Genomic DNA, 55,816 nt, shown 5'->3' with positions numbered 1-55,816 from the left:
GTCGAACGGCCACGGCTTGCGCTGAACGGGCGTTGGGCAGCGGCGAACGGACGTGTACCAGTGGTCCGGGTCACGTGTCGTGTTCGGGAACAATCGAACGTGTGCCGGCGTTTTCGTCTTCGTCAGGCGATCTGGCAGACTCTCTAGTCGGGTCCGGCTCCGGTTCACCCCAATCCTGGGGACCCGGCGGCCACACGTGAAAGGGACAAGACGTTGAAGACTGGTATCCACCCGCAGTACATCTCCACCGATGTGACCTGTAGCTGTGGGAACGCGTTCACCACGCACAGCACGAAGACCTCCGGGTCCATCCACGTCGAGGTCTGCTCGAACTGCCACCCGTTCTACACCGGCAAGCAGAAGATCCTCGACACCGGTGGTCGGGTCGCGCGCTTCGAGGCCCGTTACGGCAAGCGCGCCAAGTAGCTTCGTTCACGGCGTCCTGCCCGAGCCCACGCGGCTCGGGTCGGGCGCCGTTTTCGTCTGTTCAGAAAGTGCAACGAAGCCACGGGAGTCGTCGTGAACCAGCCCCAGCCGCTCGAGGACCTGCTCGCCGAGCACGCCGATCTGGAGCGGCAGTTGGCCGACCCGGCCGTGCACGCCGACCAGGCGGGCGCGCGCAGGCTGGGGAAGCGGTACGCCGAGCTGGGGCCGATCGTGAGGGCTGTTCGGGATCTTGAGCAGGCCCGTGAGGACCTGGAAGCGGCGTCGGAGCTGGCCGAGGACGAGGCGTTCGCGGCTGAGGCCGAGGAGCTGAAGGTCAAGATCCCGCAGTTGGAGGCGAGGCTCACCGAGCTGCTGCTGCCGCGCGACCCGCACGACTCGTCGGACGTGGTCATGGAGATCAAGTCCGGCGAAGGGGGCGAGGAGTCCGCGCTGTTCGCGGGCGACCTGCTCCGGATGTACCTGCGGTACGCCGAGCGCCACGGCTGGAAGGCCGAGGTGCTCGACGGCACCGACTCGGACCTGGGTGGGTTCAAGGACGTGACGGTCGCGATCAAGAGCAAGGTCGACACCCCGGACGGGGTCTGGTCGCGGTTGAAGTTCGAGGGTGGTGTGCACCGCGTGCAGCGGGTGCCCGTGACGGAGTCGCAGGGGCGCATCCACACGTCGGCCGCCGGTGTCCTGGTGTTCCCGGAGACCGAGGACGTCGAGGTCGAGATCGACGAGAAGGACCTGCGGGTGGACGTGTTCCGCTCGTCCGGCAAGGGCGGGCAGTCGGTCAACACGACCGACTCCGCGGTCCGCATCACGCACCTGCCCACCGGCATCGTCGTGTCGTGCCAGAACGAGCGCAGCCAGCTCCAGAACAAGGCGCGCGCCATGGTCGTCCTCCAGTCCCGCCTGGTCGCGCTGGCCGAGGAGCAGGCGCAGCAGGACGCGTCCAACGCCCGCAAGAACCAGATCCGCACGGTGGACAGGTCCGAACGGGTGAGGACGTACAACTTCCCGGAAAGCCGCATCTCCGACCACCGGGTTGGGTACAAAGCACATAACCTGGACCAGGTGCTCGACGGTGACCTCGACGCGGTTCTCGACGCGCTCGCGGCGGCCGACCGGGCGGAGCGGCTCGCTGGTACGTGACTGTCGAGGAGGCGCGAGATGGCCGAGATCTTGGTCAATCCCCAGGAAGCGCCTCTGGACAGCCCGGTCGACGTGCTCGTGGTCGGCCTGCCCCCCGATTCCCGCGCGACCATCACGCTGACCACGGGTGACCGCTCGTCGTCCGCGGTGTTCGCGGCGGACGAGCGCGGTGTGGTCGACCTCACCCGGCACGCCCCGCTGGAGGGCGACTACTCCGGTGTGGACCCGATGGGCCTGTTCTGGTCGCTCCGGCGGGTCGCGGGCGAGCCCGGTCCGACGCTGCTGGAGGTCGACGGCGTCGGCAAGGTCGAACTCCAGCGCCTGACCGTGCCCGAGGGCGTTCGCCGGACGGTGGTGGACTCCGACGGGCTGTCGGGCGTGCTGTTCGAGCCGGACGACGGGGACACCTACCCCGGCGTGATCGTGCTCGGCGGCTCCGAGGGCGGCCTGCGCGAACTCGACGCGGCGCTCCTCGCGGGCCACGGGTTCACCGCGCTGGCGCTGGCCTACTTCGGTGCGCCTGGCGTGCCGGACCACCTGGTCGACGTGCCGCTGGAGTACTTCGGCAGGGCCGTGGCCTACCTGTCCGCCCGCGCGGGTGAGATCGGGGTGCTGGGCGGCTCCCGCGGCGGCGAGGCGGCGCTGCTGGTGGGCGCGACGTTCCCCGAGGTCCGGGCCGTGGTCAGCGTGGTCGGCAGCGGGGTCGTGACCCAGGGCATCGGCCCCGGTCGCAACCTGCTCCAGGTCCTCCAGCACGAGGCGGCGTCGTGGACGCTCAAGGGCGAGGCCCTTCCCTACCTGCCCTGCTCCGTTCCGGACGGTCTGCGCGCCGACGTGGTGGACGACGTGCCGACGAGCCTGGCGCGGGCGTTCGACCTGACCGACGGCGTTCCCGAGGAGACGGTCATCCCGGTCGAGCGCATCCTCGGCGGCGTGCTGCTGCTGTCGGCGGGCGACGACCGGAGCTGGCCGTCCACCGCGCTCAGCGAGATCGCCAAGCAGCGGCTGGACGAGCACGACCACCCCTTCCCGTACGAGCACGTGGTCTACCCGGACGCGGGGCACCTGATCGCCGGACCGCCCTACCGGCCGACGACGGACGTGCTCGTCCCCGGCCCGGACGTGGTGTTCGAGATGGGTGGCGCACCGCCCGCGACGGCGGCCGCCCGAGCGGATGCGTGGCGTCGGTCGCTCCAGTTCTTCTCGGAGCAGTTGGGCACCTAGTGTGGTGGCATGAGCGCACACTTTGACGTCGTGGTCCTCGGTGCGGGCCCTGGAGGGTACGTCGCCGCGATCCGGTCGGCCCAGCTCGGGTTGAAGACCGCGATCATCGAGGAGAAGTACTGGGGCGGTGTGTGCCTCAACGTCGGCTGCATCCCCTCGAAGGCCCTGCTGCGCAACGCCGAGCTGGCGCACATCGTCAACCACGAGGCGAAGGCGTTCGGCATGAAGGTCGACGGCACGATCAGCTTCGACTACGGCGTGGCGTTCCAGCGCAGCCGCAAGGTCGCCGACGGGCGCGTCAAGGGCGTGCACTTCCTGATGAAGAAGAACGGCATCACGGAGTACCAGGGGCGCGGCGAGTTCACCGACGACCACACGATCGTCGTCAACGGCGAGACGGTGACGTTCGACCACGCGATCATCGCGGCGGGCGCGACGACCCGGATGCTGCCCGGCACCGCCAAGAGCGACCGCGTGGTGACCTACGAGGAGCAGATCCTCAGCGAGGAGCTGCCCGAGAGCATCATCATCGCCGGCGCCGGCGCTATCGGCGTCGAGTTCGCCTACGTGATGCACAACTACGGCGTGAAGGTCACCATCGTCGAGTTCCTCGACCGGATGGTGCCCCTGGAGGACGTCGAGGTCTCCACCGAGCTGGCCAAGCGGTACCGCAAGCTCGGTGTCGAGGTCCGCACCGGCACCCGCGTCGAGTCGATCGACGAGTCCGGCCCGAAGGTGCGCGTCACCGTCACCAAGGACGGCGAGGAAGAGGTCCTGGAGGCCGACAAGGTCATGCAGGCCATCGGTTTCCAGCCGCGCGTCGAGGGCTACGGCCTGGAGAAGACCGGCGTGGAGCTGACCGACCGCGGTGCCATCGCCATCGACGGCCGCTGCCGCACCAACGTGCCGCACATCTTCGCCATCGGCGACGTGACGGCGAAGCTGATGCTCGCGCACGCGGCCGAGTCCATGGGCATCGTCGCCGCCGAGACCATCGGCGACGCCGAGACGATGGAACTCGACTACGTGATGATCCCGCGCGCCACGTTCTGCCAGCCGCAGATCGCGAGCTTCGGCTACACCGAGGCGCAGGCGCGGGAGAAGGGCTACGACGTCCAGGTGGCGAAGTTCCCGTTCACCGCCAACGGCAAGGCGCACGGCCTCAACGAGCCCGGCGGGTTCGTGAAGCTGATCAGCGACGGCACGCACGGTGAGCTGCTGGGCGCCCACATCATCGGCCCGGAGGCGACGGAGCTGCTGCCGGAGCTGACGCTGGCCCAGCAGTGGGACCTGACCGTCCACGAGGTCGCCCGCAACGTCCACGCGCACCCCACGCTGGGCGAAGCCGTCAAGGAAGCGGTGCACGGCCTGGCCGGGCACATGATCAACTTCTGAGTTCACGGACGTGTGGTGCCGGGCGCTGCGACCCGGCACCACGACTACCATCCGCGCATGAACCGACAGCCCATCCGCCTCGCCCTCGTCGAGGCGGAGCGCATGCTGACGGCGGCTGGTGTGGACAGTCCGCGCGTCGACGCCGAGTACCTCGCCGCCCACGTGCTCGGGGTCGAGCGGTCCCGGCTGCCCCTCATCCCCATGGTCGACCAGCAGGTGCTGGAAACCCTGCACAAGCTGGTGCGCAGGCGCGCCGAGCGCGTGCCGCTCCAGCACATCCTCGGCTGGTCGCCGATGGGCGCGATCACGGTCGACGTCGGCCCCGGCGTCTTCATCCCCCGACCCGAGACCGAGTTCCTGCTGGACTGGGCCCTGCGGCAGGTCAGGGGTGTCGACCGGCCGGTGGTGGTCGACCTGTGCACCGGTTCCGGCGTGCTCGCCCTGGCCACCGCCAACGCCCGGCCGGACGCCACCGTGCACGCCGTCGAGAAGGACGTGGACGCCCTCGCCTGGGCGCGCCACAACTCGGACGCCCGCGTGCTGGCGGGTGACACGCCGATCCGCCTGCACGCAGGCGACGTGACCGCCCCCGGCGTCCTGGTGGACCTGGAGGGGACCGTCGACCTGGTGCTGTGCAACCCGCCGTACGTCCCGGAGGGCACCCCCGTGCAGCCGGAGGTGGCCGACCACGACCCGCACGCCGCCGTCTTCAGCGGGGCCGACGGGCTCGACGTGATCCGCTCGGTGGTGGCGCTGACCGCCCGCCTGCTGCGCTCGGACGGTGTGGTGGCGATCGAGCACGACGACAGCCACGGCGAATCCGTGCCCGCGCTGCTGAGCGCGCGGAGGGTCCTCACCGACGTGGCCGACCACCGCGACCTGGCGGGCCGACCCCGATTCGCGACTGCTCGAAAGGTCTAGCGGACCACCGTTCGCGCTGGTGGGAGGGCTGCGGTGGAATAGTCCGCGCGGTGGCGCGCTTTCACCCGTTCGACTGTCGCGGGAGTGCGTATTTCCCATTTTTCTGGCAGAATTGCTCGCCGTCTATTCGGTGAGGAGTTCGATGTCTGTCAATAATCCGGACGAGTGGTCCGAATTCCGATTATGGCTCAACGCGCAGCTCGAATGGTTGCGCTGCGTAGAACCCCAGAAGGATTGTCGCCTTTTGGAGCAAGCCCGCGCCCTCTTCCCGGCGATCGGTGAGGAGGACGGTGCCACCCGCGCGGTGGCGGAGCTGGAACGCCTCGTGGAGAAGGCGTGGTCCGCCGAGGGCACGACGATGCTGCGCCACTACCTCGGCTACGCGCTCGCCACCAGGGCGGTCGAGGTCCGCCGGATGCTCGGTCCCGGCGGGGTCGTCATCGTGGAGGGGATCGCCGACCGCATCCTGGCGCTCGACACGTGCGACTCGGAGCTGGACGACTTCGCCGTGGCGCTGAAGAGGCGCAACCGGGCTCGGGAGCCGCGGACCGGTCAGCGCGCCGTGCCCGCGTTCGCCGCGCTGCTGCTGGTGTTCGGCGTCGTCCCGCTGGTGGCGGGCGGCCTGCTGGGCAGCGGACCACTGGTGAGCGTCGGCGTGCTGCTGTCCGTCGTGCTGCTGTGCGCGTTCGCCTGGCTGCTCCGCACCACCGGCGCGCACCGCGGTGTGCGCAGACCCGCCCACCTGAGCACGGGTCGCTGACGGTGGTCCCCTACCTGGCGCCAGGACGGCGGCCCGCCTCGGCCAGCGCGCGGCCGAGGTGCCGGGCCACGTCCTGGTTGTCGGCGGGTGCCACCGTCAGCCAGCCGTCGCCCGCGGGCACGGCCACGTAGCGCCCGGCGCGGGTGTCGAACCAGGTGACGACCTCGTCGCCGATCGCGAAGTGGCCGGTCCCCACCATCGGTTCGGACACCACGGCCCGCCCGACCCCGTCGCGCTCCGGCCGGTCCACCGCCGCCACCGGCACCGCCACCGGTTTGCCGGGACCGCGGCGGCGCGGCGGCAGCACACCCACGACCGCGGCCGCGAGCGCGTCGTCCGGCACCGGGGTCAGCGACACGGACAGCTCGTGCTGGACGACGAGGACGGCGTAGTCGCCGCGTGCCACCAGGCAAGCCCGCAGCAGCACCGGTTCCTCGACGTTCGGCATCCCCATCGCCACCACCCGCAGGTCCGGTTTGGCCAGCAGCCGCAGCGCGTCCTCCAGGTCCGGCTCGGGCCGCCCGCGCCGCACCAGCCCGCGGTGCTCCAGGTCCGTGTGCACCGCCGCCCGGATGCGGGCGCGCTCGTCGAGCGTGTCGCCGTACTGGGGGATCTCCAGCGGGTGCGGCAGACCACCGAACCGCAGGTCCTCCCACAGCACCTCGAACGCGGGCAGCGACAGCGTGGCGATCCCGCTCATCCGCCGATCACCGGAGGGGAGACCATCCGGTTGTCGCCGAAGTGCTCGTCGGTGGGGACGAGGTACTTCGCCTGGTGCTCCAGGTCCTCGCCGCCCTCACCCCTGGCACCGCCCGCGCCGCCACCGGCCGCGGCACCACCGCTCGCGCCGCCACCGGCCGCTGCCGCCGTGCCCCGCCCGCGTCCCGTGGTGCTTCGCGGCGCGGCGGCGCCAGGGGGGCCGAAGCCGCTGCCGGTCGGCCCGAATCCCGTCGTGGGGGCCCGACCGGACGTGCCTGGACGGCCCGCGTTGCCCGTCCTGCCTCCGCCCGCGCCGGATCCGCCGGGCAGCAGCGGGCGTCCGGTGCGGGGATCGCGAGCGACCGGTGGCTGTGGACCGGGGAAGTGCGCGGGCTGGCCGTTCTGCCGCGGCGGCGTGGACGGGGGAGGTGGCGTGGGGGTGGGCGGGCCCGCCCAGGAAGCGCCGGTGGTCCCGTCACCGACCCCACCGCCCTTGATCCCGCCGTATCTGATCCCGCCGTCCTTGATCCCACTGCCGCCGATCCCGCTGCCCGTGGTTCCGGTGTCCGCGTTCCCGCTGACACCGGTCGTTCCCACCCCGCCGCTGGTGTCGATCGTGCGGGTGTTCACCGACGAGGTCGTCGTCGTGGGATCCACGACCCCCCGTTCCCGGATGACCGACGGCACCTCGGCGAACTCGGGCATGGACGCCGTGGCGAAGCGCAACGCGTCGTCCCGCGACCGCATGACCGCCACGGCCTCGTCCTTGGCGGCCTCGGACTTCGCCCGCTGCACCGGCACCGTGAACGCCAGCGCACCGACCTGGAGGATGCTCCCGCTCGCCAGCGCGTCGGCGAACATCTTCTCCGGGTCGTACGGCACCGGGGGAGGCATCCGCGTCTTCGCCTCGTCGGCGGCGTTCGTCTGCTGCTGCAACGCGTTCCCGGTGGACGTGAAGTGCTCCCCGGTCGCGTCGCTGAACGACCCGACCTTCGCCAGCGCGCTCCGAGCCCTCTCGGCCGCCGCACCGGTCCACCCGCCCCGCGACCCGTTGACGATGATGCTGAAGTCCACCGCCAGCTCGGTCAACTGCCGCCCGACGTCCCTCCACCCGTCCGCGATCTCAGCGGCGGTGGTGGCGTTGAACTTCTCCTCGACCTGCCGCTTCAGCTCGACGTGCTCCTGTGCCGGGTAGTTCGCCGTCGGCTCCGGAACGACGGGCTTGGTACGGGCCATGGTGCATCCCCACTTCAGGAGGGTCGGAGATTCAGGGCAGCTTGGGGGCGATCAGCTCAGCGGCCTTGGTGGCCCGCTCGCAGGCCGCCGCGGTGTCGGTGGAGGACGGCTTGACGCCGCCGACGACCTGCACGCTGGCCGAGTCGGCGACGGAGATCACCACGTGGCAGAGGTCCAGGGCCCCGTTGGGTGCCTCGACCTTCGAGGACTCGTACTTCCCGATCTTGATCGAGGTGGCCTTGGCCCCCGCGTAGTCGAGGTCCTCGACGCTCCTGGCGGGGAGGACGTTGGCCGTGACCCCGCCGTTCGCGTCGATCCACTCGCAGCTCTGCCCGCCCGCGGTCTTGCGGGCCTCTCCCGGCGTGGGGAGGCTGAGTTGCGCGGCTTCCCCGGGGGACAGGAGATCGCAGGGCTTGACGTCGGCCAAGACCGACGCCCCCGCCCCCGAGGCGCTGCTCGGTGGACCGGAGGTCTCCGTCGTCGCCTCGGATCGAGCATTTCCCGTCTGTTCTACGGAGCAGCCCCCTCCGAACAGCGCGAGGGTCGTGGCGGCGACCAGGAGCGTCACGAAAGTGCGGTTCATGGCTGATTCGTCATTTCCATCAGAGGTTCTTGAACGTGGATGATTGGCCGCCATCGACGTTCTGGTACGAGGATCGGCTCTTCTTCAATTCCGCTTTGAGATCGTCGATCGCTTTCACGAGATCCGGTATCACCTCGCCTGCGGCCTGGGTGCCGACCTGTTTGTTCACGGCGCCGACGGCTTCCGCGTATCCGCCTCCGAGAGGAGTGGCCGTGGTGAGGATCGACGCCCGCTGCCTGATCTTGGCGAGTTCGTCCTGCATCTCGGTCAGCTTCTTCAGCATCGCGTCGACCACGTGCGGGTCCACCGACAGGGCCTGGGCCTCCGTGGCCGCGCCGATGGCGCGCGCGGCGGCGATGACGTCGCTCATCCCCATGGTCAGCAGGCTCGCCAACGAGCCACCGCCCTGCCGCCGGTACTGGTCGAACGCGTAGGCCTGCACGGTCTGCGCCGCGGCGGCGCTGTCTTCCCCGGCCAACACGGACCCCTTTCCCGCATCACACTCCGTACTCGACCGGTGACGGTACCGAGCGGAACTCGCACCGGGACCGAGTTCACGGGGTTACGCCCGTTCGGGGGATCCGAAAAACCGATCGGGTAATGCGTGGCCGCATTTTTGCGCCTCCCGAACAACGCATTCCCGAACGCGGGCGAAAGCAGTCGGAACGGCCGAGCCCGGATGGCCGGACCGCGCGCCCCGCGACTCCGGGTCGCCCACGTCGAGACGCGGGACCGGGGGATCACTACGCTGGTCCGGGTGAGCACGGTCTACGACACCAGCGAGTTGAACAACCGCGCGGCGGGCCTCGCGGCGGCCGCGGGCGCGGTGCGGTCGGGACGACTGGTCGTCTTCCCGACGGACACCGTGTACGGCTTGGGCTGCGACGCGTTCGACGCGGCCGCCGTGCGCTCCCTGCTGGAGGCGAAGGGGCGCGGGCCGGACATGCCCGTGCCGGTGCTCGTCGGGTCGTGGACGACGATCGACGGGCTGGTGCTGAGCGTGCCGCGCCAGGCGCGCGCGCTGATCGAGGCGTTCTGGCCGGGCGGGTTGTCGCTCGTGCTGCCGCACGCGCCGTCGCTGTCGTGGGACCTCGGCCGGACCAGGGGCACCGTGATGCTGCGCATGCCGCTGCACCCGGTCGCGCTGGAGCTGCTGCGCGAGGTCGGGCCGATGGCCGTGTCGAGCGCCAACAAGACGGGTTTCGCGCCCGCGGCGACGGCGGTCGACGCGCGCGACCAGCTCGGTGAGTCGGTGCCGGTGTACCTGGACGGCGGCGAGTCGGGGGAGAACGTGGCCTCGACGATCGTCGACCTGACGGGCCCCGAGGCGGTCGTGCTGCGGGAGGGTGCCGTGCCGGTGAGCGCGGTGTCCGAGGTGCTGGGCCTGGAAGTCGAGGTCGCCCACTAGTGGATCTTGATCTTGCGAGTACGGTGGCACCAGCACTCATCGCCGCTCACCCGGCCTCACCGAGGGGTTAGCCTCCAGCCGTGGGCCAGCTGCCTGTCTCCGCGTCAACCGTCCTCCCCGTCCGGGAATACCTCCTCGTCTGCCTGACAGCCGCGGTGGTCACCTTCCTGCTCGTCGGTCTGGTCCGCGTGTTCGCCTTCAAGATCGGCGCCGTGGCCTACCCCCGGCAGCGCGACGTGCACGTCAAGCCGATGCCCCGGATGGGCGGCCTCGCCATCTACGGCGGCGTCCTCGGCGGCATGTTCCTCGCCCACCAGCTGCCGGTCCTGCGCTCGGCGTTCGACTTCTCCAACGACCCGTACGCCGTCATCGTCGGCGGCGGCGTGATCGTGCTCGTCGGGGTGCTCGACGACCGGTTCGAACTCGACTCGCTCACCAAGCTCGCGGGCCAGGTCACGGCGGCCGGTCTGCTGGTGCTGTTCGGCTTGCAGTGGCTGGTGTTCTGGGTGCCGTGGGGCGACAACGGCGCGGGCACGGGCTCGCTGCTGTCGCTGGACCAGAACCAGGGCGCGCTGCTGAGCGTGCTGCTCGCCGTGACGATGGTGAACGCGATGAACTTCGTCGACGGCCTCGACGGCCTCGCCGCGGGCATCGGCCTCATCGCCGCCGTGGCCACGTGCGCGTTCTCCATCGGCCTGCTCGCGAAGAACCAGGGCGACGTCGGCGCGTACCCGCCGGCCCTGATCGCGGCCACGCTCGCGGGCGCCTGCCTCGGTTTCCTGCCGCACAACTTCAACCCGGCGCGCATCTTCATGGGCGACTCGGGCTCGATGCTGATCGGCCTCATGCTCGCCGCCGCCACGACGTCGGCGTCCGGCAAGCTGAACTACGCCAGCCTCGGCGCCCCCGACCTGCTCGCGCTGCTGTCGCCGCTGCTGGTCGTCGCCGCCGTGCTGTTCGTGCCGCTGCTCGACCTGATGATGGCCGTCGTCCGCCGCACCCGCCGCGGCGAGAGCCCGTTCTCCGCCGACAAGATGCACCTGCACCACCGGCTGCTGGAGATCGGCCACTCGCAGCGCCGCGCCGTGCTGCTCATCTACCTGTGGGCCGGTGTGCTGGCGTTCGGCGCCGTGGCCCTCACCCTGTTCGACGTACGCGTGGTGGCCTGGTGCTTCGGCCTCGGCCTGCTGGTGGCGCTGTTCGTCAGCGCGATCCCCCGACTGCGCGAGGTCCGGCGCGGCCAGTGAACGGCGCGGCCAACCACCTGCTCACCATCGCCGAGTACGCGGAACTCGGCGAGTGCGGGACGGGGTACGCCGAACTGGTCGAGGGGCGGCTGCTGCTCTCGCCCGGCCCGACGCCCGACCACAACCTCGCCTCCGCCGAGCTGTACTACCAGCTCCGGCCGCAGCTCCCCGATCCGCTGGTGGTGCTCCAGGGCGTCGACGTGGACCTCGAACTCGCCCCGGCCGACCAGCCGGGGTTCTCCCGCCGCCCCGACCTGGTCGTCGCGCTGCGCTCGGCGAAGGCGCGGGTCCGCGCGGAGGCCGGGCTGTTCCGCGCGTCGGAGGTCGTCGTGGCGGTGGAGATCGTGGTGCCGGACTCGCGGCGCACCGACACCGTGGCGAAGTGGACCGAGTACGCCGACGCGGGCGTGCCGCACTACTGGATGGTCGACATCGCCGGGCCGGTCTCGCTCGTGGCGGGGCGGCTCGTCGAGGGCGGCGGCTACGAGGAGTCGCCCGCCGTCACCGGTGGGTTCACCACCGTCGACCCGTGCCCCCTGCTGCTGCACCTCGACCGCATGACGTGAACGCGGCGGCAATTGCTCGCCGAACCTTCATGCGCGGTTCACCTGCCACACCCGAATCACCACCTGCGCGAAAGGGTGGAAATCCAACCTCTTACACTCGGTGGCATGAGCGAGACCAGCGAAGGCCTGACTCATGCCGGAGTGGTGCGCAACCTGGCGGGCGCGATGTTCCGCGGTGCGCTCATCCCGACCGTGGTCACGGTGGTCCTGGCCGTCGTGGTGTTCGGGGTGCTCAACGGGGTTCCCGGAGCGGTCGGTGCCCTGGTCGGCGGCGTGGTGATCATCGCGTCTTCTTTGGCGACGTTGTGGTTGATGCACCGGACCGCCGCTCTGGAAGTGCACTTCGTGATGGCCGCGGCACTCGGCGGATTCATGCTCAAGATGCTGGTGTTGCTCGGAGTAATGATTCTGCTGCGCGATGTGGAGTTCCTGCACACCAACTCGGTGGCAATCACGATGGTGGCGACGATTCTGGTCACCGCGGGGACCGAGGCGCGTGCGTCCAAGCGGACCAGGACGCCCAACGTCATCCCCGCGGCGCCCGGTGACGCCGCTTAAGCCGTACGCCCGTCCGGGAAGTCCCTACCGGCTGATATGGTTCGCCCGCAGACCTGAACGCCCCCTCCTCCGGCTTGGCCGAGGGGGGTGCCGCTGGCAGGTGTCTGCGGTCCGTAAGGTACGTTAAGTCCTGATCGTGACGATTCCCCCGGCGGAGTGAACGCCGGCCGGGAGAACCGGAAGGAGCCCAGTGGGCGAGCTGGTGCTGGCCGAGGGTGGAGAGTTCGTTCCCCCCGGTGCGAAGGATTTCTTCCTGCCACCGATCTTCGGTGAAGTGACCAAGCCGATGGTGCTGGTCGTTCTGTCGGTCATCATCATCGCGGTGTTCTTCCTGCTCGCCACGCGCAGCTTCAAGCTGGTGCCGAGCAAGTTCCAGTTCATCGCCGAGTCGGTTTACGACATGGGCCGCAACTCGATCGCGCGTGAGCAGATCGGTGGCAAGGACTTCAAGCCCTTCGTGCCCCTGATCGTCACGCTGTTCACCTTCATCCTGGTGAACAACCTCTTCGGGATCATTCCGCTGATCCAGTTCCCGACGATGTCGCACATCGGCTTCCCGCTCGCGATCTCCGTGCTCGTGGTGTACCCCGTTTACCACTTCGTCGGGTTCAAGCGGCACGGTTTCGTGGGCTACCTGCGCAACCAGCTGTTCCCGCCGGGCGTGCCGAAGCCGGTTTACCTCCTGCTGGCGCCGATCGAGTTCTTCTCGAAGTTCATCATGAACCCGATCACGCTGGCGATCCGAGTGTTCGCCGCGATGTTCGCGGGTCACCTCATCCTGTTGGTGTTCACCCTGGCCGGTGAGTACCTGCTCCTCGAAGCCGGCGGCGCGTTGAAGCCTGTTTCGCTGCTGTCTTTCGCCTTCGCCATCGCGATGACGTTCCTCGAGGCGTTGATCCAGGTCATCCAGGCCTACATCTTCGCCCTGCTGTCCGCCAGCTACATCGGTATGGCGCTGGCCTCAGACCACTGAGCGACAACACCAAGCCCCCGCTCCGCGCCATCCGCGGAGCGAGTTCGAAAGGGATACGCAAGTGAGCATGGTTCTTGCACAGGCCGCCGAGGCAGTCAACATCAACCCGGGCCTCGCCCTCATCGGCTACGGCCTCGGCGCGATCGGCCCCGGCATCGGCGTGGGTCTCATCTGGGCCGCGGTCATCAACGGCACCGCTCGTCAGCCGGAGGCCCGTGGCCCGCTGATGAACATCGCGTGGACGACCTTCGTGCTCGTCGAGGTGCTCGCCCTGATCGGCCTCGTGCTCTTCTTCATCGCTTCGGCCTAATCACCGGCCTCATCGCGTAGGGAGACGTCGTGGTGAACACCTTGATCCTGGCCGCAGAGGAACCGAGCCCCGTGCTGCCGCACACCTCGGAACTCATCCTCGGCCTGATCGCCTTCCTGCTCCTGCTCTGGGTCATGCAGAAGTTCGTGGCCCCCCGCTTCGAAGCGCTCTACTCCGAGCGCGCCGCGAAGATCGAGGGCGGCATCGAACGCGCCGAGCAGGCCCAGGCGCAGGCGCAGAAGATGCTCGACGAGTACAAGGAGCAGTTGGCCGAGGCTCGCGCCGAGGCTGCCCGCATCCGGGACGACGCGCGCGCCGAGGGCACGCAGATCGTCGAGGAGCTGCGCGAGCAGGCCCAGGCCGAGTCCGCGCGGATCGTCGCGCAGGGCCAGCACCAGTTGGACGCGCAGCGCGCCCAGATCGTCGCGGAACTCCGCGCCGACCTCGGCAAGGTTGCCGTGCAGCTGGCGGGCAAGGTGGTGGGCGAGGCGCTGGAGGACGAGGCCCGTCGCCGCGGCACTGTCGACCGCTTCCTCAACGAGCTGGACGCCGTAGCGGCGCCGGCGACCAAGTAAGAGGACGCCGATGACGTTCCACGCAGCGAGTCGAGAGGCTCTGGCGGCCGCTGAACTGCGGTTGCTCGAACTCGTCGACGCCACGACCGACGCCGACGAGCTGTCGACCCTCGGGGAGGAACTCTTCTCCGTGGTGAGCCTGCTCACCGCGCAGCCGCAGCTGCGGCGCGCGCTCGGCGACTCCTCGTCCGACCGCGCGGGCCGCGAGCAGCTCGTGAAGGGCTTGCTGTCGGGCCAGGTCTCCGCGGGGACCCTCCAGGTCCTCGTCGCGGTGGTCACCTCGAAGTGGTCCAGCCCCCGCGAACTGGTCGACGGCGTCGAGTCGCTCGCCCAGACCGCGCTGCTGGTCCGTGCCGAGCGGGACAACCGCCTCGACGCGGTGGAGGACGAGCTGTTCCGGCTCGGCCGCATCGTCGCGGGGTCGCAGAACTTCGAACTGGTGCTGTCCGACCACTCGGTCGAGCCCGCCCGCAAGGTCGAGCTCGTCGACAGCCTGCTCGCGGGCAAGGTCGAACCGGTCACGAAGACGTTGGTCGACCAGCTCGTGCGCGAGCCCCGCGGTGCGCACGTCGTCGACGGGCTCATGCGGCTCGCCGACCTCGCGGCCAAGCGCCGTGAACGCTCGGTGGCCCACGTCCGCTCCGCGGTCGAGTTGAGCGCGGAGCAGCAGGAGCGCCTCTCGGCGACCCTGACCAGGATCTACTCACGACCGATCGCACTGCACGTCGAGGTTGACGCCTCGCTCGCCGGTGGCCTGCTGATCAAGATCGGCGACGAGGTCATCGACGGAAGCGTGGCTGGTCGGTTGGCGGCACTCCGCCGCGACCTCGCCGGCTGACCAAAAACCGGAACCGCGGCTTCACCAAGCCCCTTTCCCTTGAACGAAGTGAGAGCAGGAACGACATGGCGGAGCTGACGATCTCGTCGGACGAGATCCGCAGTGCGATCGAGAAGTACGTCTCGAGCTACTCCCCGGAGGTCAACCGGGAAGAGGTCGGTGTCGTTGCCGAGACCTACGACGGCATCGCCATCGTCGAAGGCCTGCCCGGCACGATGACGAACGAGATCCTGGAATTCCCCGGCGGGGTTCTCGGAGTAGCGCTGAGCCTCGAGGTCCGCACCATCGGTGCGGTCATCCTCGGTGACTTCGACAAGATCGAAGAAGGCCAGGAGGTCAAGCGGACCGGCACGGTGCTCTCCGTGCCCGTCGGCGACGGCTTCCTCGGCCGCGTGGTGAACCCGCTGGGCGCCCCCATCGACGGTCTCGGCGACATCGTCGCCGACGACAACCGCGCCCTGGAGCTCCAGGCCGCGTCGGTGCTCCAGCGCCAGCCGGTCGCCGAGCCGATGCAGACGGGCATCAAGGCGATCGACGCCATGACCCCCATCGGCCGCGGCCAGCGCCAGCTGATCATCGGCGACCGCAAGACCGGCAAGACCGCGGTCTGCGTCGACACGATCATCAACCAGAAGAAGGCCTGGGAATCCGGCGACCCGAAGCAGCAGGTCCGCTGCGTCTACGTCGCCATCGGTCAGAAGGGCTCCACCATCGCGGGCGTCAAGGCCGCGCTGGAGGAGGCGGGCGCCCTGGAGTACACGACGATCGTCGCGGCTCCGGCTTCCGACTCCGCGGGCTTCAAGTGGCTGGCCCCGTACGTCGGCTCGGCCATCGGCCAGCACTGGATGTACCAGGGCAAGCACGTCCTGATCGTGTTCGACGACCTGACCAAGCAGGCCGAGGCGTACCGCGCCATCTCCCTGCTGCTGCGCCGCCCGCCGGGCCGCGAGGCCTACCCCGGCGACGTCTTCTACTTGCACTCGCGCCTGCTGGAGCGTTGCGCGAAGCTGTCGGACGAGATGGGCGCGGGCTCGATGACGGGTCTCCCGATCATCGAGACCAAGGCGAACGACGTGTCGGCGTACATCCCGACCAACGTCATCTCGATCACCGACGGCCAGTGCTTCCTGGAGTCGGACCTCTTCAACGCCGGTGTGCGCCCGGCCGTCAACGTGGGTATCTCGGTCTCCCGCGTCGGTGGCTCCGCGCAGATCAAGGCGATGAAGGACGTGTCCGGCTCGCTGCGCCTCGACCTGTCGCAGTTCCGCGAGCTGGAGGCGTTCTCCGCCTTCGCCTCGGACCTCGACCCGGCGTCGCGCGCCCAGCTCGACCGCGGTGGTCGCCTGGTGGAGCTGCTCAAGCAGGGCCAGTACTCCCCGGTGCCCGTCGAGGAGCAGGTCGTCTCGATCTTCCTCGGCACCAAGGGCTACCTGGACTCGGTCCCGGTCGGCGACATCCGCCGCTTCGAGTCCGAGTACCTGGAGTACGTCCGGCGCAACAACGCGGACATCCTCTCGGGCATCCGCGAGACGAAGAAGTTGCCGGACGACGCCAAGCAGGCCATCGTTGACTCCGTCAACGCGTTCAAGCAGCAGTTCACCGCAACGGACGGTTCCTCGGTCGTTCCCGAGTCGCACGCCAAGGCGATGGACGCCGACAAGGTCGGACACGAGTCGGTGAAGGTCAACCGACCCGCTCCGGCGGAGAAGTGACGTAGGCCATGGCCGCACAGATTCGCGAGCTGCGCCAACGGATCCGCACGGTCAACTCGACCAAGAAGATCACGAAGGCGTACGAGCTCATCGCCACGTCGCGTCTCGCCAAGGCGCAGGGAAGGGTCGCCGCCTCGCGCCCCTACGCGGACGAGATCACTAACGTGCTCTCCGCGTTGGCCGAGGCCTCGGCGAACCTGGACCACCCGCTGCTGGTGGAACGCGAGAACCCCAAGCGCGCCGCTGTTCTGGTCGTGACGAGCGACAAGGGCATGTGCGGTGGCTACAACTCCAACGTGCTCAGGGCTGCGGAGGAGCTGATCGCCCTCCTGCGTTCGCAGGGCAAGGAGCCCGTGCTGTACGCCCTCGGCCGCAAGGCCGTCGGGTACTACAAGTTCCGCCAGCGCGACGTGGCGGAGGCGTGGACCGGCTTCTCGCAGACGCCGCTCTACGTCAACGCCGCCGAAGCGGGCGACGCGGTCGTGAACGCGTTCCTGGCCGGCATCGAGGGTGAGGGCGGTGTGGACGAGATCCACGTCGTCTACACCGAGTTCAAGTCGATGCTGAGCCAGTCGCCGGTCGCCAAGCGGATCGCGCCGATGGACGTCGAGTACGACGCCCGTCCGACCGGTCCGGTGGCGATCTACGACTTCGAGCCGGACGCGAAGACGCTCCTCGGCGCGTTGCTGCCGAAGTACGTCAAGACGCGGCTGTTCTCCGCGCTGCTGGAGTCGGCGGCGTCGGAGTCGGCCGCGCGGCGGACGGCGATGAAGGCCGCGACGGACAACGCGACCGAGCTCGTCAAGACGCTCAGCAGGCAGGCGAACGCGGCCCGTCAGGCCCAGATCACCCAGGAGATCAGCGAGATCGTCGGTGGCGCCTCCGCGCTTACCGGTGGCGCAGGAAGTGATGAGTGACATGAGTGCTACTGCCACCACCACCCGCACCGGCCGTGTGGTCCGGGTGATTGGTGCCGTGGTCGACGTGGAGTTCCCGCGCGGCGCGGTTCCCGAGTTGTTCAACGCCCTCAACGCGGACATCACGTTCGAGGCCGTTGCCAAGACGCTGACCCTGGAAGTCGCCCAGCACCTCGGCGACAACCTGGTCCGCACGATTTCGATGCAGCCGACCGACGGTCTGGTCCGCGGCGCGCCGGTGCGCGACACGGGCAAGGCCATCTCGGTGCCGGTGGGCGACGTGGTCAAGGGCCACGTGTTCAACGCCCTCGGCGACTGCCTCGACGAGCCCGGCCTCGGCCGGGACGGCGAGCAGTGGGGCATCCACCGCAAGGCGCCCGCCTTCGACCAGCTCGAGGGCAAGACCGAGATCCTGGAAACGGGCATCAAGGTCATCGACCTGCTGACCCCGTACGTCAAGGGCGGCAAGATCGGTCTGTTCGGCGGCGCGGGCGTGGGCAAGACGGTGCTCATCCAGGAGATGATCACCCGTATCGCCCGCGAGTTCTCCGGCACGTCCGTGTTCGCGGGCGTCGGCGAGCGCACCCGTGAGGGCACCGACCTCCTCCTGGAGATGGAGGAGATGGGCGTTCTCTCCGACACCGCGCTGGTGTTCGGTCAGATGGACGAGCCGCCGGGCACGCGCATGCGCGTCGCCCTGTCCGCGCTGACGATGGCGGAGTACTTCCGCGACGTCCAGGGCCAGGACGTGCTGCTGTTCATCGACAACATCTTCCGCTTCACCCAGGCGGGCTCCGAGGTCTCGACCCTCCTCGGCCGCATGCCGTCGGCCGTGGGCTACCAGCCCACCCTGGCCGACGAGATGGGTGAGTTGCAGGAGCGGATCACGTCGACCCGCGGCAAGTCGATCACCTCGCTCCAGGCGATCTACGTCCCCGCGGACGACTACACCGACCCCGCCCCGGCGACGACCTTCGCCCACCTGGACGCGACGACGGAACTCTCCCGTCCGATCTCCCAGAAGGGCATCTACCCCGCGGTGGACCCGCTGTCGTCCTCGTCTCGGATCCTCGAGCCGTCGATCGTCGGCGAGGAGCACTACCGCGTGGCGCAGGAGGTCAAGCGGATCCTCCAGAAGTACAAGGAACTCCAGGACATCATCGCCATCCTGGGCATGGACGAGCTGTCCGAGGAGGACAAGGTCCTCGTCGGTCGCGCCCGTCGCCTGGAGCGCTTCCTCGGCCAGAACTTCATCGTGGCCGAGAAGTTCACCGGTCAGCCCGGCTCGTTCGTGTCCATCAAGGACACCATCGAGGCGTTCGACCGCGTCTGCAAGGGCGAGTTCGACCACTACCCCGAGCAGGCGTTCTTCAGCTGCGGCGGTCTTGACGACGTCGAGGCCAACGCGAAGAAGCTCGCAGGCGAGTAGTTCTTCCGCTCCACCCGACAAGGCCACCCCCGTTCGCGGGGGTGGCCTTGTCGCTGTGCGCTCCGCTCAGGTCGGGGTGCCGCGCGACGGCGAGCGCACCGCGCTGGGCGCCCGCAGCGCGCGGGAGATCCCCCGCGCCGCCGCCCGGACGGCCGGCACGAGGCTCGCGACGTCGGTGCCCTCGTTCGGCACCACGATCGACACCGCCGCCACCACGCCGTCGTCGGGCCCCCGGATCGGTGCCGCGACGGACAGGGTGATCAGCTCGATCTGGCCGTCGCTGACCGCGTACCCCTCGCGGCGCACCCGTGCGAGCTTCTCCCGCAGCGCGGACGGCGTGCAGATCGTCTTGGGGGTGAACGTCCGCATCGGGCTGTGCAGGGCCAGCTCCTGGACGTCGGGCGGCGCGTGGGCGAGCATCGCGAGCCCCACCCCGGTCGCGTGGACGGGCAGCCTGCTGCCGATCCTGGTGACCACGTTGACGGCGTTGTGGGCCGAGATGCGCTCGACGTAGACCGCCTCCAGGCCGTCGCGCACGGCCAGCTGCACGTTCTCGTGCGTGACCTCGTACAGGTCCTCCAGGAAGGGCAGGGCGCGCTCCCGCAGGCCGAGGCTGCCCGGTGTGAGGGCCGCGAGCTCGAACAGCCGCAGGCCGACGTGGTAGCGGCCTTCGTCGTCCCGGTCCAGCGCACCCCACTCCACCAGCTCGTTCACCAGGCGGTGCGTGGTGCTCAGGGCCAGGCCCGCGCTGCGGCTCAGCTCGGACAGGTTCGCGGACGGTCGTTGCTCGGAGAAGACGCTCAGCAGGGTGAAGAGCCGCCCCGCGACGGACTTCGGTGTCGTCACCCGTCCAGGATGGCCTTCCGGTGAGTGGAAAGTCCACTCGCTGTGGACAGCGGACCCCCACCACGATGTCCCGGGTGCGTACCCAGGTCGGAATCATCGGAGCCGGACCCGCGGGACTGCTGCTGTCCCACCTGCTGCACCTCGAAGGCATCGACTCCGTCGTGCTGGAGGCCCGCAGCCGGGTCTACGTCGAGAGGCGGGTGCGGGCGGGCGTCGTCGAACAGCCCACCGCGGACCTGCTCAGGGAGGTCGGCCTCGCCGACCGGATGGACAGGGAGGGACTACCGCACCACGGGTTCTCGCTGCGGTTCGACCGCGAGGACCACCGCATCCCGATCACGGAGCTGACCGGGAGCACGATCACCGTCTACGGCCAGCAGGAGATCGTCAAGGACCTCATCGCGGCGAGGCTCGCGGCGGGCGGCGACATCCGGTTCGAGGTGTCCGGCGTGGCCGTGCACGACGTCGAGACGGACCGGCCGCGGATCACGTTCGACGGCGGCGAGCTGGAGTGCGACGTGGTCGCGGGCTGCGACGGCTTCCACGGCGTCTCCCGCGGCGCCATCCCGGACACCGTGCTCAGGACGTTCGAGCAGGTCTACCCGTTCGCGTGGCTCGGTCTGCTGGCCAAGGCCGAGCCGTCGCACGAGGAGCTGATCTACACCAGCCACGAGCGCGGGTTCGCGCTGCACAGCATGCGCTCGCCGGAGGTGACCCGGCTCTACCTCCAGGTCGAGCCGGACGAGCGCATCGAGGACTGGTCGGACGACCGCATCTGGGACGAGCTGCACCTGCGGCTGGAGACCGACGACGGCTTCGAGCTCCAGGAGGGGCCGGTGATCGAGAAGGGCATCACGCCGATGCGCGGCTTCGTCGCCGAGCCGATGCGGCACGGACGGCTGTTCCTCGCGGGCGACGCCGCCCACATCGTGCCGCCCACCGGCGCCAAGGGGATGAACCTCGCCATCGCCGACGTGCTGGTGCTCTCCCGTGCGCTGTCCGCGTTGCTGAACAGGGGCGAGACCGACCTGGTCGAGTCCTATTCGGACACCTGCCTGCGCCGGGTGTGGCGCGCGCAGGGCTTCTCCAACCACATGACCACGATGCTGCACCGAACACCGGGCGCGGAGGACTACCACCACCGGCTCCAGCTCTCGCAACTGCGCTACACCGCGACGTCGTCCGCCGCTGCCACGAGCCTCGCGGAGAACTACGTCGGCCTGCCCTTCTGAGCACCGGAGGTCGCCATGTCCACCAACCGCTGGGTCCTGCCGCTGAGCTGGGCGGCGGTGCTGCTGGACGGGTTCGACCTCGTGGTGCTCGGCACCGTGCTGCCCGTGCTGCTCCAGGACGAGGTCTGGGGCCTCACGCCCGCGAGCGCGTCGATCGTCTCCACCGTCGGTCTGGTGGGCATGATGCTCGGCGCGCTCGCGATCGGCACGGTCACCGACGTCATCGGCAGGCGCAAGGCCCTCGTGCTCGCCGTGGCGAGCTTCTCGCTCTTCACGCTGCTGTGCGCGTTCTCCCCGTCGGTGCTCGCGTTCGGGCTGCTGCGGTTCCTCGCCGGGATCGGCCTCGGCGGCTGCCTGCCGACCGCCATCGCGCTGGTGAACGAGTTCTCCCACGTCGACCGCCGCGGCCGGTCGACCACGTTCATCATGACCGGCTACCACGTCGGCGCGGTCTTCACGGCCCTGCTGGGCATCGTGGTGATCCCGTCGTTCGGCTGGCGCGCCCTGTTCGTCATCGGCGCCGCGCCCGCGCTCGTCCTGGTGCCGCTGATGTGGCGCACCCTGCCCGAGTCGCGCGCCTTCGAACCCGCCCCCGTCAAGGACGTCATCGGGTCGATCTTCAAGCCCGGTCTCGTGCGCGCCACGCTCGCGTTCTGGGTCGCGTCCTTCATGGGCCTGCTGCTCGTCTACGGCCTCAACACGTGGCTGCCGCAGATCATGCGCGCCGCGGGCTACCCGCTCGGCGCCGCGCTGAGCCTGCTGCTGACGTTGAACATCGGCGCCGTGATCGGCCTGCTCGTCGCCGGGTACGTGGCCGACCGCTTCGGCGTCCGGCGCTCCACCACCGCCTGGTTCGCCCTCGCCGCGGTGGCGCTGGCCCTGCTGAGCGTGAAGCTCCCCGGCGTCGGCGTGTACGCCGCCGTGCTCGTCGCGGGCTGCTTCGTGTTCAGCGCCCAGGTCCTGGTGTACGCCTACGTGGGCCGCGTGTACTCCGACGCGAACCGCGCCACCGGACTCGGCTGGACGGCGGGTGTGGGCCGCGTCGGCGCCATCTGCGGACCGCTGCTCGGCGGGGCCCTGCTGACCGCGGGCGTCGCGTACCCGTGGGGCTTCTACGCCTTCGCGCTCGTCGCCGCGCTGGGCGCGGGGGCCGTGTTCGCCATCGGCTCCCGCACCCGCGTGGACGCCTAGCGGGGAGGAAGGAGGTCACGACCTCACCAGCACCTGCGCGGTGCCGGGGAAGCGCAGGACGAGCACCGCGGATCCTCGCCGCGCAGCGGGTACGCGGCGCGGAGGGGGACCGCGACCGGGTCCGAGGACCACCGGACACCGGCCGGGCCGCCGAGGTCGCGAGCCGCCGTCGGGCCTGGCAGGCCCCCGATCGGGGCGGTGTGACCAGGCCGGGGCGGCGAGGTGGTCACCCGACCGTTTAGACTGCGGTTCGACTCCAGTCGACGAGGGAGATACGCGTGGCCGAGATGACCGTCCAGTTGGTCGCCGTTGAACGCCGTCTGTGGTCGGGCACGGCCACGTCGGTGGTCGCCCAGACGACCGAGGGCGAGATCGGCGTACTTCCGGGCCACGAGCCCATGCTCGGCCAGCTGGTCGAGGGTGGCGTGGTCCGCATCCGCACGACCGACGGCGAGCTGGTGACCGCCGCCGTCTACGGCGGGTTCCTGTCCGTGACCGGCTCCGCGGTGAGCGTGCTCGCCGAGGACGCCGAACTCGCGGACGAGATCGACGTCGAGCAGGCGCGGTCCGCCGCGAAGGACTCGGACGACGTCCAGCGAGGGCGGGCACTCGCCGCCTTGCGCGCCGCCGGACACCCGGCCTGAGACCGGACGCGGACGAGCGGGTATCGCCGTGGGGATCGCCGAGATTGTCGGGGTGGTCCTGTTCGTGGTGGTCGTGGGCCTGGCGTACTTCGCCTGGCGCCGACTCAGATTGCTCCGCGCGGGCGGCGTGCACGTGGCACTCCGCCTGCGCCAGGACGACAGCGGCCGGGGCTGGCACCTCGGCGTCGGCCGCTACCAGGGTGATGAGTTCGTCTGGTTCCGCGTCCTGAGCCTCGGCTCCGGTCCGAACCAGATCATCACCCGCGAAGGCCTGGAGATCGACGACCGGCGCGAACCGGCCGCCTCGGAGACCTACGCGATGCCCGCGGGCTCCACGGTGCTCCGGTGCCGCAGTTCCACGGGGAGCGAGATCGAGATCGCGATGGGCCCGGACGCGCTGACAGGATTCCTGTCCTGGCTTGAGTCAGCGCCTCCGGGCCGTTCCATTCCCTGGGCCAGTTAGGCGTCCTGCCTGCTATGGCCATCGGGAACGACCTCCTGTTCGCGGGCGAACGCGGTCGGCGGCAGGCCACGGCGCTGATGAGCGCGCTGCCCTCGAACGGCGTGGTGTTCACCGCCGAAGTGGACGACGGCTCCGCCGTCCCGGTGCCGGTCGAGTTGTCGGAGATCATCGCCAGGGTCGTCCACGCCGTGGCGCGGGGTCACGCCGTCACGGTCGACGCGAGGTCCGCCGAGTTCGAGTTGACCACCACCGAGGCGGCGCACCTGCTGGGCGTGTCGCGCCCCGCCCTCATGCGCGAGATCAACGCTGGCGAGATCCCCTCCCACGAGGTCGGTCCCCACACCCGCTTGCGCGCGGCCGACGTGCTCAAAGAGCAGCACGACCGCGGGAAGCGGCAATCGGCGGCGTTCGAGGAACTGCGCGCACGGGAAGAGGACTGGTCCGGTCCACCCCGCTCGCCGAGGTGAGCGGTCGCTCGCCTCGGCGGCATCCCGGTCAGGCCGAGGCCTGCTAGGCGTTCTGCCCCGGCTTCCACAGCACGTCGCCGTCCGGGTTGGCCACGCGCGCCAGGATGAACAGCAGGTCCGACAGCCGGTTCAGGTACTTCGCGGTCAGCACGTTCGTGCGTTCCGCGTCCGCCTCCAGCAGCGCCCACGTGCTGCGCTCCGCCCGCCGCGAGATCGTTCGCGCCTGGTGCAGCAGCGCGGCGCCGGGGGTGCCGCCGTTGAGGATGAACGAGTCCAGCTTGCCCGTGCGCGCGTTGTACTCGTCGCACCAGCCCTCCAGCCGGTCCACGTACACCTGCGTGACGCGCAGCGGTGGGTGCTCCGGCTCGGGGACGATCGGCGTGCACAGGTCCGCGCCGACGTCGAACAGGTCGTTCTGCACCTTCTGGACGACCTCGTGGACGTCCTCGGCGAGCGCGCCGAGCGCCAGCGCGACCCCGAGGGACGCGTTGGTCTCGTCCACGTCCGCGTACGCGACGATCCGGGGATCGGTCTTGGGCACCCGTGAGAAGTCGCCGAGTCCGGTCGTGCCGTCGTCGCCGACCCGCGTGTAGATCTTGGTGAGGTGAACCGCCATGCCCAGCACTCTAGTTCGGTGATCCGTGCGGTGGCTGCGTCGGTGATCGCGGAGGCGGAGGATGGGCGGTGTGAACGCGTGGATCCAGACCCTGGTGCTGATCGTGGTCCTCGGCCTGCTGGCGGGGGTGCTGCGGTGGGCGTTCGGCAACGACCGGCGGGCTGTCCCCGACTACACCGGTGACGACTTCGGCCTGCTGAACGAGGTGGCCGTCGTGCCGACCGAGGAGGCCGCGCGGGTGCTGGCCAAGCGCTTGCGAACAGCGGGCATCAAGGCGACGGCGGTGCGGGGCGCGGAGCCGGGCGCCTACCGGGTGATGGTGTTCCCGGTGGACGTGCCGGACGCGAAGCTGCTGCTGCGAGACGTGTAGGCAGGTCTTCGCGCTCCCGCCGCGTCGAGTCGCGCGCGCCCACGGGCGTGAAGCGGGACGGGGCGCGCCGAGCACGCGCGCACCCCGGTACCGCCAGGCCGTCCGACGACCCCGCGGACCGGTTCCGGCGACCGTCGGGACCGGGCGCTTCGACCGCCGACCCGGTGCTCGGTCCCCGAACCCGCGTTCGGGGACCGAGTCCGGTCACGGCACTAGCCGCTGACGCGCTCGACGCTGGCACCGAGCTTGCGGAGGTTCTCCACGAAGCCGGGGTAGCCGCGTTCGATGTGGAAGATCTCGTACACCTCGGTGGCGCCGTCGGCGCACAGGCCCGCCAGCACGAGACCCGCGCCCGCGCGGATGTCCGACGCCCACACCGGGGCGCTGGAGAGGCGTTCGACGCCGCGGACGACGGCGTGGTGGCCGTCGGTGCGGGCGTCGGCACCCAGGCGGATCATCTCCTCGATGAACCGGAACCGGGCCTCGAACAGGTTCTCGGTGATCATCGACGTGCCCTCGGAGACCGTGGACAGCGCGATGGCGAACGGCTGGTTGTCGGTCGCGAAGCCGGGGTAGGGCAGGGTGACGAAGTCGACCGACTTGGGCCGCCCCTCCTGCACCACGCGGAAGCCCTCGTCCGGGCCACCCTCGTAGGTGGTGACCTCGGCGCCCGCCATGCGGAGCTTCTCCAGCACGAGGTCGATGTGGTGCGGGTTCACGCCGCGGACGCGGATGTCGCCGCGGGTCATGGCGGCGGCGAACGCCCACGTGGCGCCGACGATCCGGTCGCCGACGACGCGGTGCTGCGTCGGGTTGAGGCTGTCGACGCCGTGCACGGTCAGCGTGGACGTGCCCGCGCCCTCGATCTTGGCGCCCATCTGCTGGAGCATCCGGCAGATGTCGATGATCTCCGGCTCGCGGGCCGCGTTGTCGATCACCGTCGTGCCCTTGGCCAGCACCGCGGCCATCAGGATGTTCTCGGTCGCGCCGACGCTCGGGAAGTCGAGCCAGATCTGGGCGCCGTGCAGGCCCTCGGCGTTCGCGACGACGCAGCCGTGCTCGATCTCCGTCGTGGCGCCGAGCTTGCGCAGGCCCGCCTGGTGCATGTCGAGCGGGCGCGAGCCGATCGCGTCACCGCCGGGCAGCGCCACGACCGCGCGCTTGCAGCGGCCGACGAGCGGGCCGAGCACGCACACCGAGGCGCGCAGCTTGCCCATCGCCTCGGAGTCCGCGCGGTGGTTCAGCTCGCCCGGCGTGGTGATGGTGACCACATCGCCCTCGATGACCACGACGCACCCGAGGCTCCGCAGCACGTCCGCCATGAGCGGCACGTCCAGGATCTCGGGGCAGTTCGTGATGGTCGAGGTGCCTTCGGCGAGCAGGGCCGCCGCCATCAGCTTCAACACGCTGTTCTTCGCCCCGACGACGTCGACCTCGCCGACCAGGCGCGCCCCGCCGTGTACCCGGAAATGCTCACTCACTGGAGAACTCCTCAACGCTTGCCCCTGATGGGCGATCCTACGGAGGTTCTGGATCGAGCCCGTGCCTGAGCCCCTCGGAGTGCGGACGGGCGGTGGGGGGTCCACCGGGGGCGGCGGCGCGTCCACCACCGGGTGCCCAGGACCGATTCAGTGAGCAACGGCACGTGGACGCGGTGTTACTGGTCAGTACGCTACGGGCAACAACGTCGTCACCGGCCTCCGGGAGGTTGTCTTGCCGTACCCGGCCGACCGGGAGCGGGACCGCCCGTGGGTCATGAGGACCTACGCGGGCCACTCGTCCGCTTCCGCGTCCAACGAGCTGTACCGCCGGAACCTCGCCAAGGGCCAGACGGGTCTGTCGGTGGCGTTCGACCTGCCGACGCAGACCGGCTACGACCCCGACGACGAACTCGCCAAGGGCGAGGTGGGCAAGGTCGGCGTGCCGATCAGCCACATCGGCGACATGCGACGGCTGTTCGACGGGATCCCTTTCGACGGCGCCAACACGTCGATGACGATCAACGCGACGGCGATGTGGCTGCTGGCGCTCTACGTCAGCGTGGCCGAGGAGCACGGCGCGGACCCGAACCAGCTCGCCGGGACCACGCAGAACGACATCATCAAGGAGTACCTGTCCCGCGGGACCTACGTGTTCCCGCCCGGCCCCAGCCTGAGGCTGATCACGGACATGGTCGCGTGGACCGTGTCGAACGTGCCCAGGTGGAACCCGATCAACATCTGCAGCTACCACCTCCAGGAAGTGGGCGCGACGCCCGCGCAGGAGGTCGCGTACGCGATGTCGACGGCCATCGCCGTGCTGGACTCCGTGCGCGACTCGGGCCAGGTGCCGCCGGAGCGGTTCGGCGACGTGGTCGCGCGCATGTCGTTCTTCGTGAACGCGGGTGTGCGGTTCATCGAAGAGATGTGCAAGATGCGGGCGTTCACGCAGCTCTGGGACGACATCACCCGCGAGCGCTACGGCATCGCGGACCCGAAGCAGCGGCGGTTCCGCTACGGCGTGCAGGTCAACTCGCTCGGGCTGACGGAGGCGCAGCCGGAGAACAACGTCCAGCGGATCGTGCTGGAGATGCTGGCCGTGTCGCTGTCCCGCGACGCCCGCGCCCGCGCGATCCAGCTGCCGGCGTGGAACGAGGCACTGGGCCTGCCGCGCCCGTGGGACCAGCAGTGGGCGCTGCGGATGCAGCAGGTGCTCGCCTACGAGACGGACCTGTTGGAGTACCAGGACATCTTCGAGGGCTCGAAGGTGATCGAGGCCAAGGTCGCGGAGATCGTCGCCGGGGCGCGCGAGGAGATCGACCGCGTGCAGGCGATGGGCGGCGCGGTCGCGGCCGTCGAGAGCGGGTACATGAAGTCCGCGCTCGTCAGCTCGCTCGCCGACCGCCGCCGCCGGGTCGAGTCCGGTGAGGACGTCGTGGTGGGCGTGAACAGGTTCGCCACCAGCGAGCCGTCACCGTTGCAGGCCGAGGGCGCGAAGGCGATCGAGACGATCGACCCGATCGTCGAACTCCAAGCCGTTGAGGCGATCCGCGAGTGGCGGGCCCGCCGCGACGAGTCCCTCGTGGACTCGACGTTGACGGCGCTGCGCGCGGCGGCGAAGACCGACGCGAACCTGGTCGAGGCGACCATCGCGTGCGCCAAGGCCGGTGTCACGACCGGCGAGTGGTCGCAGGCGCTGCGCGAGACGTTCGGCGAGTACCGCGCTCCGACGGGGGTTTCGGCCGCGTCGGCGTCCGGCGAGGCGGGCACGGAGATCGCGCGGGTGCGCGACCGCGTCCGCGCCACCGGCGAGGAGATCGGCGAGCGGCTGCGCATCCTGGTCGGCAAGCCGGGACTGGACGGTCACTCCAACGGCGCCGAGCAGGTCGCCGTCCGGGCCCGCGACGTCGGGTTCGAGGTGGTGTACCAGGGGATCAGGCTCACGCCCGCGCAGATCACCTCCGCCGCCGTGCAGGAGGACGTGCACGTCGTCGGCCTGTCCATCCTGTCCGGTTCGCACCTGGAGGTCGTGCCCGCCGTGGTCGACGGCCTCCGCGAGGCAGGCGCGGGTGACATCCCGGTCATCGTCGGCGGGATCATCCCGCCCGACGACGCCGAGAAGCTCAAGGAACGCGGCGTGGCCAGGGTGTTCACGCCGAAGGACTACGAACTGACTCAGATCATGGACGAGATCGTCACGGTGGTCCGCGAGTTCCGCGGTCTCGCCTAGAGGCCGTCCAGCACCTCCTTCGTGCTGGTGATCTCCGCGAAGCCGCCGCCACGCAGGTTCGCCACCGTGGCGGCGGTCAACTGGTCGGCGCTGAGGTCCTCCAGGTCGAACGTGAACGTGGCGTCGACCGGGACGACCACGCGGTAGCCGAGGTTGCCGCCGACGCGGGCGGTCGTCTCGACGCACGTGTTGGTCTGGACGCCCGCCAGCACGACGTCGGTGGTGCCGCGTTTCGTCAGCCACGCGTGCAGGTCTGCCTCGCCGTGGAACGCGGAGTTGACGGTCTTCGCGAACACCAGGTCCGGTCGCAGCCCGTCGAGTTCGGGCTTGAAGGCGTTGCCGGTGGTGCCGGGGGCCAGCGGTGAACCCGGCTTCACGGAGTCGTGCCGGACGAGGACGAGCGGGCCGCGCCACGCGCGGGCCAGCGCGGCGATGTTGGCCTCGGCGTCCGGGTTGTTGCGCCTGCCCCAGAAGGCCGGGTCGTCGAAGCCGCGCTGCACGTCGATCAGGATCAGAGCTGTCACGGGTCCCACTGTCGGCGGTCGGGGCGGGCTCGGGGGAGTGGCAGGAGGTGCGCGTTGCGGTACTTTCCTGCCATGCGCACCATCGGGGTCCTGTTGCTGCCGGACAGCCGGATCTTCGACGTGTCGGTGGTGAGCGAGGTCTGGGGGATCGACCGCACCGATTCCGGGGTCCCGCCGTTCGAGGTGCGGCTCTGCTCGGAGGGCCGCGTGGTCACGCCGCTCGCGCCGATCGGGTCGCTGGAGGCCACGCACGGGTTCGACGGGCTGGTGGACTGCGACCTCGTGGTCGTGCCGGGCCGAGGTGACCCGTTCGCCGCCGTTCCGCCCGCGGCGGTGGAGGCGCTGCGGGCCGCCACGGGGGCGGTGGCCGGGTTGTGCTCCGGGGCGTTCGTGGTGGCGGCGGCGGGCCTGCTGGACGGTCGTTCGGCCACCACGCACTGGCGGGTGCTGGACGAGCTGGCCGCCGCGGCGCCGGGGGCGCGGGTGCGGCGGGACGTCCTGTTCACCTCAGACGGCCCCGTCCACACCTCCGCCGGGGTGCTGGGCGGTGTCGACCTGTGCCTGCACCTGGTGCGCCGGGACCACGGCGCCGAGGTCGCCGCCGCCGTCGCCCGGCGGATGGTCGTGCCCCCGGTGCGGGAGGGGGACCAGCGGCAGTACGCGGAGACGCCGGTGCCGAGGCGGGTGGCCAAGGCGGGCCTGGCGGCCACGGTGGACTGGGCGGTGGGTCGGCTCGGTGAGCCCCTCTCCGTGGCGGACCTGGCCCGGCACTCCGGCTTGAGCGAGCGGACGTTCCACCGGGTGTTCGTCGACGCCACCGGCAGCACGCCGGGGCGGTGGCTCCTGGTGCGGCGGGTGCGGTTGGCGCAGCGGCTGCTGGAGACGACCGACCTGCCGGTGCACCGCGTGGCCGAGCGCTCGGGGCTGGGGACGTCCGCCAACCTGCGGAGGCGGTTGCGCGCGGAACTCGGGGTGGGGCCGGACGCCTACCGGCGCACGTTCCGGGTCGCGGGGTAGGCGGTCGCGCTAACGTCGCGTCATGGCCGACTACCAGCACGTGCTCGTGACCCACGCCGATGACGTCGTGCGCATCACCATGAACCGTCCGGCTCGGCGCAACTCGCTGTCGTTCGAACACCTGACGGAGCTGCTGGGGGCGTTCCACGAGGCCGCGGCCAGCGGGGCCGCGGGGATCGTGCTCGGCGGGGCCGGGCCGGTGTTCTCGGCGGGGCACGACTTCGGCGACGTCGCGGCGCGGGACCTGGACGGGGTTCGGGAGCTGCTGACGCTGTGCACGGACCTGATGCGGACGATCGAGTCGGTGCCGCAGGTGGTGGTCGCTCGGGTGCACGGCCTCGCCACGGCCGCCGGGTGCCAGCTGGTGGCGTCGTGCGACCTGGCCGTGGCGGCCGAGGGGGCCGGGTTCGCGCTGCCCGGCGGGAAGGCGGGCTGGTTCTGCCACACGCCCGCCGTGCCGGTGGCTCGGGCGATCGGGCGGAAGCGGCTGATGGAGATGGCGCTGACCGGGGACGTGGTCGACGCCCGGACCGCCGAGCGGTGGGGGCTGGTGAACCAGGTCGTGCCCGGCGAGGAGCTGGATCCGGCGGTGGACGCGCTGCTGGCCCGTGCCACCCGTGGGTCGCGGGCCAGCAAGGCGGTGGGCAAGCAGACGCTGTACGCGCAGCTGGACCGGCCCGAGGCGGACGCCTACGCCATCGCGGTGGAGGTCATGGCCGCTGCCGCGCAGACGCCGTCGGCGGTGGAGGGGCGGGCCGCGTTCCTGGAGAAGCGGGCGCCGGTGTGGACCGATTGATGTAACAGTGCTTGTATAAGTGCTGTTACAGTTGTCCGGTGAACGATCCCACCGAGGTGAGCCACTGGGGTCCGCTGCGGCACCTCCTGGCCGCGATGGACGACGACATCGAGCGGCTGTACCGCGAGGCCGCGATCGAGGGCCTCAAGCCGAACTGGGTCATGGAGCTGATCCGCCTGCGCCTGCGCGGGCCGATGACGATCACCGAGCTGGCCGAGGTGGTCGGGCGGACGCACTCGGCCATGAGCCAGAAGGTGGCCGCGATGCGGGCCGCCGGGTTCGTGGCGACCGCGGCCGGGGCGGACGCGCGGAGCAAGAAGGTGGTGCTGACCGCTCGTGCCGAGGCGGTCGTCGGGCGGTTGGCGGCCGAGTGGCGGGCCACCGAGGCGGTGATCGCGGAGATCGAGGAGGAGATCCCCTACCCGCTGGTGCGGGTGGTTCGGGACGTCGAGGAAGTGTTGGGGCGCAAGAGCTTCCACGACCGGATCGCGGAGAAGCTGGCCGCTGATCCGGAGTGGGGCTGAGGTCGGCGGCCCGGTCGACCGGGGTGTGAAGGCCGTGGCCCACCGGGTGTGCCGGGCCGCGGTTCGTTGATCTGGTCAGGACGCCGGTGGGACCACCGGCGTCTTCGTGCTGCGCGAAATCCGTTGTGACGTGCTGGGGAGGTGGGTGGTGTGGTGCTCGGGCGGGTGCTGCTGGACGTCGCGCCCTTGAGGGTCGCGGTGTTCCGGCGGTTGTTCGTGGGGCGGGTGTTCTCCGGCTTCGGCAGCCAGATGACGTTGGTGGCCGTGCTGTTCCAGGTGTGGTCGATGACCGGCAGCACGGTGTGGACCGGGGCCGTCGGGCTGGCGATGGCGTTGCCGCTCGTGCTGTTCGGGCTGTTCGCCGGGTCGTTGGTGGACCGGGTCGACCGGCGGGGGTTCTACCTGGTCACGCTGGTCGGTCAGGCGGGCTGCGGTGTCCTGCTGGCCGTGCAGGGGTTCGTCGGTGGCCTGCCGGTGGGGTGGGTGCTGGTGCTGGTCGCCCTCCAGGGGTGCTTCTCGGCGGGCGGCGGGCCCGCGTCCCGGACGTTCATCCCGCGGTTGTTGCCCAGGGAGCACATCGCCGCGGGGTTGGCGTTGGAGCGGATCGGGTTCCAGGGGGCGATGCTGGTCGGGCCCGCGCTCGGTGGGGTGCTGGTGGGGTGGATCGGGGTCGGCGGGTGCTACCTGGTGGACGTGGTGACGTTCGGGGTGGCGTTCTACGGGGCCTTCGGCCTGCCGGTGATGCTGCCCGAGGGTGAGCCGTCGCGGCCGGGGGTGCGCGGTGTGGTGGACGGGTTGGCGTTCCTGGTGCGCGAGCCCGTGGTGCGCGGGGCGTTGCTGACCGACCTGGCCGCGATGGTGCTGTCCATGCCGATCAGCCTCTTCCCGCTGGTCAACGCCGAGCGGTTCGGCGGGGACCCCAGGACGTTCGGGTTGTTCCTCACGGCCGTCGCCGTCGGCGGGGTGGTGGCCTCGGTCTTCTCCGGGACGTTCACGCGGCTCGCGCGGCCGGGGGTGGTGATGCTGGTCGGGGCGTTGGGCTGGGGCGCTTCGGTGGCGTTGTTCGGGCTGTCCACCAATCCGTGGGTGGGCCTGGGTTTCCTGGTGCTGGCGGGGGCGGCGGACACCGCCTCCGTGGTGTCGCGCGGGGCGCTGGTGCAGTTGCGCACGCCCGACTCCATGCTGGGGCGGGTGGCCGCCGCCGAGCAGATCGTGGGCCGCGCAGGCCCCGACGTGGGGAACGTGCGGGCCGGACTGGTGGCCGGGGCGACGTCGGGCGCGGTGTCGTTGGTGAGCGGCGGGGTGCTGTGCGTGGTGGCGGTCGCGGTCGTCGGTGCCGTGACGCCGGGGCTGCGGCGGGTGCGGGTTCAGGCGCCGGTGTAGTTGCGGTAGCGGAGCAGGACGCGGTCGACCAGCGGCCCCGCGGCCCCGGTGTAGCGGGCCGGGTCCAGCAGGTCGTCCAGGTCCACGCCCGCCAGCTCCGGGAGGTCGCGCAGCACGGAGCCGAGCGGTGAACCCGTGGCCGCCGCGGTGGCGGACGCCGTGGTGAGCAGGGACTTCGACCGCGCCTTGCCCAGGACGGGGGTGAGGGCCACGGCCAGCCGCTCGGCCACGATGGCGCCGCGGGTGAGGTCGACGTTGGCGCGCATCCGGTCGACGTCGACCTCCAGGCCCTCGGCCAGCTCCACGGCGGTGAACGCCGCGCCGCCGGTCAGCCGCAGGGCTTCGCGGAGGGCCTGCCACTCGGCGTGCCACGCGCCCGCCGGGCGCTCGTCCTCGGCGACCATGCACTGCGCCAGCACCAGCGACAGGGCCGGGACCTGGCGGGCCGCGGACACGATGAGGGTGGCCAGCACGGGGTTGCGCTTCTGCGGCATGGCGGAGGACGCGCCGCGGCCCTCGGCGGCGGGCTCGGCCACCTCGGCGATCTCGGTGCGGGACAGGGTCTGCACGTCCACCGCGAACTTGCCCAGCGCGCCGGTGACGAAGCTGAGCACCGCCCCCAGGTCGGCGATCGGCGTGCGCACGGTGTGCCACGGCAGCACCGGCTCGGCCAGCCCCAGCTCCTCGGCGAACGGCGCGATCAGCTCCACGCCGCCCAGCGGCAGGCCACCCTCCAGTTCGGCGAACTCCCCGTACGCCGCAAGGGTTCCCGCCGCTCCGCCCAGCGACGCCGGGAGGCCCGCCGACGCGACCGAGCGGACCCTGGCGAGGGCGTCGAGCACGAGTTGCAGCCAGCTCGCGGCCTTGAGGCCGAACGTGGTGGGCACGGCGTGCTGGGTCAGCGTCCGACCCGCCACGAGGGTGTCGCGGTGCTCCTCGGCCAACGCCGCCAGCGCGGCGGCCACCCGGCTCAGGTCGCCGTCCACCTGCGCGAGCACGCGGCGGGACACGAGCATCGCCGCCGAGTCCAGCACGTCCTGGCTGGTGGAGCCCCGGTGCACGTGCTCGGCGGCCTCGGGGTCGTTCGCCGCGACCAGCGCGGTGAACGCGGGGACCAGCGCCACCACGGGGTTCGCGGCGGCGCGGGAGGCGTGGGCCAGCGCGACGACGTCGAGCCCGCCCGCCCCGGCCGCCTTGGTGATCACCTCGGCGTGCGCGGCGGGCACCAGTCCCAGCTTCGCCTGGGAGCGGGCCAGCGCCGCCTCCACCTCCAGCATCGCCCGCAGCCACGCCTCGTCGCACGTGGTGGCCTCGACCGGCGTGCCCGACCACGTCGGGGCCAGCAGTCCGGAATCGGTGCGGCTCAAGCGCTCACGCTCCTGCACTGGTGGTGGACGGTCAGCACTGCTCGGGCGATGGCGTCGGCGTCCTCCAGCGTCACGGAGCCGACGCCGGGGCGGATGCCCGCCGCCGTCACCCAGTGCACGCCCTCGGTGGGCACGCCGAACGCGAACCTGGCCGGGTGCGCCGCGCCGTCGCGGTCGACCAGGCGGTACGGCCGCTCGGTCACGGCCAGGCCGCCGCTCTCGTAGCCGCCCACGTGGTAGGGCCGGGACCGGCCGGTGGTCAGCAGGTAGCGCAGCAGCGGGTTGGCGCTGCGCCGCAGGTCGACGTCCGGCAGCCGGGCCTCGATGAGCGCCCGGCAGCGGACGGGCGGGCCGGGGACCGCCTCGGAGTCGACCAGGAACACCCCGTCCGCGGTGGACCGGCGGACGCGGACCCGCGGACCGACGACGTGCAGGACACCCGCTTCGACCAGGGCGATCATCTCCTCGATCCGCCGCACCGGCGGGCCGATCGACGTGAAGGCGTTGAGCGGGTTGTACCAACCCTCCAGCTCGTCGCGGTAGGACTCGCCGCTGATGCCGCTGTGGTCCACCACGAGCCGGATCTCGTTGCGCAGGTCGCGCAGCACGTCCAGCGCCGACTTGAGCGGGCTGGACAGGTTGCCGAGCCTGGCCTCGCGCACGTCGTGGCGGAGGTGGTCGAGCAGCCACCGGCGGAAGTCGGCGCCGTCGGTGAACGCGCGGTCGCCCTGCGGGCGCTCGACCCGGTCCCAGTCCCACCGCTCGGCGACGCCGTACCGCTCCAGCAGGTGGTCGTCGTCCTCGGGAGGGCCTTCGACGAACGCCTGGAGGAAGGCCTCCGCGTCGCCGTGCGCCGACTCGACCAGCAGGCTGTAGTAGACGGCGCGGACCTCGCGGTCCACCAGCGGCCACACCGCGTCGCGGAAGCCGACCGGCTCACCGGACTCGGCGCGCTTCCGCAGCCCCGCGACGACCGTCTCGGTGAGGAAGCGCGGGTGGTGCCTGCCGTGCGCGCCCTTCTGGTTCTCGCCGCGGGCGTGGTACGGCACGCCGCGCCGGGAACCCGCGTGCAGCACCGGTTCCCGGCCGGACGGCAGGTACCGCAGGCCGTCGGGCCCCCGTTCGAACGCACCGCCGCGGCCGACGGTGAGCAGGGCCAGGTAGTCGAAGAAGTTCAGGCCGATGCCGCGGACCGCGACCGCCGTGCCCGGCGCGATCCCGCTCAGGTCCACGTCGGCCGGGTTGGCCGGTTCCACGTGGCGGAGCTTGTGCCGCAGCGCGAACCGGCGGTTCTCGTCGTGCTCGCGGCTGCGGGCCAGCGGGCCGTGGCCGAGCGCCAGCACGACCGCGTCCAGGCCGATCAGCCTGGTGCCGTCGAGCAGCGTCACGGCCTGGTGTCCGTCCTCGGTGTCGTCGACCGCGACCGCCGTGCCCGCGTGCACCACGACGGTGATCGACTCCGGCGCGGTGGCGACCAGCCGCTGGAACACCCAGTCCAGGTAGCGGCCGTAGAACGCCCTGGTCGGGTAGTCGTCCGGGCCGAGCGCGGCGGCCTGGTCGGGGTCGCCGCAGTCGACCAGTCCGTCCACCGCCATCCGCGCCCACTCGTGCAGGCTCGGACCGGGCACCACGGGCCCCTCGCACGGCACGCTGTCGTCGGTGAACAGGCTGATCTGCGACGCGACCGTGTTCATCAGCAGGTGGTCGGGCTGGTGCGTGCGCCACACGCCACCGGGACCGGGCGGGAACGGGTCCACGACGTGCACCTCCACCGCGAGGCCGTCGGTGGCGTTGGCGCAGATCCGCTCCAGCACCGACGTCCCGCGCGGCCCCGCGCCGACCAGGCAGATCCGCAGGCTCATCCGGACGCCAACCCCCGCCGCCACGACACCGTCGGCTTCCACCCCAGCTCCGTGCGGGCCCGGTCGGTCCGCGCGCCGCGCATGGCGGTGAGCTGGTGGTTCGTCACCCAGCCCAGGACCTTCTCGGCGATGTCCGACGGCAGCGCGCGCGGCGGTGGGCCGCCGAGCATCCGCGCGTACTCCGGCAGCCACGTCGAGCCCTCCGCGGGCTCGTCGTCGGCGACGTTGAACACCCCGGTGGCGTCACCGTCCACAGCGGACAGCGCCGCCAGCGCCGCGTCCCGGACGTGCAGGAAGGACGTGACGCCCTCGGCGTTCTCGGGGATCGGCAGCCTGCCCCGGCCGACCCTGGCGCCGAACGGGCCGTCGGGGTCGTACTGGGTCTGCGCGCCGAACAGCGTGCCGTAGCGCAGGACCGTGCCCGCGAGGTCCGGCGTGCCCAGCACGAGCCGCTCCATCTCGGCCACGGCCTGCACGGTCCTCGCCCACGTCGGGTCCGGCGCGTCCAGGTACAGCGGCGCGTCCTCGCCGAGCACCGGGTCGCCGAGCGGGGCCGTGGCGAACGAGATGCCCTGCACCACTAGCTTGCGCGCCCCGGCCTCCCTGGCGGACGTGATCAGGTTGGCGGTGCCCTCGGTGCGCAGCCGCGCGGTGGTCTCCATCGCCTCGGCGTTCATCGGCCGCAGCGCGGTCAGCTGGTGCACCACGACGTCCGGCCGGGCCGTGCGCAGCGCGACGCGCACGGCGACCGGGTCCAGCGCGTCCGCGACGACGACCTCGTCCGCCGCCACGGTCCTCGACCCGTCGCGCACCAGCGCGACCACGTGGTGGCCCCTGTCCCCCAGCAGCGGGAGCAGCGCGCTCCCGATGAGCCCGGTGGCTCCCGCGACGACGACCCGCACGGCTCAGCCCCCTTCCGGCGCGACGCGCATCAGCAGCCTGCACGCCGGGTCGCCGTGCCGCAGGCACCCGGTCGCGCAGTTCTCCACCAGCGTCACGCCCAGTCCGTCGGACCACCCGGCGTGCACCTCGGTGCACGGGCACTCGTAGCCCTCCAGCGATCCCGCCATCCGCACCATGGTGACCGCGAAGTTCTGCCGCATCACCACCTCGACCGCGTCGTCGTCGACCACGGCGCACCGCAGGTCCCGCAGCTCGTACGGGAACGTCCGGTCCGCGCAGGCGTCGTAGCGCAGCCGCAGCTCGTCCAGGTCCCGCGCGGGCTTCCCGCCGAACTGGCGCAGGACCTTGCGGCCGATGCTCATGGCGACGTACCGCAGCGCCTCGGCGTTGACCTCGTTCGCGGCGGCGTGCCCGAACCTCCGCGCCACGCCCTGGTACCAGCGGGCGTCGTGCAGCCACCACGCGCGGTAGACGTCCAGGACGTCCGCGCGGGTCGTGGCGTCGGTCTCCTCGACCGCCGTCATCCCCGTCCCCCGCCCGCGATCTGCTCCTGGAACCGCTCGCGCATGAGCCGCTTGAGCACCTTGCCGGTGGCGCCCTTGATCACGTCGGTCGCGTCCATCCGCAGCGCCCTCGTCACCGGTGGGAGACCCGCGGCCCGCAACGCCCCGTTGACCAGCTCCGTCCACTCCGCCTCGTCGGTCGCGTCGCCGGGGTCGGCGAGTTGCAGCAGCACGTAGGCGTCCGCGACACCGTCGCCGTCCCAGTCGGCCCGCACGCCCTCCGGCGCCACGCCGACGACCGTGCAGTCGGCCAGCGCGGGCAGCTCGGCCAGCAGCAGCTCCTCGGTGCGGGTGCTGAAGACCATGCCCTCCGCAGTCCGGATCGCGTCCGGCGCGCGGTCGAGGTGGTAGAAGTCGCCCTCCTCGTCGCGCACGGACAGGTCGCCGGTCAGCCAGTAGCCGCCGAGCCGCAGGCGGTGGAACGTCAGGGAGTCGTTCCAGTAGCCCGGCGTCAGCGTGGGGGAGCGCACCCCCAGCCTGCCGACCTCGCCCGCGGGCAGCGGCTGCCCGTCCTCGGACAGCACCGCGGCCTCGGCGAAGCTGATCGGCTTGCCGATGCAGCGGCCGTACCGGGAGCTGCCGGGCTTGTGCCCGTTGTGGAAGATCGAGTAGCCGGTCTCCGACGAGCCGAGGCCGTCGGTGAACACCGAGCCGGGGACGCGGACCCGCTGGAAGTCCTCGCCCACCTCCAGGTGGCTGCCCTGCGCGATCAGCGCGCGGACGTGCGCCTCGTGCGCGGCGTCGCCGGTGTTGTACCAGGCCTCGACGCTGTCCAGGTCGCGCGCGGCCAGGTCCTCCGCGGCCATCTCGCCGTACGTCCCGGCGAACGCGAAGATGGTCGTGGGGCGGAACTCCTCGGCCGCGTCGAGCACGTCGGCGCCGCGCTGGCTGGAGAGCAGCATCACCGGTGAGCGCAGCAGGAAGCCGAACATCATCACCGACACCGCCGCGTTGTGCGATCCCGGCAGCGCCACCAGCAGCCTGCCCATCGCGCCGCCGACCGACAGCCTCAACCGGTGCAACTGGGCGTACAGCAGGGTTTCGTGGGTGTGCGGCACGGCCTTCGGCATCCCCGTCGTGCCCGACGAGTGCGAGATGATGATCGGGTCGGTCGAGTGGTGCCGGTACGGGTAGCCCTCCGGCAGCGGGCCCGCGGGGCCGATGTCCGCGGCGGTGACCAGGAACCCGAGGTCGAGGTCGCCGTCGGCGAGCGTCGCCCGGTGCTCGGTGTCGGCCACCGCGCCGACCGCGCCCTGGCGGCGGACGTACTCGCGGGCGATCTCCGGGCGCAGGTTGCCGTTGACGAACGACGGGATGGCGCCCAGCGAGGTCAGCGCGAGGAAGTTGACCGCGAACTCGGTGCTCGACCGCGTCTGGATCGCGACCGGGTCGCGGGGGCGCACGCCCCGCGCGTGGAACCAGGACGCGTAGACCTCGACGGCGGCGTGCAGGTCGCCGAGCGTCAGCACGGTCGGGTGGCTCCCGTCGGGTGCCCGCCAGGTGCCGTCGGTCCACAGGACCTGCTCGTCCATCGGACGGCCGTAGGCCTTCATCCGGTGGATCACGTTGCCCGCGCCCAGCGTCGCGTCCGACAGGACCTGAGCGCGTTCCGCCTTGCTGATCATGGTGTCGGCCTTCCAGCCAGTCGTCGGAGGTCGTACCCGGCGGTGTCACCGGGCGGGGTGTCGCGGTCGACCAGCAGCGCGACCGCGAAGTCCTCGGCGGGGACGTCCAGGCCCAGTTCCAGGGAGGCCGCGGCGGTGCGGTCGTTCCCGGTCAGCTCGACGCCGACGACGAGCACCCGGTCCAGCTCCTCGTCGTCCAGCAGGAGGGCCGCGGTGTCGAGCAGCGCGGAGCCGAGGTCGGTCAGCGCGGACAGCGCGACCAGCGGCCCGGTGATGCCGAACTCCTTGCTCAGGTAGCCGAGGACGGCATTAGCGGTGGCCTGCATGAACAGCAGCGGGTTGCTCACCTGGCCGCCGATCAGCAGCGTGCTCGCCAGGTCGGTCGTGGTGGAGTCGCCGATCGTGCTGCCCAGCACGATCGCCGTCCGCGTGCCGTCGCCCGGCCGGTCGGTCAGGCACCGGCTCGCCACCTCGTGCACGAGCGGGTTGAACGCGGACTCGATGAACCCCGACACCGGGGATCCGCTGGTGGCTGTCGTCACGGGCGCTCCAGCACGAGTGCGGTGTTGGCCCCGCCGAACGCCGCGTTGACGCTCATCGCGCGCCGGACGTCGGCGTCGCGGGGGGTGTTGGGCACGTAGTCGAGGTCGCAGGACGGGTCGGCCCCGGTGAAGTTCGCGGTCGGCGGCAGCACGCCGTCGGTGAGCGCCAGCAGCGTGATCACGAACTCCACGATCCCGGCGGCCTCCAGCAGGTGCCCGGTCGTGCTCTTGGTCGAGCTGACGGGCACCTGGTCGGCCCGCGCGCCGAACACCTCGTGCAGACCGCGGGTCTCGGCCGGGTCGTTGAACTTGGTGGCGGTGCCGTGCGCGTTCACGTAGTCGACCCGCAGTCCGTCCGGGTCGCCCGAGCGGCGCAGAGCCCGCTGAGCGGCCGCCGCGAGCCCCGCGCCACCGGGGTGCGGCCTGGAGACGTGGAAGGCGTCCGACGCGGCGCCCCACCCGACCACCGTGGCCAGTGGCCGCGCGCCCCGGCGTCGAGCCGACGTCGCCGACTCCAGGACCACGGCCGCCGCGCCGTCGCCGAGCAGCAGCCCGCTGCGGTCCGCGCTGAACGGCCGGACCACGCCGTCGCGCGAGAGGGCCCGCCCGGAGTCGAACTTCGCGAAGACCTCCTCCTCGACGAGGTAGGCCCCCGCGCAGACGGCCGAGTCCAGCCTGCCGGACGCGATCAGCCCGCACGCGTGGATGACCGCCGACGCCGAGGCGACGCAGGCGTTGGTGAACGCCAGCCGCTGCCCCGCCGCCCCGATCCGCGCCGCCAGCAGGTCCACCAGGTGCGCGGGAACGGTGTCGGCCACGTCGACGCCCGCCTCACCGCGCCAGAACCGGGTCAGCACGGCGAAGTCGCCCGACGTCCCGACCAGCACGGCCGTGTCGTCGCGGGCGGTGAACCCGGCCATCTCCACGGCCTCGTCCACGCAGTCGCCGAGCGCGTCCCGCTGCGAGTCCGGCTCGTCGGTCCCGGTGGTGGCGGCGAACGGCGTCCGGTACGGGCCGGTGTCGAACCGCGTGGTGGGCGCGAACGACGGCACACCGCCGAAGACACCGCGCCGGAGCGCGTCGGCGCCCCGGCCGAACGCCGTCCGCACGCCGTACCCGGTCACCACCACCTCAGCCATCGCGCGACTCGCCCGCCCGCACCCGGTTGAGGTAGTCGGTGATGCCGCGCAGCGAGCCGAACTCCGTGAGGTGCTCGTCCTCCGGCTCGATCACCAGGTCGTACCTCGTGCCGAGCTGGTGCAGGAACCACACCAGCCCCAGCGAGTCCAGCGCCAGCTCGGCGTCCTCGTCGAGGTCGGCGGGCAGCTCCGGGAAGATCTTGGGATCGGACAGCAGCTCCCTCACCACCGCCGTCGTGATCTCCACCCGTGTGGTCATGCCGTGGCGCCCCGCTCCACGATGTCGGCGGCCAGCTCGCCCAGCGTCATCGCGCCGAGCGGCTCGATGTCGGTCTCCGGGAACTGCACGTTGAACCGCCGTTCCAGCCGCATGGTCAGCTCGATCAGGCTCAGGGAGTCCAGGTCGATCCCGCCGCTGCCCAGCGGGCTCGCGAGGTCGACCTCGTCGGGGGCGATCGGGTGGTTCATGTCCTTGACCACCGTGGTGACGATGAAGTCGCGGATCTCGTTCTCGAGCGTCGGCATCGGCCAACCCCTTCTGTGTTGGGAGTTCAGGACGGTTCGGGCACGGCGCCGCGCAGGGTCTGCGTGCGGCGGATCAACTTCCCGTTCGGCGTGCGCGGCAGCGCGGGCAGGACCCGGACCAGCTTCGGCACCTTGTAGGCGGCCAGCCGCTCGCGGCACCAGCCCACGAGCTCCCCGGCGCCGGGGCCGTCCTCGTCGACGGACACGTAGGCCTCGATGGACCCGGCGTGGACCACGACCACGTCGGTGACGCGGGGGTGTTGGCGCAGCACGGACTCGACCTCCAGGAGGTCGACCTTGAGCCCGCCGATCACCACCAGCGAGTCGCTGCGGCCGTGCAGCCGGACGGCGCCCCCGGCGTCCTGCGACGCCCGGTCGTGCGTGCGGAGCCAGCCGTCCGCGTACCTGTCCACATCGGAGCCCCGGAGGTACGGGGAGCCCTCCGGCAGCTCGACCTCCAGTTCGCCCTGCTCGACCCGCAGCACGACGCCGGGCGCAGCCCTGCCCACCGAGGGCCGCAGGTCGCCGCTGACGTCCATCGCGATCACGCCGGTCTCGGTCGTGCCGTAGGACTCGCCGAGACCTACGCCGAACCGCTCCCGGAACGCCTCCGCGACCCCGGTCGGCATCAGCTCGCCGCCCGACACCGCCGCCCGCAGGGACGGCAGCACCGGAACGGTCTTCGCCGTGGTCAGCAGTTCGTAGTGGAACGGCGTGCCGAAGATCGCGTGCACGTCGTGGCGCTCGGCCGTGGCCAGCACGTCCTTGGCCGACAGCCGCGGCGTGAACACCGCCGCCGCGCCCGCCGCCAGCGAGTGCAGCAACCCGGCGACCAGGCCGAAGCTGTGCGCGGTGGAGCTGAGCAGCAGCACCCGTTCCCCGGCCTTCGGCATCCCCTCCACGAGGGTGAACCGCTCGACCTCCGCCGCGAGCGAGGCGGGCGTCCTGCCGATCACCTTGGGCAGCCCCGTCGAACCGGAGCTGAACTGGATCAGCCGGTGCTCGGTCGCGGCCTTCTCGCCGTCGCGGTGGTGCTTGGTCACCAGCTCGTAGGTCGGCTGGAACGCCATCGCGAACCGCCCGCCCGCCGTGGCCCGGACGGTGAACTCCGGGCGGCACAGCGTGCGCAGCGCGTCGACCTCGGCGGGCGCGAGCCGGTGGTCGACCAGCATGACCTGCGCGCCCAGCGACCACAGCGCGAACACGACCTCGACCTGGGTGCGGCTCGACGGCACCTGCACGAGCACCGTGGAGCCGTCACCGATGCCGAAACCGCTGAACACCTTGGCCTCCGCGGCGACGGACGTGCGGACCTCCTGCCGGTCCACCACGCGCTCGTCGTGCACGAGGTAGGGCCTCTCACCCGGATGCGCCTCGAACAGCTCGTCGAGGAGGACCCGCATTCCGCCGCCCATCAGCTCTCCTTGCAGAATTCGCCGATCGGGATGCCCACGTGCCGCTGGTCGGTCGCCAGGTAGCCGAGCAGCTCGTCGCCCCGCCGCAGCTCGGTCACGTTGCGGACCTTGCCGCCGGGGCCGAGCAGCCGGACGTGCCAGTCGTCCTGCACGGTCAGGCTGACCACGACGCCGTCGACGGAGTGCGCGGTGATGCTGAGCAGCGGACGCGACTCCAGCTTGGAGCGCCCGACCACGACCCGGCGGGTGCGGCCCTCGGAGTTGACCGCGAGGACCGTGCTGCCGGAGTGCAGCTCGCTCAGGTAGTTCGTCCGGTTCTCCGGGCCGAGCACGTAGGAGTGCAGCGCGCCCGCGTTGACCCGGAACGGCCGGGTCGGCATGTACGGCAGCGGGTGGGTCTCGCTGCACGACAACAGGAAACCGGTCGAGAACGAGCCGACGAGGATGCCCTCGTCCTCCTCGAAGTGCGTGCAGGTGTCGACGCACACCCGGTCGCCGAGGCCGTGGTGCTCGATCCGGTCGACGATCAGCGTCGCCAGCTCCAGCTTCGGGCTCGTCGCCTCCAGCATCCGGCTCAGCGCGAACACCTCGGTCGCGTCCTTCGGCGCCAGCATCACGCCCTCGGAGCCGCGCTCCAGCACGTCGACCACGATCGACGCTTCCTCGATGTCGCCGCAGACCGTGAACAGCTTGCCGGGCGCGCGGTCGGCCGCCGCCAGCACGATCTCCAGGGGGATCTTCGTCGGGTCGGCGAACCGCACCACGCTGTAGGGCAGCGCGACGGCCGCGGCGCAGGCCAGTTGCAGCGTGCGGTCGTCGTGCACGTCCACCCACGCGGCCACGTCCTCGCGGTCGCCGGTGGCCAGCACGAGCGCGTCCAGCTCGGCCTGGTCCGCGACGACGGTGGCGGTGATGCCGGTGAACCCCTCGTCCTCGGCGCCCACCAGCACGCTCGCGATGGTCGGGGGGAGCGTCGCCAGCGCGGCGGGGTCGTCGGAGACGATGCCGTGCAGCCGCGAGTGGATGGCGGCGTCCACGACGCCCTCCACGTGCTGGGGGGCCACGGTCCGGAGGTCGATCCAAGCGAGCGTCATAGAGCACCTGTCGTCATCGAGGGGATTCGGGAGAGGTCTGCCTGGTGCTCCGGGGCGTGCACCACGGCGGCCAGCCTGGCCACCAGCGACGCCGGGTTGGGCGAGGTGAAGACCTTGCGCCCCACGGCGAGGCCCGAGCAGCCCGCCGCCATCAGCTCGGTGGCGTAGGCGACGAGGTCGGAGCCGTCGGTCGGGCCGCCCGCCGCGAGCACCGGGACCGGCGAGTTCGCCACGACCTCCGCCATCCGCCGCACGGGCAGGGTGACCGAGGTCTTCACCAGGTCCGCGCCGAGGTCGGCGGCGATGTTGACCACGTGCGCGAGCAGCGCCGGGTCGTGCGGGTCGACGATCCGCGGGCCGCGCGGGTAGATCATCGCGATCAGCGGCAGCCCCCAGGCCTCGCACGCCGTCGCCACGGCGCCGAGGTCGGCCAGTTGCCGCTCCTCGGTGTCGGAGCCGATGTTCACGTGCACGCTGACCGCGTCGGCGCCCAGGCGCAGGGCGTCCTCGGCGTCGCCGACGAGCACCTTGGCGTTGGTGTCCGCGGCGTGGGCGGTGCCCGCGCTGAGGTGCACCACGAGCGCGCACGCCGCCAGGATCCGCGGTGGCACCAGACGTGCTCGTCCCTTGTGGACGATGATCGCGTCGGCACCGCCCTCCACGAGGTCGCGGAGCAGGTCGTGCCACCGGTCGTGGGGCACGACCGGGCCGTCGGAGACGCTGTGGTCCAACGGGACGAACAGGTGCCTTCCGTCGTTCGCCGAGGACAACCGGCGCATCCGGAATAGCTTCCCGGTATTCGTCATGCCGTCTACACCTCCTTTTCGAAAACTGGGTTCAGCGAAGGAAGTGAATGGAATCGCTTGGTCGCCAAGGCTAGCGACGGCCGTTGAGGCCGGACAAATAACTCTTGCCGATAACTCGGCAGTTATGGCGGTTCACCCGAATCGACCCCTGTTTACGTCTCCGGACAGGCCTAGTGCGCGTACCGCCATTCGGACGGTTCGCAAACGTGTCGGAGCTCTAAGAACTTTCTCATTTTCTCCTGGCAGATTCACGGTGTTCCCAGTCCCGACGGAGAGCGGAGGTCGCCTTGGGCGAGTCGACGGGTCCGGTGCACCTGGTCGTGGCCTGCCACGACGGGCGCGGTCACACGGGCAAGCTCGCCGCGGCCGTGCGGCGGGGCGCCGGTGCGGTCGAGGGCACCGACGTCGTGGCCATCGCGGTCGACGAGATCACCCCTGAGCAGTGGTTCCAGCTCGACGACGCGGACGCCGTCATCTTCGGCGCCCCCACGTACATGGGGTCCGCTTCGGCCGCGTTCCACCGGTTCGCCGAGGCCAGCAGCAGGCGCTGGCTGACCCGCCGCTGGCAGGACAAGCTGGCCGCGGGCTTCACGAACTCGGGCGCGAAGGCGGGGGACAAGTCCGGGACGCTCGGATACTTCACGACCTTCGCGGCCCAGCACGGAATGGTGTGGGTGAACCTCGGCCTGCGTTCCGGCTGGAACTCCACCAAAGGCAGTGAACACGACCTGAACAGGCTGGGCTTCTCCCACGGCGTCGCCGCGCAGTCCAACACCGATGAAGGACCGGAACTGATGCACAAGGCCGATCTCGACACCGCCGAATACCTGGGCCGAAGGGTGGCCACGTACGCGCGGATCGTCGTCGAGGGCAAGCGGGCGCTAGCACTGTGAAAAGGGTTTCCGGCATCGCCGAGGAGCAGCGGAGGAGCACGCGGACCTGGGCGGTCGTCGCCGTGGCGGTCGCCGCCCAGACGCTGCTCTGGCTGGACAACTCCATCCTGAACATCGCGATGGAGACGCTCGCCGACCCGGTGCGCGGCCTCGGCGCGAACGCGGGGGAGCTGGCCTGGGCGAGCAGCTCGTACTCGCTGGTGCTGGCCGCCGCGATGTTCGCGGGCGGGGCGCTCGGCGACCGCTACGGCCCGCGCGCCACCCTGTTCGCGGGCCTGCTGCTGTTCTCGGTCGCGTCCGCGCTGGCGGCGTTCAGCCGCAGCGCCGTGGAGCTGATCGCGACGCGGGGCCTGATGGGGCTGGGCAGCGCGCTGCTCATGCCCGCCACGCTGGCGATCATCGTCCGCACCACGTCGGAGGCCCAGCGGTCCAGGGCCATCGCGCTGTGGGCGTCGGCCAGCGGCCTCGGCGTCGCGCTGGGCCCGGTGCTGGGCGGTGCGCTGCTGGCCCGGTTCTGGTGGGGCTCGGTGTTCCTGATCAACGTGCCGATCGTGCTCGCGTGCCTGGTGGGTGTGGTGCTGTTCGTGCCACGGCTGCGCTTCGCCGACCGGCGACCGCTGGACCCGCTCGGCCTGGTGCTCTCCGTGCTGGGCCTGGGGAGCCTCGTCTACGGGATCATCGAGGGCGGCCAGCGCGCGGACTGGGCGGCCGTCGGCGTGCTCGTGCCGCTCGTGCTCGGCGTCCTGCTGCTGGCCTGGTTCGTGCTGGTGCAGCGCTCCGCCGCGCACCCGAGCTTCGACGTGGGGCTGTTCGCCGTGCGGCAGTTCACCGGCGGCAGCACCGCGCTGCTGTTCACGTTCTTCGGCCTCACCGGCCAGCTGTTCGCCACCGCGTTCTACCTCCAGGGCATCCGCGGCCTGACGCCGCTGGGCGCGGGCCTGGTGATGGTCGCCGCCGCCGTCGGGATCGTGGTCGGCAACCTGGTGTCACCGCGGATCACCGACCACCTCACGGTCCGCTGGACGGTGGTCGGCGGGATGCTGCTGGCCATCGCCACGTTCGCGAGCTACCTGGCGTTCGACCGCGGCACGCCCATCCCGCTGCTGGTGGTGGTGCTCCTGGTGCAGGGCTTCGGCATGGGTCTGATCAGCGCGCCGATCACCACCGCGATGATGGCCGTCCTGCCGCCCCGCGTGGTGGGCGCGGGCTCGGCGATCAACAGCGCCGTGCGGCAGGTCGGCGGCGCGCTCGGCACCGCCGTGCTCGGCTCGGTGCTGACCGCGAGCTACCACCGGGAGATCGCGCCCGCGCTGCCGCGGCTGCCGGACGCCGTCCGCGACCAGGCCGGGGAATCGGCGCAGGGCGCCAGGGCCGTGGCCGCCGCCGTGCGCGAGCCGTGGCTCGTCGACGCCGCGGACCACGCGTTCCTGCAAGCGATGTACACCTCCTCGATCTGGGCGACGCTGCTGTCCCTGGTCGGGGTCGCGTTCGTCATCAGGTGTTTCCGACCGGACAGGTGAGGGCGTCATGGAGTTGGGACTTCGGCATCTTCAGGTCGTCGTCGCGGTGGCCGAGGCGGGCAGCATCAGCCGGGCCGCCGCCGCGTTGCGGATCGCCCAGTCCGGCCTCACCGCGCAGCTGGGCCGGATCGAGCGCGAACTCGGTGCGCCGCTGTTCGTCCGGCGCCCGCACGGGGTGGAGCCGACCGAGCTGGGCACCCACGTCCTGCTCGGCGCGCGGGTGCTGATCGCCAGGTTCGACGACCTCATCGCGTCGGCGCGGACCCGCGCGCACAGCGGGGGTTCCGGCGCCGTGGTGCGGCTGGGCGGGGTGGACAGCCCGTGGATCTCGACCGTCGCGGCGGCGCTGCGCGGGCTGCTGCCGGAGCACGAGCAGGTCACCTACGTGGAGGCGAACTCCGACGCCGTCGTGGAACTCGTGCGCACGGCCCGGCTCGACCTCGCGGTGATCACCGAGTACCCCGACGCGCCGGCGCCCCGCCCGCACCGGCTCGTCGTCCGCGACCTCGGCGTCGAACCGCTGCTGGTCGGCCTGCACGTCGACCACCCCGAGGCGGGGCGCGACCGGCTCCGGCTCGCGCACCTCGCCGAGTACGACTGGATCGCGCCGACCGACAAGGCGGGCGGGCTCCGGCACAGCCTGCGGACGGCGTGCGAGCGCGCCGGGTTCGCGCCCCGGTTCCGCCACTTCGGCACCGACCACGGCACCGCGGCCACCATCGTGGGCTCCGGTACCACCGTCGGCCTGTTCCCGACGAGCACCGGTCCGGTGCCCGGTGTCGTGTTCCGCCACCTGACCGACGAACCCCTGTGGTGCCGGACGATGCTGGCGTGGCAGCTCGGGTCGCCGCTGGCCACCATCGCCGCCGAACTCGTCACCTCCGCCTCGGACGAGCGCTTCCGCGCCCGGCGGCCCGTGCCGCCGTTCCGGGTCGTCGACTACCGCCGGGCGATGTGAAGCCCCGCACCCCTGGCCCAGTACAGGGCCGCGCGCGCCGCCGAGGCGGACTCGCCGCGGGGCAGCGGGATCGCGGGTTGCACGGCGGGCAGGTCCACGGTGAACACCGCGCCCGCGCCGGGTTCGCCCACGGCGGTCACCGTGCCGTCGTGGGCCTCCACGACCTCGCGCACGAGCGACAGGCCGATGCCGAACCGCTGACCGCGCCCGGCCGTGCCGCGGTGCAGGCGCTCGAACAGCGACCGCCCGTCCGCCTGGTCGAAGCCGACCCCGCTGTCGCGCACCGACAGCCGGACCACGGCCGCGGTCGGCGCCTCCAGCGCCACCACGACGGTGCCGCCCGGCGGTGTGTGGCCGATCGCGTTGTCCACCAGGGCGGTCACCACGCGGCGCAGCGCGGATTCCGCGCCGGGCACCAGGAACTGGCCCGGCCCGCGCAGCACCTCCAGCACCAGACCCGTGTCGGCGGCCCTCGCGTCCTCCGCCGCGACCACCTCGTCGGCCACCTCGGCCAGGTCGACCACGTCCGTCCGCGGCTGCTCGCCCGAGAGGGCCGAGCGGAGGATGTCGTCGACCACGTCCCCGAGCTGGCGGGTGCCGTTGACCAGTCGTCTCATCTCGGTCGCCAGCGCCTCCGGGCACTCCAGCGCGTCCGCCTTGCGCGCCAGCAGCTGCGCGCGGGTGTGCAGCTGGGTCAGCGGCGCGCGCAGCTCGTGGCTCGCGTCGGCGACGAACCGCCGCTGCCGGGCCAGCGCCTCGTTCAACGGCGCTATCGCCCTCTCGCACAGGAACCGGCTGGCCGTCGCCACGCCCGCGGCGACCGCCAGCGCGGTCATGAGCAGCGCGACGCCGAACGCGACCAGCAGGTTCCGCCGCTCCATCAGGTGGAACCGCTCGTCGTAGACGACCTGCACGACCTCGTCGCCCCGCCGCTGGGTGAGCACGCTGTAGTGCTGCCCGTCGCGGTCGACCTCCTCGAAGCGCGGCACGTCGGCGTCGCGCAGGCTCTCCACGAGCGGGAAGCCCGCGGGCAGACCGGGCGTCCCGGCCACCACGCCGTCGCGCTCGACGACCAGCCAGGTGCACGCGGGCGGGCTGGACAGCGACGAGTGCGCCACCGTCCACAGCAGGTCGCGGCGGGTGTCGTTCTCGCGCATGTTCGCGGTGACGAGGAAGATGACGCACTCGACGAGCAGCACGATCACCGTGGTCAGCAGCGTGAGCCGAGCGGTGAGCGACCAGCGGGCCCTGCCGAGCGCGGCGCGTTCCGGCGTGATCACGGTCATCAGACCGACCCCGCGCGGTAGCCGAGACCGTGCACGGTGCGGATGGCCTCGCGCCCGAGCTTGCGGCGCAGGTAGTGCACATATGTGTCCACTATGGACTCCGAGGTGGCTTCCGGGAACACCTGCGTGCGCAGGTCCGTCCGGCGGCAGATGGCGTTGGGGGCGACGGCGAGGGTGCGCAGCAGCTCGCACTCGCGCGCGGAGAGCTTGACCACGCCACCCCGCGACGTGAGCACCTCGCGGTGCCGCAGGTCGAGGTGGCCCTGGCCGAGCGGGAGCAGGTCCGTGTGCTCCAGGTGTCTTCGGTGCAGCGCCCGCACCCTGGCGATCAGCTCGTCCAGGTCGAACGGCTTGCCGAGGTAGTCGTCCGCCCCGGCGTTCAGCCCGCGCACCCGTTCGGCGACCTCGCCGCGACCGGTCAGCACCAGGATCTTCGCGGTCACGCCGACCCGCCGCAGCCGGACCATCAGGTCGAGGCCGTCGATCGCGGGCAGGCCCCGGTCCAGCACCATGATGTCCGGCTTGCGGCTCAGCGCGAGGTGCAGCCCCTGCTGCCCGTCCAGCGCCACGTCGACCTCGTAGCCCTCGCTCGCGAACAGCTCGGCCAGCATGGCCGCCGTCTCCTGGTCGTCCTCGACGACGAGCAGTCGGATCGGCTCCGGCGCCTCAGCGGGGTTTGGCACGCTGACCACTGTGGCAGTTCCGCGCCGCGCCCACAGCCCCTATCTCACTCGGCGTCGCGGTGGTAATACGGACCGCGACGACCGGCGTACCTGCGCTTACCCGGTGACCACCTTGTACAGGACGGTCGTGGGCGCGAGTTTCCCTTCGGGATCGAGCGCGAAGTCCGGGATCACGCCGACGGTCGTCCACCCCAGCGAGGTGTACATCCCCTCGGCGGGGCTGCCGGTCTCGGTGTCCAGCACCAGCAGCGTGACGCCCGCGTCGGCCGCGCCGCGCTCGGCGGCGCCCATCAGCGCGCGACCGATCCCCCGGCCGCGCGCGGACCGGTGCACCAGCAGTTTCGCCAGTTCCGCGCGGTGGCGCGCGTTCGGCATCGTCGCCAGCCGGACCTGGACGGTGCCGACGACCCGGCCGTCGACCCGCGCGGTCCACAGCAGCAGCGTGCCGTCCGCGACGGCGGGCGCCAGGCCCGACCACCACTCGACGGCCGCCGCGCGCTCCAGGCCCGCCAGGAAGCCGACGGACGCGCCGCCCCCGACCGCGTCCAGCAGGACGTCGGCGAGTTCGCCGGACGGCACGTCCGCCGTGACCCGCGTGATCACGGCTGGGAGTGCTCGTGCAGCAGCAGCATCGTGTACGCCGCGATCGACTGCGCGTCGGTGATCTCGCCGCGGGTGATCATCGCCTCGAACTCGCCCCGCGCGAACCACGCCGAGCGCATGTCCTGCTCCTCGTGCTCCCGCTCGTGGAAGCCCTCGACGAGCCGGGTGGCGAGGAACACCCTGCCGCGCTGGCTCGTCATGCCGGGGGCCACGTCCAGGACGCCCAGCTCGACCATCTCCCCGGCCCGCAGACCGGTCTCCTCGCGCAGCTCGCGCTCCGCCAGCACCGCGGGCGACTCCTCGGCCCGGTCCGGCGCGGTGCCCTGCGGGAACTCCCAGCGCCGCATCCCGATCGGGTACCGGTACTGCTCGACCAGCCTCACCCGTTCGCCGTCCAGCGGGATGACCAGCGCGAAGTCCGGTTTGTCCACCACTCCGTAGATGCCGGTGCTGCCGTCCGCGCGGCGGATCGGGTCCTCCCGCACGGTCATCCACGCGTTCGCGTACACCTGACGCGATCCGAGCGAGTCCACGTTCACACTCCCCTTGCCTGCGCCGACCGCCGACGCCCGTAGCCGAAGTACACCACCAGGTCCGCGCCGCGCGGGCTCGGCGGGCGGCAGCGGTCCGGGGGCCGGTACGGCGAGCGACGGTACCTGGCTGTGGATCTCCCGTGGCACCCCGTAGCCTGTCGCGGGTGCGTCTCGTCATCGCTCGCTGCCAGGTCGACTACGTCGGCAGGCTCACCGCTCATCTGCCGATGGCCAACCGACTCCTGCTGATCAAGGCGGACGGGTCCGTGTCCATCCACTCGGATGACCGCGCCTTCAAGCCGCTGAACTGGATGAGCCCCCCGTGCTGGCTCATCGAGGACCCCGGGATGTGGATCGTCCAGAACAAGGCGGGCGAGAAGCTGATCATCACCTTGGAAGAGGTGATGCACGACTCGAAGCACGAACTGGGTCCCGAGCCCGGCCTGGTGAAGGACGGGGTCGAGTCGGACCTGCAGAAGCTGCTGGCCGAGCACGTGCAGACGCTCGGCGAGGGCTGGTCGCTGGTCCGCCGCGAGTTCCCCACCCCCATCGGCCCCGTGGACCTGATGTGCCGGGACGAGAAGGGCGTGTCCGTCGCCGTGGAGATCAAGCGGCGCGGCGAGATCGACGGCGTCGAGCAGCTGACCCGGTACCTGGAGCTGCTGAACCGGGACCCGCTGCTGGCACCCGTGCGGGGGATCTTCGCGGCGCAGCAGATCAAGCCGCAGGCGCGCGTGCTGGCGGAGGACCGGGGGATCCGGTGCGTGATCCTCGACTACGACGCGCTGCGCGGCATCGAGTCGGACGAGTTCCGGCTGTTCTGATCGTCGAGCCCGCCCCCGGTGCCGGGGGCGGGTCGCCGGCTCATCCGCGGTAGCCGTTCCAGCCGCTCCTGGCGTCGACCGCGTGCTGGTGGCTCGGCGGGGTCGGCCTCGGGGTCGCCGACGGCGGTGACCAGGCCTGCGGGGTGCGCATCGGGGTCGGTTCCGGGGGCCGCGGCGCCTGGTCCGGCCGTCGCGCGGGCAGCTGGGCCCTGAGCAGCATCGTCAGCTGGGTGCGCACGTCGTCCAGCGGGCGGGTGGACGACGCCGCCCGCGACAGGACGATGGCGCCCTCCAGCGCGCTCAGGGTGAACGTGGCCAGCGACGCCGCCGCGGGCTGCGGCAGGCCCGCCCGCACCAGCACGCCGGTGAAGCGGCTCTCCCACGCGGCGAACACCCGGCCCGCCGCGGGCGACGGGGCGAGGGCCGCGGCGAGCACGGGGCAGCCCGACGTGTGGTCCGAGGTGTTGAGCTCGTGCTCCCACCAGGTGACGAGGCCGTCGACCATGTCGACCGGGTTGTCGTCGAAGGTGTCCAGCAGGGCCACCATCTGGCGCCCGGCCTCCTTCGTGGCCTGCTCGACCAGTTCCGCCTTGCCGCCGGGGAAGTGCTGGTAGATGGACTGCCTCGCGGTGGAGCTGTGGCTGAGCAGGTCGGTCAGGCCGGTGGCGTGGACACCCCTCCTGCGGATCAGGGCGATGGTGCTGTCGATCAAGCGCTCTCGTGGGCCTGCGGTCATGTCCCGTCCAAACTGTCGGCCGGTGCGGTCCTCCGGTGCTGGGTGGTGCGGGGGGAGAGGCTTGTCCTGGACTGGCGTCCGGATCTGCAACATCGCGGTCGACGACCTCCGTTCCCTGGTCGGGCGGTTCAGCTCGCTCTGGCTCGTTGACGTTCGGGGTCCAGCAGGTACCGGCGGACCGGCAGGGGGCGCAGCCACTTCCCGACGGCCTTGCGGACCCTGGCCACGGTCCGCCGCCGTACCCGTCTTCGGTGCAGGCGGCGGCTCAGCGCCGCCGCCGCCGCTGCCGCCGCCGCGACCAGCAGCGCCGAGATCACCCAGGAAGCCGTCATGACGCCTCACCTCGTCGAGTGGCCCGACTCGAATGGCCCCTCCGGCGTTCAGGACGCCTGCCCGGACAGGTCGTCGGCGGCGTGCGCCGGGGTGCGGCCGTGCTTCACGACGCGCACGGTCGACGGCTGGTACAGCTCCTCCAGGACCCGGTACACGGTGTCGCGCCCCAGGTCCAGGTGCGCGGAGAGGTGGTCGGCCAGGTCGCCGAGGTCCGACGTCGTCGGCGAGCCGAGCCGGGACGCGAGCATCGCCGTCTCCTCGTCGGTGAGGTCGAGGCCGCCGTCGCGCATCGCGAGCCTGGTCAGCACCCCGCCGATGACGTCGAGCTTGTGGTCGATCGTGGTGAGGCGCTGCTCGTGGTGCTCGAACTGGCGGCCGTTGAAGCTCTCGCCGGGCACGCCCGCGCTCATCGACATGATCCGGTCGTACATGCGCTCCTGCTGCCAGGGTTCCAAGCCCATCAGGAAGTCGTCTCCTTCGAAGGCGTCGAGATCGACGTACGCCTTGAGCAGGTCGGCCTCGATCCGGCCGGGGAAGATGCGCTCGCCGTCGGAGCGGTGGAACGCGATGCCGTCGCGCACACCGGTTTCCGGGCCGCGCAGCACGAACCCGGCCGCCGCGCCGATGTCCTGGGCGACGTGCACGAGGTCGGCGTAGCCGGAGCACCACGTGCGGTCGAAGCCGATGACGTCCGCGACGCCGTCCAGGTAGGACAGCGCGGTGGACAGGGGGATCTCGTCGCGGTCGACCTCGTCGAGCCTGCGGTCGCAGGTGAAGATCAGGGGCAGGTTCTCGGGGTAGCCCTCGATGCGCGCGTCGGCGAGCGCCGCGCGGGCGTGCGCCTGGCCCGCGTCCCAGCCGCCCGCGAAGTCGTCGGTCCCGACGCGGTGCCGCAGCAGCACCACCCGGCCCGCCGCGCGGTGGCGGTCGAGCGAGCCGGGGTAGTGGCTCACGCACTTCGGGCTCGCCGGGTAGCCGATGCCCCGGATCAGGAAGCGGACGTCGTAGCCACCGCCCTTCGTGTACTCGTCCAGTTCCCACGGGGTCAGTTCCCGTGCCGAGTACGCGGCACCGTTCGCGGTCAGGAGGGGCACATCGATCACCTCACGTCACTGTGCGTTGGCTACGACGGGAAGTACGGGGATGTGCGGTGTCGCGTTCAAATCCCGACTGGGCGATCACTGATCAGCGCGCAGGTCCGAGGTGAACTAGCGTCCGGTCGAGGCAGTGGCAACGCTCTGCGGTAGCGTCCACTCCTGATGCTTTTTGTGTGAGTTTGTTGGTTTGGTTGGCTCGTTCGGGGAGGTGGGCCCTGGTGCCCGTGCTGGCTCAGGCGGATCTTCGGCTGGACGCGAATCCGCTCGACTACATCCTGCTGGTCATCTACTTCGCGGTGGTCCTGGGCATCGGTGTGATGGCGAGACGCTCCGTCTCGACGAGCCTGGACTTCCTGCTCTCCGGCCGTTCGCTACCCGCGTGGGTGACGGGCCTGGCGTTCATCTCGGCCAACCTCGGCGCGATCGAGCTGCTGGGCATGGCGGCGAACGGCGCGCAGTACGGCCTGCCGACCGTGCACTACTACTGGATCGGCGCGATCCCGGCCATGGTCTTCCTCGGCCTGGTGATGATGCCGTTCTACTACGGCTCGAAGGTCCGCAGCGTCCCCGAGTTCCTGCGCCGCCGCTTCGGCACCGGCGCCCACCTCGTCAACGCGCTGAGCTTCGCGCTCGCCCAGGTGCTGATCGCGGGCGTCAACCTCTACGCGCTGGCGCTGCTGCTGAACCTGCTGCTCGGCTGGCCGATCCCGCTGTCGATCGTGATCGCCGCGCTGGTCGTGCTGACCTACACCACCCTCGGCGGTCTGTCGGCCGCGATCTACAACGAGGTGCTCCAGTTCTTCGTGATCGTCGCGGCCCTGCTGCCGCTGACGATCGTCGGCCTGCACAAGGTCGGCGGCTGGAACGGGCTGGTCGACAAGCTGACCGCGAAGGGCGCCGGTGAGGAGCTGGGCGCCTGGCCCGCGACCGAGCTGACCGGCATCTCGAACCCGGTGCTCAGCGTGATCGGCATCGTGTTCGGCCTCGGCTTCGTGCTCTCGTTCGGCTACTGGACGACGAACTTCGCCGAGGTCCAGCGGGCGCTGTCGGCGAAGAGCATGTCGGCCGCGCGGCGCACGCCGATCATCGGCGCGTTCCCCAAGGCGCTGATCCCGTTCGTCATCATCATCCCCGGCATGATCGCCGCCGTGGTGATCCCGCAGGTGCAGGCGCTCAACGAGGGCGGCGACTCCGGCGGCATCACCTACAACGAGACGCTGCCGCTGCTCATCCGCGAGCTGCTGCCCAACGGCATGCTCGGCATCGCGATCACCGGTCTGCTGGCGTCGTTCATGGCCGGTGTGGCCGCGAACGTCAGCTCGTTCAACACGGTCTTCACCTACGACCTGTGGCAGGACTACGTCAAGAAGGACCGGCCGGACGAGTACTACCTGCGGGTCGGCCGCCTCGCGACGATCGGCGGCACGATCATCGCGATCGGCACGGCGTTCATCGCGTCGGGCTACGGCAACATCATGGACTACATCCAGGCGCTGTTCTCGTTCTTCAACGCGCCGCTGTTCGCCACGTTCATCCTGGCCATGTTCTGGAAGCGGATGTCGGCGGCGGCCGGTTGGGCCGGCCTGGTCGCGGGCACGGTCGCGGCGGTCGCGGTGTTCGTGCTCGCGGAGACGGGCGTGCTCGACCTGCCGGGCCAGGGCGCCAGCTTCCTCGGCGCCGGGGTGGCGTTCGCGGTCGACATCGTGGTCAGCGTGGTCGTGACGTCGTTCACCCGGCCGGTGCCGGAGGAACGGCTGGTCGGGCTGGTCTACAGCCTGACGCCCAAGTCGGAC

Annotated in this window: 60 protein-coding genes; 33 read left to right on the top strand and 27 right to left on the bottom strand. The window is 71.3% G+C overall.

From position 1 onward, the window contains the following. Positions 1-213: 213 nt before the first annotated feature. From rpmE to VFZ92_RS12380, 6 genes are all read left to right on the top strand, one after another. A complete protein-coding gene (rpmE, locus tag VFZ92_RS12405; RefSeq protein WP_106195088.1) occupies positions 214-426 on the top strand; it encodes a 50S ribosomal protein L31 in 213 nt (70 codons plus the stop codon). Positions 427-519: 93 nt separating this feature from the next. Continuing rightward, entirely contained in the window at positions 520-1,584 is a 1,065-nt protein-coding gene (gene prfA / locus VFZ92_RS12400; protein WP_330876021.1) for a peptide chain release factor 1, read from the top strand. Between the two features lie 18 nt (positions 1,585-1,602). After that, a complete protein-coding gene (locus VFZ92_RS12395; protein WP_330876020.1) occupies positions 1,603-2,808 on the top strand; it encodes an acyl-CoA thioesterase/bile acid-CoA:amino acid N-acyltransferase family protein in 1,206 nt (401 codons plus the stop codon). A 9-nt stretch (positions 2,809-2,817) separates the two neighbouring features. After that, positions 2,818-4,203, top strand: a complete 1,386-nt coding sequence (gene lpdA / locus VFZ92_RS12390; RefSeq protein WP_330876019.1) for a dihydrolipoyl dehydrogenase — start codon at positions 2,818-2,820, stop codon at positions 4,201-4,203. A gap of 57 nt (positions 4,204-4,260) precedes the next feature. Further along, entirely contained in the window at positions 4,261-5,124 is an 864-nt protein-coding gene (gene prmC / locus VFZ92_RS12385; protein ID WP_330876018.1) for a peptide chain release factor N(5)-glutamine methyltransferase, read from the top strand. Between the two features lie 244 nt (positions 5,125-5,368). Next, positions 5,369-5,884, top strand: coding sequence for a hypothetical protein (locus VFZ92_RS12380; RefSeq protein ID WP_330876017.1), 516 nt, complete (start codon positions 5,369-5,371; stop codon positions 5,882-5,884). 10 nt (positions 5,885-5,894) lie between these two features. Here the strand turns inward: VFZ92_RS12380 and VFZ92_RS12375 are convergent, their stop codons facing one another. From VFZ92_RS12375 to VFZ92_RS12360, 4 genes are read right to left on the bottom strand one after another with little or no spacing between them, the layout of a single operon-like run. Next, positions 5,895-6,584, bottom strand: a complete 690-nt coding sequence (locus VFZ92_RS12375) for an ESX secretion-associated protein EspG (RefSeq protein ID WP_330876016.1) — start codon at positions 6,582-6,584, stop codon at positions 5,895-5,897. Beyond that, positions 6,581-7,819, bottom strand: coding sequence for a hypothetical protein (locus VFZ92_RS12370; RefSeq protein WP_330876015.1), 1,239 nt, complete (start codon positions 7,817-7,819; stop codon positions 6,581-6,583). Before VFZ92_RS12370 ends, VFZ92_RS12375 begins: the two co-directional genes overlap by 4 nt. A 31-nt stretch (positions 7,820-7,850) precedes the next feature. Next, the gene (locus tag VFZ92_RS12365; protein WP_330876014.1) at positions 7,851-8,402 is read right to left on the bottom strand and encodes a DUF3558 family protein; all 552 of its coding nucleotides are present in this window, start codon (positions 8,400-8,402) and stop codon (positions 7,851-7,853) included. A gap of 19 nt (positions 8,403-8,421) precedes the next feature. After that, on the bottom strand, positions 8,422-8,880 hold the full coding sequence (locus VFZ92_RS12360; RefSeq protein ID WP_330876013.1) for a hypothetical protein: 459 nt from the start codon (positions 8,878-8,880) through the stop codon (positions 8,422-8,424). A gap of 279 nt (positions 8,881-9,159) precedes the next feature. Here VFZ92_RS12360 and VFZ92_RS12355 point away from each other — a divergent pair, with 279 nt between their 5' ends. The 11 genes from VFZ92_RS12355 (at position 9,160) to atpD (ending at position 18,935) form a co-directional block, all read left to right on the top strand. Further along, a complete protein-coding gene (locus tag VFZ92_RS12355) occupies positions 9,160-9,810 on the top strand; it encodes an L-threonylcarbamoyladenylate synthase (RefSeq protein WP_330876012.1) in 651 nt (216 codons plus the stop codon). Positions 9,811-9,890: 80 nt separating this feature from the next. After that, on the top strand, positions 9,891-11,057 hold the full coding sequence (locus VFZ92_RS12350; protein WP_330876011.1) for an MraY family glycosyltransferase: 1,167 nt from the start codon (positions 9,891-9,893) through the stop codon (positions 11,055-11,057). Then, the gene (locus tag VFZ92_RS12345; protein WP_330876010.1) at positions 11,054-11,623 is read left to right on the top strand and encodes a Uma2 family endonuclease; all 570 of its coding nucleotides are present in this window, start codon (positions 11,054-11,056) and stop codon (positions 11,621-11,623) included. The genes VFZ92_RS12350 and VFZ92_RS12345 overlap by 4 nt, the downstream gene beginning before the upstream one ends. A gap of 105 nt (positions 11,624-11,728) precedes the next feature. Then, positions 11,729-12,181, top strand: a complete 453-nt coding sequence (locus tag VFZ92_RS12340; RefSeq protein WP_330876009.1) for a hypothetical protein — start codon at positions 11,729-11,731, stop codon at positions 12,179-12,181. 190 nt (positions 12,182-12,371) lie between these two features. Beyond that, positions 12,372-13,154, top strand: coding sequence for a F0F1 ATP synthase subunit A (atpB, locus tag VFZ92_RS12335; protein WP_330876008.1), 783 nt, complete (start codon positions 12,372-12,374; stop codon positions 13,152-13,154). 67 nt (positions 13,155-13,221) lie between these two features. After that, on the top strand, positions 13,222-13,464 hold the full coding sequence (locus VFZ92_RS12330) for an ATP F0F1 synthase subunit C (RefSeq protein ID WP_330876007.1): 243 nt from the start codon (positions 13,222-13,224) through the stop codon (positions 13,462-13,464). A gap of 41 nt (positions 13,465-13,505) precedes the next feature. After that, a complete protein-coding gene (locus VFZ92_RS12325) occupies positions 13,506-14,039 on the top strand; it encodes a F0F1 ATP synthase subunit B (protein ID WP_330876038.1) in 534 nt (177 codons plus the stop codon). 10 nt (positions 14,040-14,049) lie between these two features. After that, on the top strand, positions 14,050-14,877 hold the full coding sequence (locus VFZ92_RS12320) for a F0F1 ATP synthase subunit delta (RefSeq protein WP_330876006.1): 828 nt from the start codon (positions 14,050-14,052) through the stop codon (positions 14,875-14,877). Positions 14,878-14,942: 65 nt separating this feature from the next. After that, on the top strand, positions 14,943-16,589 hold the full coding sequence (gene atpA, locus VFZ92_RS12315) for a F0F1 ATP synthase subunit alpha (RefSeq protein ID WP_330876005.1): 1,647 nt from the start codon (positions 14,943-14,945) through the stop codon (positions 16,587-16,589). An 8-nt stretch (positions 16,590-16,597) separates the two neighbouring features. Next, positions 16,598-17,506 (top strand): F0F1 ATP synthase subunit gamma, encoded by a 909-nt coding sequence (locus tag VFZ92_RS12310; RefSeq protein ID WP_330876004.1) that lies wholly within the window; start codon positions 16,598-16,600, stop codon positions 17,504-17,506. Continuing rightward, positions 17,499-18,935 carry a F0F1 ATP synthase subunit beta gene (gene atpD, locus VFZ92_RS12305; RefSeq protein ID WP_330876003.1) on the top strand — a complete coding sequence of 479 codons (1,437 nt, stop codon included), beginning with the start codon at positions 17,499-17,501 and terminating at the stop codon, positions 18,933-18,935. The genes VFZ92_RS12310 and atpD overlap by 8 nt, the downstream gene beginning before the upstream one ends. Positions 18,936-19,001: 66 nt before the next feature. Here the strand turns inward: atpD and VFZ92_RS12300 are convergent, their stop codons facing one another. After that, positions 19,002-19,781: an IclR family transcriptional regulator gene (locus VFZ92_RS12300; protein ID WP_330876002.1), complete on the bottom strand. Its 780-nt coding sequence runs from the start codon at positions 19,779-19,781 to the stop codon at positions 19,002-19,004. 65 nt (positions 19,782-19,846) lie between these two features. On the opposite strand from VFZ92_RS12300, the gene VFZ92_RS12295 reads away from it, so the two are divergent. From VFZ92_RS12295 to VFZ92_RS12275, 5 genes are all read left to right on the top strand, one after another. Continuing rightward, entirely contained in the window at positions 19,847-21,013 is a 1,167-nt protein-coding gene (locus VFZ92_RS12295; protein ID WP_330876001.1) for a 4-hydroxybenzoate 3-monooxygenase, read from the top strand. Positions 21,014-21,028: 15 nt separating this feature from the next. Beyond that, positions 21,029-22,204, top strand: a complete 1,176-nt coding sequence (locus VFZ92_RS12290; RefSeq protein ID WP_330876000.1) for an aromatic acid/H+ symport family MFS transporter — start codon at positions 21,029-21,031, stop codon at positions 22,202-22,204. Positions 22,205-22,482: 278 nt separating this feature from the next. Beyond that, entirely contained in the window at positions 22,483-22,848 is a 366-nt protein-coding gene (locus VFZ92_RS12285; RefSeq protein WP_330875999.1) for a F0F1 ATP synthase subunit epsilon, read from the top strand. A 28-nt stretch (positions 22,849-22,876) separates the two neighbouring features. Continuing rightward, positions 22,877-23,311, top strand: coding sequence for a DUF2550 domain-containing protein (locus VFZ92_RS12280; protein ID WP_330875998.1), 435 nt, complete (start codon positions 22,877-22,879; stop codon positions 23,309-23,311). Positions 23,312-23,325: 14 nt separating this feature from the next. Next, on the top strand, positions 23,326-23,778 hold the full coding sequence (locus VFZ92_RS12275) for a helix-turn-helix domain-containing protein (RefSeq protein ID WP_330875997.1): 453 nt from the start codon (positions 23,326-23,328) through the stop codon (positions 23,776-23,778). Positions 23,779-23,821: 43 nt separating this feature from the next. Here VFZ92_RS12275 and VFZ92_RS12270 read toward each other — a convergent pair whose 3' ends face one another. Continuing rightward, the gene (locus VFZ92_RS12270) at positions 23,822-24,394 is read right to left on the bottom strand and encodes a cob(I)yrinic acid a,c-diamide adenosyltransferase (RefSeq protein WP_330875996.1); all 573 of its coding nucleotides are present in this window, start codon (positions 24,392-24,394) and stop codon (positions 23,822-23,824) included. A gap of 61 nt (positions 24,395-24,455) precedes the next feature. On the opposite strand from VFZ92_RS12270, the gene VFZ92_RS12265 reads away from it, so the two are divergent. Then, positions 24,456-24,764, top strand: a complete 309-nt coding sequence (locus tag VFZ92_RS12265) for a hypothetical protein (RefSeq protein ID WP_330875995.1) — start codon at positions 24,456-24,458, stop codon at positions 24,762-24,764. Positions 24,765-24,976: 212 nt separating this feature from the next. Here the strand turns inward: VFZ92_RS12265 and murA are convergent, their stop codons facing one another. Next, positions 24,977-26,245 carry a UDP-N-acetylglucosamine 1-carboxyvinyltransferase gene (murA, locus tag VFZ92_RS12260; RefSeq protein ID WP_330875994.1) on the bottom strand — a complete coding sequence of 423 codons (1,269 nt, stop codon included), beginning with the start codon at positions 26,243-26,245 and terminating at the stop codon, positions 24,977-24,979. 232 nt (positions 26,246-26,477) lie between these two features. Here murA and VFZ92_RS12255 point away from each other — a divergent pair, with 232 nt between their 5' ends. Then, positions 26,478-28,472 carry a protein meaA gene (locus VFZ92_RS12255; RefSeq protein WP_330875993.1) on the top strand — a complete coding sequence of 665 codons (1,995 nt, stop codon included), beginning with the start codon at positions 26,478-26,480 and terminating at the stop codon, positions 28,470-28,472. Here the strand turns inward: VFZ92_RS12255 and VFZ92_RS12250 are convergent. Further along, positions 28,469-28,996 carry a cysteine hydrolase family protein gene (locus tag VFZ92_RS12250; RefSeq protein ID WP_330875992.1) on the bottom strand — a complete coding sequence of 176 codons (528 nt, stop codon included), beginning with the start codon at positions 28,994-28,996 and terminating at the stop codon, positions 28,469-28,471. The genes VFZ92_RS12255 and VFZ92_RS12250 overlap by 4 nt on opposite strands. A 72-nt stretch (positions 28,997-29,068) precedes the next feature. Between VFZ92_RS12250 and VFZ92_RS12245 the strand changes: the two genes are divergently transcribed. The 4 genes from VFZ92_RS12245 to VFZ92_RS12230 all read left to right on the top strand — a co-directional run bounded on the left by VFZ92_RS12245 (position 29,069) and on the right by VFZ92_RS12230 (position 32,716). Next, complete coding sequence (locus VFZ92_RS12245; RefSeq protein ID WP_330875991.1) at positions 29,069-30,013, top strand: GlxA family transcriptional regulator; 945 nt, start codon at positions 29,069-29,071, stop codon at positions 30,011-30,013. A gap of 22 nt (positions 30,014-30,035) precedes the next feature. Continuing rightward, positions 30,036-30,809: an enoyl-CoA hydratase-related protein gene (locus VFZ92_RS12240; RefSeq protein ID WP_330875990.1), complete on the top strand. Its 774-nt coding sequence runs from the start codon at positions 30,036-30,038 to the stop codon at positions 30,807-30,809. Positions 30,810-30,847: 38 nt separating this feature from the next. Next, entirely contained in the window at positions 30,848-31,333 is a 486-nt protein-coding gene (locus VFZ92_RS12235; protein ID WP_330875989.1) for a MarR family winged helix-turn-helix transcriptional regulator, read from the top strand. Between the two features lie 150 nt (positions 31,334-31,483). Further along, complete coding sequence (locus tag VFZ92_RS12230; protein WP_330875988.1) at positions 31,484-32,716, top strand: MFS transporter; 1,233 nt, start codon at positions 31,484-31,486, stop codon at positions 32,714-32,716. Here VFZ92_RS12230 and VFZ92_RS12225 read toward each other — a convergent pair. Genes VFZ92_RS12225 through VFZ92_RS12170 form a run of 12 tightly spaced genes read right to left on the bottom strand, consistent with a single transcriptional unit; the run spans position 32,701 to position 44,557 of the window. Next, positions 32,701-34,083, bottom strand: a complete 1,383-nt coding sequence (locus VFZ92_RS12225) for an adenylosuccinate lyase family protein (RefSeq protein ID WP_330875987.1) — start codon at positions 34,081-34,083, stop codon at positions 32,701-32,703. The two genes, VFZ92_RS12230 and VFZ92_RS12225, sit on opposite strands and share 16 nt — an antisense overlap. Then, entirely contained in the window at positions 34,080-35,987 is a 1,908-nt protein-coding gene (locus VFZ92_RS12220) for an FAD/NAD(P)-binding protein (protein ID WP_330875986.1), read from the bottom strand. The genes VFZ92_RS12225 and VFZ92_RS12220 overlap by 4 nt, the downstream gene beginning before the upstream one ends. Beyond that, positions 35,942-36,847, bottom strand: a complete 906-nt coding sequence (locus tag VFZ92_RS12215) for an NAD(P)-dependent oxidoreductase (protein WP_330875985.1) — start codon at positions 36,845-36,847, stop codon at positions 35,942-35,944. Before VFZ92_RS12215 ends, VFZ92_RS12220 begins: the two co-directional genes overlap by 46 nt. 3 nt (positions 36,848-36,850) lie before the next feature. Next, positions 36,851-37,372, bottom strand: a complete 522-nt coding sequence (locus VFZ92_RS12210; RefSeq protein ID WP_330875984.1) for a hypothetical protein — start codon at positions 37,370-37,372, stop codon at positions 36,851-36,853. Then, complete coding sequence (locus VFZ92_RS12205) at positions 37,369-39,036, bottom strand: class I adenylate-forming enzyme family protein (RefSeq protein WP_330875983.1); 1,668 nt, start codon at positions 39,034-39,036, stop codon at positions 37,369-37,371. Before VFZ92_RS12205 ends, VFZ92_RS12210 begins: the two co-directional genes overlap by 4 nt. Continuing rightward, positions 39,033-39,578 carry a beta-ketoacyl synthase N-terminal-like domain-containing protein gene (locus VFZ92_RS12200; protein WP_330875982.1) on the bottom strand — a complete coding sequence of 182 codons (546 nt, stop codon included), beginning with the start codon at positions 39,576-39,578 and terminating at the stop codon, positions 39,033-39,035. The genes VFZ92_RS12205 and VFZ92_RS12200 overlap by 4 nt, the downstream gene beginning before the upstream one ends. Continuing rightward, complete coding sequence (locus tag VFZ92_RS12195) at positions 39,575-40,717, bottom strand: beta-ketoacyl-[acyl-carrier-protein] synthase family protein (protein WP_330875981.1); 1,143 nt, start codon at positions 40,715-40,717, stop codon at positions 39,575-39,577. Before VFZ92_RS12195 ends, VFZ92_RS12200 begins: the two co-directional genes overlap by 4 nt. Continuing rightward, positions 40,710-40,976, bottom strand: coding sequence for a hypothetical protein (locus VFZ92_RS12190; protein WP_330875980.1), 267 nt, complete (start codon positions 40,974-40,976; stop codon positions 40,710-40,712). Before VFZ92_RS12190 ends, VFZ92_RS12195 begins: the two co-directional genes overlap by 8 nt. After that, positions 40,973-41,242: an acyl carrier protein gene (locus VFZ92_RS12185; protein WP_330875979.1), complete on the bottom strand. Its 270-nt coding sequence runs from the start codon at positions 41,240-41,242 to the stop codon at positions 40,973-40,975. Before VFZ92_RS12185 ends, VFZ92_RS12190 begins: the two co-directional genes overlap by 4 nt. Positions 41,243-41,268: 26 nt before the next feature. After that, positions 41,269-42,657, bottom strand: a complete 1,389-nt coding sequence (locus VFZ92_RS12180) for a class I adenylate-forming enzyme family protein (protein WP_330875978.1) — start codon at positions 42,655-42,657, stop codon at positions 41,269-41,271. Further along, positions 42,657-43,751 carry a 3-dehydroquinate synthase II gene (locus tag VFZ92_RS12175; RefSeq protein WP_330875977.1) on the bottom strand — a complete coding sequence of 365 codons (1,095 nt, stop codon included), beginning with the start codon at positions 43,749-43,751 and terminating at the stop codon, positions 42,657-42,659. The genes VFZ92_RS12180 and VFZ92_RS12175 overlap by 1 nt, the downstream gene beginning before the upstream one ends. Further along, positions 43,748-44,557: a 2-amino-3,7-dideoxy-D-threo-hept-6-ulosonate synthase gene (locus tag VFZ92_RS12170; RefSeq protein ID WP_330875976.1), complete on the bottom strand. Its 810-nt coding sequence runs from the start codon at positions 44,555-44,557 to the stop codon at positions 43,748-43,750. The genes VFZ92_RS12175 and VFZ92_RS12170 overlap by 4 nt, the downstream gene beginning before the upstream one ends. 287 nt (positions 44,558-44,844) lie before the next feature. Here VFZ92_RS12170 and VFZ92_RS12165 point away from each other — a divergent pair, with 287 nt between their 5' ends. From VFZ92_RS12165 to VFZ92_RS12155, 3 genes are read left to right on the top strand one after another with little or no spacing between them, the layout of a single operon-like run. Then, positions 44,845-45,450, top strand: a complete 606-nt coding sequence (locus VFZ92_RS12165; protein ID WP_330875975.1) for a flavodoxin family protein — start codon at positions 44,845-44,847, stop codon at positions 45,448-45,450. After that, entirely contained in the window at positions 45,447-46,970 is a 1,524-nt protein-coding gene (locus tag VFZ92_RS12160; protein WP_330875974.1) for an MFS transporter, read from the top strand. Before VFZ92_RS12165 ends, VFZ92_RS12160 begins: the two co-directional genes overlap by 4 nt. Positions 46,971-46,977: 7 nt before the next feature. Beyond that, complete coding sequence (locus VFZ92_RS12155; protein ID WP_330875973.1) at positions 46,978-47,928, top strand: LysR family transcriptional regulator; 951 nt, start codon at positions 46,978-46,980, stop codon at positions 47,926-47,928. On the opposite strand, the gene VFZ92_RS12150 is transcribed toward VFZ92_RS12155, so the two are convergent. The 4 genes from VFZ92_RS12150 to VFZ92_RS12135 all read right to left on the bottom strand — a co-directional run bounded on the left by VFZ92_RS12150 (position 47,910) and on the right by VFZ92_RS12135 (position 51,033). Beyond that, positions 47,910-49,214 carry a HAMP domain-containing sensor histidine kinase gene (locus tag VFZ92_RS12150; RefSeq protein WP_330875972.1) on the bottom strand — a complete coding sequence of 435 codons (1,305 nt, stop codon included), beginning with the start codon at positions 49,212-49,214 and terminating at the stop codon, positions 47,910-47,912. The genes VFZ92_RS12155 and VFZ92_RS12150 overlap by 19 nt on opposite strands. Next, complete coding sequence (locus VFZ92_RS12145; RefSeq protein WP_330875971.1) at positions 49,214-49,897, bottom strand: response regulator transcription factor; 684 nt, start codon at positions 49,895-49,897, stop codon at positions 49,214-49,216. Before VFZ92_RS12145 ends, VFZ92_RS12150 begins: the two co-directional genes overlap by 1 nt. A 96-nt stretch (positions 49,898-49,993) precedes the next feature. Then, positions 49,994-50,500, bottom strand: coding sequence for a GNAT family N-acetyltransferase (locus VFZ92_RS12140; protein ID WP_330875970.1), 507 nt, complete (start codon positions 50,498-50,500; stop codon positions 49,994-49,996). Next, complete coding sequence (locus VFZ92_RS12135; protein WP_330875969.1) at positions 50,497-51,033, bottom strand: NUDIX hydrolase; 537 nt, start codon at positions 51,031-51,033, stop codon at positions 50,497-50,499. Before VFZ92_RS12135 ends, VFZ92_RS12140 begins: the two co-directional genes overlap by 4 nt. A gap of 164 nt (positions 51,034-51,197) precedes the next feature. Here VFZ92_RS12135 and nucS point away from each other — a divergent pair, with 164 nt between their 5' ends. After that, positions 51,198-51,857 carry an endonuclease NucS gene (nucS, locus tag VFZ92_RS12130; RefSeq protein ID WP_330875968.1) on the top strand — a complete coding sequence of 220 codons (660 nt, stop codon included), beginning with the start codon at positions 51,198-51,200 and terminating at the stop codon, positions 51,855-51,857. A 40-nt stretch (positions 51,858-51,897) separates the two neighbouring features. On the opposite strand, the gene VFZ92_RS12125 is transcribed toward nucS, so the two are convergent. The 3 genes from VFZ92_RS12125 to VFZ92_RS12115 form a co-directional block, all read right to left on the bottom strand. Continuing rightward, positions 51,898-52,569 carry a TetR/AcrR family transcriptional regulator gene (locus VFZ92_RS12125; protein WP_330875967.1) on the bottom strand — a complete coding sequence of 224 codons (672 nt, stop codon included), beginning with the start codon at positions 52,567-52,569 and terminating at the stop codon, positions 51,898-51,900. 152 nt (positions 52,570-52,721) lie between these two features. After that, positions 52,722-52,925 carry a hypothetical protein gene (locus VFZ92_RS12120; protein ID WP_330875966.1) on the bottom strand — a complete coding sequence of 68 codons (204 nt, stop codon included), beginning with the start codon at positions 52,923-52,925 and terminating at the stop codon, positions 52,722-52,724. 48 nt (positions 52,926-52,973) lie between these two features. Then, on the bottom strand, positions 52,974-54,029 hold the full coding sequence (locus VFZ92_RS12115) for a hypothetical protein (protein ID WP_330875965.1): 1,056 nt from the start codon (positions 54,027-54,029) through the stop codon (positions 52,974-52,976). Between the two features lie 212 nt (positions 54,030-54,241). Here VFZ92_RS12115 and VFZ92_RS12110 point away from each other — a divergent pair. Further along, positions 54,242-55,816 (top strand): sodium:solute symporter family protein (locus VFZ92_RS12110; protein WP_330875964.1); only part of this gene is annotated, 1,575 nt, incomplete at its 3' end.

This window comes from Umezawaea sp., assembly GCF_036375055.1.
Lineage (GTDB): Bacteria > Actinomycetota > Actinomycetes > Mycobacteriales > Pseudonocardiaceae > Umezawaea.
This window is presented reverse-complemented; position numbering and strand designations above follow the sequence as displayed.

Bases quoted from the DNA above. Each gene is read 5' to 3' on its own strand.
- VFZ92_RS12395 (WP_330876020.1), top strand. From the start codon at position 1,603: ATGGCCGAGATCTTGGTCAATCCCCAGGAAGCGCCTCTGGACAGCCCG.
- lpdA (WP_330876019.1), top strand. From the start codon at position 2,818: ATGAGCGCACACTTTGACGTCGTGGTCCTCGGTGCGGGCCCTGGAGGG.
- prmC (WP_330876018.1), top strand. From the start codon at position 4,261: ATGAACCGACAGCCCATCCGCCTCGCCCTCGTCGAGGCGGAGCGCATG.
- VFZ92_RS12375 (WP_330876016.1), bottom strand. From the start codon at position 6,584: ATGAGCGGGATCGCCACGCTGTCGCTGCCCGCGTTCGAGGTGCTGTGG.
- VFZ92_RS12370 (WP_330876015.1), bottom strand. From the start codon at position 7,819: ATGGCCCGTACCAAGCCCGTCGTTCCGGAGCCGACGGCGAACTACCCG.
- VFZ92_RS12365 (WP_330876014.1), bottom strand. From the start codon at position 8,402: ATGAACCGCACTTTCGTGACGCTCCTGGTCGCCGCCACGACCCTCGCG.
- VFZ92_RS12340 (WP_330876009.1), top strand. From the start codon at position 11,729: ATGAGCGAGACCAGCGAAGGCCTGACTCATGCCGGAGTGGTGCGCAAC.
- VFZ92_RS12330 (WP_330876007.1), top strand. From the start codon at position 13,222: ATGGTTCTTGCACAGGCCGCCGAGGCAGTCAACATCAACCCGGGCCTC.
- VFZ92_RS12320 (WP_330876006.1), top strand. From the start codon at position 14,050: ATGACGTTCCACGCAGCGAGTCGAGAGGCTCTGGCGGCCGCTGAACTG.
- atpA (WP_330876005.1), top strand. From the start codon at position 14,943: ATGGCGGAGCTGACGATCTCGTCGGACGAGATCCGCAGTGCGATCGAG.
- VFZ92_RS12310 (WP_330876004.1), top strand. From the start codon at position 16,598: ATGGCCGCACAGATTCGCGAGCTGCGCCAACGGATCCGCACGGTCAAC.
- atpD (WP_330876003.1), top strand. From the start codon at position 17,499: ATGAGTGACATGAGTGCTACTGCCACCACCACCCGCACCGGCCGTGTG.
- VFZ92_RS12295 (WP_330876001.1), top strand. From the start codon at position 19,847: ATGTCCCGGGTGCGTACCCAGGTCGGAATCATCGGAGCCGGACCCGCG.
- VFZ92_RS12290 (WP_330876000.1), top strand. From the start codon at position 21,029: ATGTCCACCAACCGCTGGGTCCTGCCGCTGAGCTGGGCGGCGGTGCTG.
- VFZ92_RS12275 (WP_330875997.1), top strand. From the start codon at position 23,326: ATGGCCATCGGGAACGACCTCCTGTTCGCGGGCGAACGCGGTCGGCGG.
- VFZ92_RS12270 (WP_330875996.1), bottom strand. From the start codon at position 24,394: ATGGCGGTTCACCTCACCAAGATCTACACGCGGGTCGGCGACGACGGC.
- VFZ92_RS12265 (WP_330875995.1), top strand. From the start codon at position 24,456: ATGGGCGGTGTGAACGCGTGGATCCAGACCCTGGTGCTGATCGTGGTC.
- VFZ92_RS12245 (WP_330875991.1), top strand. From the start codon at position 29,069: ATGCGCACCATCGGGGTCCTGTTGCTGCCGGACAGCCGGATCTTCGAC.
- VFZ92_RS12240 (WP_330875990.1), top strand. From the start codon at position 30,036: ATGGCCGACTACCAGCACGTGCTCGTGACCCACGCCGATGACGTCGTG.
- VFZ92_RS12210 (WP_330875984.1), bottom strand. From the start codon at position 37,372: ATGACGGCGGTCGAGGAGACCGACGCCACGACCCGCGCGGACGTCCTG.
- VFZ92_RS12205 (WP_330875983.1), bottom strand. From the start codon at position 39,036: ATGATCAGCAAGGCGGAACGCGCTCAGGTCCTGTCGGACGCGACGCTG.
- VFZ92_RS12195 (WP_330875981.1), bottom strand. From the start codon at position 40,717: ATGGCTGAGGTGGTGGTGACCGGGTACGGCGTGCGGACGGCGTTCGGC.
- VFZ92_RS12190 (WP_330875980.1), bottom strand. From the start codon at position 40,976: ATGACCACACGGGTGGAGATCACGACGGCGGTGGTGAGGGAGCTGCTG.
- VFZ92_RS12185 (WP_330875979.1), bottom strand. From the start codon at position 41,242: ATGCCGACGCTCGAGAACGAGATCCGCGACTTCATCGTCACCACGGTG.
- VFZ92_RS12180 (WP_330875978.1), bottom strand. From the start codon at position 42,657: ATGGGCGGCGGAATGCGGGTCCTCCTCGACGAGCTGTTCGAGGCGCAT.
- VFZ92_RS12175 (WP_330875977.1), bottom strand. From the start codon at position 43,751: ATGACGCTCGCTTGGATCGACCTCCGGACCGTGGCCCCCCAGCACGTG.
- VFZ92_RS12170 (WP_330875976.1), bottom strand. From the start codon at position 44,557: ATGACGAATACCGGGAAGCTATTCCGGATGCGCCGGTTGTCCTCGGCG.
- VFZ92_RS12155 (WP_330875973.1), top strand. From the start codon at position 46,978: ATGGAGTTGGGACTTCGGCATCTTCAGGTCGTCGTCGCGGTGGCCGAG.
- VFZ92_RS12150 (WP_330875972.1), bottom strand. From the start codon at position 49,214: ATGACCGTGATCACGCCGGAACGCGCCGCGCTCGGCAGGGCCCGCTGG.
- VFZ92_RS12120 (WP_330875966.1), bottom strand. From the start codon at position 52,925: ATGACGGCTTCCTGGGTGATCTCGGCGCTGCTGGTCGCGGCGGCGGCA.